Source organism: Leyella stercorea, from assembly GCF_021531355.1.
GTDB lineage: Bacteria > Bacteroidota > Bacteroidia > Bacteroidales > Bacteroidaceae > Prevotella.
Window position 1 is genome coordinate 1 of the sequence record NZ_JADYTS010000015.1, and the last position, 44,334, is coordinate 44,334.

Here is a 44,334-nt window from a genome sequence, read left to right on the forward strand (position 1 = left end):
GGGCTTTGCAGGGGTTGTTGGTAGGGCTTTTATTACTTTATCACTAACTTCGTCATTCTCTCTTCGGCAAACGTTTCCTTCGCCACTTGTTGCAGGTCGGCAGCTGTGATAGCATCGATGCGTTGGCATAGAGCTGTGACATCCTTCTTCCATCCGTAGTGCAGATAGGTTTTGGCGAAGTCGAGGGCGAACGATTCGCGGGCGTCGCAGGCTATGCCTATCTGTCCGCGTATCTGCTTCTTGGCGGCGTTGAGAGCCGACTCGCTCAGCGGATGCTGCATCACGCGGTCGAGTTCGCGGCGTATCAAACGCAGACACTTGTTGGTGTTGCGCGGGTCGCAACCGAAATATACCGCCCACAGACCCGTGTCCGAGTAGCTCTGCATCATACTCTCTACAGTATATACAAGAGCGTTGCGCTCTCTGAGCGAGATGTTGAGGCGGGCGTTCATGCCCGGACCGCCCAGAATGTTGTTGAGCAGATAGAGCGCAATGCGGCGTGGGTCGTGCACGTCGTAGGCACGTGTGCCCAGCATCACGTGCGCCAGATGAGTGTCCATGTGTTGGCTGATGCTCTGCGGAGTGTACGCAGGCATTGCCGAAGGCGTAGTGTCGCGCAATGAGAGCGGAGCTGTATTGCCGTCAGCAGCAGCATTGCCGTCGGCGCAACCCATGTCGTGCGCCTTCTCAAGCAGTCGTACCAGTTTGTCGAATTTGATGTCGCCGTAGGCAAAGAATACGGCGTTGTCAGGACGGTACAACCGTCGTGTGAACTGCAGGGCATCTTCAGTAGTGTAAGTGCGCAGAACGTCGGCTGAGCCGAGAATGTTGTGACCCAGCGGATGGCCCTTGTATATAGCGTTTTCGAACAGGTCGTATATCAGTTCGGCAGGCGAATCGTTGTAACTTTCAATCTCGTCGACTATCACCTCAACCTCCTTGTCAATCTCCGCTTGCGGATAGGTGCTGTGAAACACGATGTCTGTGAGCAGATCGACAGCACGGTCGATATTGTCGCGCAGTACGGCTGCATGATAGACCGTCTCCTCCTTGTTGGTGAAGGCGTTGAGGTCGCCGCCCACGCTTTCCAGATAGCCCAGAATCTTCATCGAACTGCGCCGCTCAGTACCCTTAAACGTGATGTGTTCGCAGAAGTGTGCCATTCCCTCGCGGCCAGGTTGCTCGTCGCGTGTGCCCGCTGCAACGGCATAACCGCAGTAAACAACGGGCGAAGCGCTGGGCAATTGTATTATGCGCAGGCCGTTGCAGAGTGTATGTGTATTGTAGTTCATATCCAAATGTTTAATATATGCAAAGTTACACTTTTTGTCGCTTATTTTATGTAACTTTGAACGCGAAACCCGAACAAAGGAAACATTTTAACAACAAACTTAATATGAAACATCTGTTATTGACACTGGCTGTGGCGGGAATGGCTCCTTGCATGATATACGCAGCCGAAACGACGGACAAGGTCGTTCAGCCTACGTTCAAGGAGTGGCACGACATGTCGGTAAACAATGTTAACCGATTCCCTACACATGCTTCTTTCTTCGCTTACGAGAACCGCAATGCGGCTCTGAAGGGCGACCGCAACAGTTCTGCCAATTATCTCTCTATCGAGGGCGACTGGCGCTTCAACTGGGTGGCTAATGCCGACAAGCGTCCTACCGATTTCTTCAAGGAAGGCTACAACGACTCGTCGTGGAAGACGATGAAGGTGCCCGGAATATGGGAAGTCAACGGTTATGGCGACCCAGAGTACGTTAACATCGGATTCGCATGGCGCGGACACTTCAAGGACAATCCCCCTCAGGTGCCCACAAAAGACAACCACGTAGGTTCATATCGCCGCACTATCAATATACCTGAGTCGTGGGACGGCCGTCAGGTGATTGCCCATTTCGGTTCGGTAACGTCAAATATGTATCTGTGGGTGAACGGTCACTTCGTAGGATACGGCGAAGATTCGAAGTCGGCAATGGAGTTTGACATCACTCCTTACCTCAAGAAGGGCGACAACCTCATTGCTTTCCAAACCTTCCGTTGGTGCGACGGCTCGTATAATGAGGACCAGGACTTCTGGCGTCTGTCGGGTGTAGCGCGCGATTGCTACCTCTACTCACGCTCGCAGCAGGCACATATTGACAACATACGCGTCACTCCCGACCTCGACGCACAATATCGCAACGGCACATTGGCTGTGAACGTTAAGGCAAAGGGCAACGCCAAGTTTGTCATCGACCTCATTGCGCCTGATGGCGACGTAGTAAGCCGCAAGGTGCTCAACACCTCGAAGGTGAAGGTAAAGTCGGGCAAGAGCGTGCCCGAAATCAACGCGACAGTCAAGTTCGACGTAGAGAACCCGCTGAAGTGGACCGCCGAGACTCCTAATCTCTATAAGGTAGCTGTCACCATACAGCAGAACGACAAGGAAGTGGAAGCCGTTGCTGTGCGCACGGGATTCCGCAAGGTGGAAATCAAGAACTCGCAGCTCCTCGTCAATGGTCAACCGGTGCTCATCAAGGGCGCAAACCGCCACGAGATGGACCCCGATGGCGGCTACGTGGTTTCGCGTGAGCGCATGATTGAGGACATCCGCCTTATGAAAGAGTTCAATATCAACGCCGTTCGTACCTGCCACTATCCGTCAGACCCTTACTGGTATGATCTGTGCGACGAATATGGCATCTACGTTTGTGCCGAAGCCAACCAGGAAAGCCACGGATTCTACTACGAAAAGAACGCCAAGTCGACCGAACCGCAGTTTGCTCTGCCTATAATGGAGCGTAACGAGCACAACGTTATCAATCAGTACAACCACCCGTCGGTTATATATTGGTCGATGGGCAACGAGACTGCCGACTCCAAGAACTTCGCCGACGTGAAGAAGTGGATTCACGAATACGACCCGACACGTCCCGTCCACTTTGAGCGCGCACTCAATGGCGACAACACCGACATCTTTGCCGAGATGTATATGACGCCCGAATACGTGGAGAACTACGTGACCCACAACCCCAAGAAGCCTTACATCCTCTGCGAGTATGCTCATGCCATGGGCAATTCGGGCGGTGTGATGAAGGAGTATTGGGATCTTGCACGCAAGAATCCTCATTTCCAGGGCGGATTCATCTGGGACTTTGTCGACCAGGGATTGCGCGGTAAGGACGATAAGGGCAATATGATTTATAAGTACGGTGGCGACTATAACTCGTACGACCCGTCGGACAACAACTTCAACTGCAACGGACTCATCAATCCCGACCGTATTCCTAACCCTGAGATATGGGACATGAAGTACTACTATCAGAACTATTGGGCTGAGCCGGTCGACCTGAATGCAGGCACAATCTCGGTATACAACGAGAACTTCTTCGCCAAGCCCGAGAACGTATCGTTGTCGTGGGCGATAGTAGCCGATGGCATAGAGTATCAGAACGGAACAATAGCCGACATCTCGATGCTCCCTCCTCACAAGAAGATGGAGCTGGTGCTGCCCTACAAACTCAACGACTATAAGAACCAGAAGGACGTGATGCTCAACATCGAGTTCCGTCTGAAGAAGGACGAGGGACTGCTCAAGGCGGGCCACATAGTAGCCCAGCGCCAGATGCCGATACGCGAATTCACGGGCAACGACCTCTCTGTCAACCCCGCTTCGCTTAAGGCTGTGAAGCTTGTCGACAAGAAGAAGGAGCCGCAGATAACGCTCCACGCCGAGAACTTCACTCTGCAGTTTGACCGCAAGACCGGTTTCATCTCTAAATACGAGGTTGGCGGCAAGTCGCTCCTTGGTGAAGGCGGCACACTGAAGCCCAACTTCTGGCGCGCTCCGACCGATAATGACATGGGAGCAAACCTCGGCAAGAAGCTCGCAGCATGGCGTTCGCCCAAGATGAAGCTCGCATCGCTCACCGCCGACAAGAAGGCCAAGACCGTGACAGCCGTATACGACATGCCGGCAGTCAAGTCGCAGCTCACTCTGAAATATGAGGTAGAGGACAACGGTACACTCACCGTGACACAGGCGCTGAAGACCACACCGGGTGCCAAGGTTAAGCGTATGTTGCGATTCGGTATGACAATGAATCTGCCATATCAGATGGACCAGAGCACATGGAACGGTCGCGGACCGGTAGAGAGCTATGTCGACCGCAAGATTTCGCAGAACGTAGGCTTGTATAAGTCGACAGCCGACAAGATGTTCTTCGCTTATGTTCGTCCGCAGGAAAACGGCAACATGACCGACATCCGCTGGTGGCAGCAGACCGACAACAACGGCGCAGGATTCCGCGTTGAGTCAGACGGCCTCTTCGCCGCATCGGCATTGCACTACAATCAGGCCGACCTCGACGATGGTGAAGCTAAGCGCCAGAGCCATTCACAGTCAGTACCCAAGTCGAAGTATACCAACCTCAACATCGACCTCACTCAGGAGGGCGTAGGCGGTATTGACAGCTGGGGTGCAGAGGCTCTGCCTGCCTACCGTATGGCATACAAGGACTATACATTGCGCTTCCGCATCGTGCCGAAGACATTGGTTAAGTAGAAGTTTATAGGTAAGCGTATCCGCGATGCTAGTATATACACGTTAAAAAAAATATCGCTCAAGCTTTTATTCTTGAGCGATATTTTTTTGTTTCCATTTGTCCGGTAGCAATTCCCGGTACTTACTTAATGGTGTTCTTGGTGGCAGCACTGCTGCTTTGTTGATGACATCGGATATATATTCAAAGAAGTTAATACCTTGCAGTCTGCATGAGCATGCCAGCGAATAGAACATGGCTGCCCGTTTGGCACCAGCATGCGACCCGAAGAAGAGTGAGTTTCTTCGGGAATTAGATTTTTTATTCACGCAGCAAAGGTAAAGAGATAAAAAAATATGGACAAGACTGCATCGCGGATACGCTTACATGCAAATTAAGCCTATTAAAACATGCTTAATTTGCAAACCTTATTTTTATTGCTGATACTCAATAAGTTACAAGTACATATTAATCTACATAATAGGCAAATTATAGCTTCATCTTTCTTAATATGCACGTTTTTATCTTCATTTTACCCTTAAACTGCAAATTAAACCTAAAAACCAAGCTTATTTTTACCAAAACATACATATTAAGAGAATTATCTGTATATTTGCGATCTAAAATAGTTAGAATTATGGAATATACGGCACTTTTAGAGAAACAGATATTAGGTAGGTTGAAGATAGACAATCCTTGGTGGACGGAAGGTAGGATACCTTCTTACTATCAGGACATGAGTCCTCGTCTTTATCTCGACATCTTCTATCCCCTGGTAAAGGATGTCAGCATTCAGCGTGCCCTCATCTTGATGGGACCTCGCCGAGTGGGTAAGACGGTAATGCTCTATCATTCCATCCAACAGTTGATAGACGATGGCGTGTCGCCTCAGAATATAATCTATGTTTCGCTAGAAACTCCTATCTATAACAATATCCTCTTGGAGCAGTTGTTTTCTTTGGCAAAACAGATATTGAGTAAGGAAGACAGCCAAGAAGAGTTTTATGTTTTCTTCGACGAGATACAGTATCTCAAAGACTGGGAAATCAATCTAAAATCTCTGGTAGATACTTATCACAACGTGAAGTTTGTGGTTTCCGGTTCTGCTGCTGCAGCATTAAAAAAGAGTAGCAACGAAAGTGGGGCGGGCAGGTTTACCGATTTCAATCTGCCGCCGTTGCTTTTCTTCGAGTATGTCCATCTTAAGAAATATGAGCATCTGATGCGCCAATCTAAGGTGGAATGGCAAGGAATAGAGAGCGATATCTATAGCACGATAGATATTGATAAGCTGAACTGTCTCTTCCTCGACTATATCAATTATGGCGGTTATCCAGAGGTGGCTTTTTCTTCCCGAATACAGGAAGACCCTGGGCAGTTTGTTCGCCACGATATTGTAGATAAGGTATTGTTGAGAGATTTGCCGAGCCTTTATGGCATTTCTGATGTACAAGAGCTTAACTCGTTGTTTACTATGATTGCTTATCATAGTGGCATGGAGTTCTCGTATGAGAGTATGTCGAAAGAATCGGGAGTAAAGAAGGAAACCATTCGCAAGTACATCCAATATCTTGAGGCTGCTTTTCTGATAAAGATTGTGACAAGAACTGACGATACGGCAAAGCGATTCCAACGTCAAACTACTTTTAAGATTTATCTAACGAATCCTTCGCTTAGGTGTGCACTATTTGAGCCTATCAAGATGATAGATGGCAATATCGGAGATATGATTGAAACTGCTATCTATTCGCAATGGATTCCAAGAAAGGGGCACATTGCTTATGCCAACTGGAAGATGGGGCGTTCGCAGGGCGAGGTAGACTTGGTAGGCATCAACGATGCTTTACAAAAGCCTTATTGGGCGGTAGAAATCAAATGGTCGGATAGGTTCTTCGACAAACCTTCTGATCTTTCGTCCTTACAGTTTTTTATGGAGAAGAATCATCTGCCCCAGGCTTTGGTAACTTCCATCAGTAAGGGAGGAACAAAGAATATGAACTTTGGAACTCTTCATTTCATCCCTTCTGCCTGCTATGCATATACGGTAGGAGAAAACACGTTGAGGCAAGCCAAAAAGAGCTTTGGATTATAATGCTATTTTTTTTACCTTGATGTTTATGTTGCTTGGTTGTTTGTCGCTTTATGCTGCAGATAACGACTTGATTACAAGGCAAATCACCATTACGTTGGAAAAGGCTGGTACTTTGCCTGATAGAATTGCAAGTAGTAAAAAGAATAAGATTACCAATTTGAAGATTATTGGTGAGATAAATGGTACGGATTTGAGGATGATTCGTGAGATGGCTGGAAGTAATTCTAATGGTAATTCTACTGACGGAAAGCTTTCTGTATTAGATTTGTCTGAGGCAAAGATTGTAAAAGGTGGGGATTGCTATTTAAATAATGGTTATGATTATACTTCTAATGATGTAATAGGCTCTCGCGCATTCCTTGGCTGTAGCGGATTAACGAGTTTAACCCTTCCTGCTGATATTACCTCAATAGGCGATGAAGCATTCCAAGGCTGTAGCGGATTAACTTCTATTTATGTATATGCAGAGAAAGTACCAAAAATAGATAGTAATGCATTCAAAGGAGTTGATGCCAAGAAATGCACACTTTATGTACCAATGGGAACTCGTTATGATTACTGTGCCTCTGACTTTGGCGACTACTTTGAGAACATAGTTGAATTCGAAGCAACAGGCATCGACAAGACTACAACCTCTACCGATGTTGAGGAGGTAGTTCGCTATTCAGTAAATGGTCAGCGATTGTCTGCTCCAACCAAGGGATTGAATATCGTGAAGTATAGCGATGGTAGCGTGAAGAAAGTTGCTGTTCGATAATGGGTGGCAAGCATCCTTGTGAGACAACGTATCCGCGATGCTAGTATATACACATCAAAAAAAATATCGCTCAAGTTTTTATTCTTGAGCGATATTTTTTTGTTTCCATTTATCCGGCAGCAATTCCCGGTACTTACTTAGCGGTGTTCTTGGTGGCAGTGCTGCAGCTTTGTTGATGACATCAGATATATATTCAAAGAAGTTAATACCTTGCAGTCTGCATGAGCATGCAAGCGAATAGAACATGGCTGCCCGTTTGGCACCAGTATGCGACCCGAAGAAAAGTGAGTTTCTTCGGGAATTAGATTTTTTATTCACGCAGCAAAGGTAAAGAGATAAAAAAATATGGACAAGGCTGCATCGCGGATACGCTTACCTTCCTTTCATCCCTTCAACATTTATAAAAACCTAAAATTTCGCCACATATTGATGTTAACCAACCTTTTTGTTTAACTTTGCAACAATTATTGCCTTATAGGCATCAAACAGGATATAACAACGATATAGTAACAATTTAACATCATCAACAATGAACATAGCACTAATAGGATACGGCAAGATGGGCCGTATGATTGAGCAGATATGCAAGGAGCGTGGACATAACATCGTAAGCATCATCGATTTAGACAACCAGCAGGACTTCGACTCACCCGAGTTTGCATCAGCCGACGTGGCTATAGAGTTTACTTCGCCCTCAGCTGCCTATGGCAACTATCTGCGTGCGTGGAAGGCTGGCGTCAAGGTGGTGAGCGGTTCTACCGGATGGATGAACGACCACGAGGCAGACGTGCGCCGTATGTGCACCGAGGAGGGCAAGACGCTGTTCTGGGCAAGCAACTTCTCTATCGGCGTAGCCATATTCTCAGCCGTCAACCGCTATCTCGCCAAGATAATGAACCAGTTCGCCCAGTATGACGTGCGTATGGAGGAGACCCACCATATCCACAAGCTCGACGCACCGAGCGGCACAGCCATCACTCTGGCTGAGGAAATCGTAGCCGACCTCGACCGCAAGACCACATGGGTGAAGGGTGAGCAGCACCTCGCCGACGGCACCGTAGAGGGCACCAACGATTGCGCCCCCAATGAGCTGGCTATCGAGAGCATCCGCCGCGACGAAGTGCCCGGCATACACAGCGTAATCTACGACAGCGACGCCGATTGCATCACCATCACCCACGATGCCCACTCGCGCAAGGGATTCGCGCTCGGAGCAGTTCTCGCAGCCGAATATACCAAAGACCACGAGGGCCTGCTCACCACAAAGGATCTGTTCAAGTTCTAACCCTCTCATGCTCTAACAAAACACAGCAATGACCAACAAAGAAAAGAAGGCCCTCAACCCCCGTGTGCAGTGGGCCAAGTTCACAGTAGTGACGATACTGTATCTGCTCTTCCTATATTGGGTGAAGAGCTGGTGGGGACTGCTCGTCCTGCCATTCATATTCGACGTATACATCACAAAGAAGATACGCTGGCAGTGGTGGCGCGAGTCGGACAACGACGCTACGCGCTTCATCATGTCGTGGGTCGACGCCTTGGTGTTCGCCCTCGTAGCCGTATATTTCATCAATCTGTTCTTCTTCCAGAACTACGTGATTCCCTCGTCGTCGCTCGAGAAGTCGCTCCTCACGGGCGACTATCTGTTCGTGTCGAAGGTGAGCTACGGTCCGCGCAAGCCGCAGACTCCCCTCACCATGCCTCTGACACAGCACACCCTGCCCGTGTTCGGATGCCAGTCGTACATCAGCTGGCCGCAGTGGAGCTATGAGCGTGCCAAGGGACTGGGCACAGTACAGCAGAACGACATCGTAGTGTTCAACTATCCCGCAGGCGACTCGCTCTGCACAGCCGACCAGTATCAGGCACAGGACTTCTATCGTCTTGCCTACGGACTGGGCGAGGGTGCCTATGCCGAGCAGCACGGAGGCTATCTGCCCAACCTCTCGCAGATGCCACGCCAGCAGCAGCGCGACTTCTTCGCACAGCTCTATGCCGACGGCCGCCGCATCATCGACGCCAATCCGTCTACCTACGGCACCGTGACGAGCCGACCCGTCGACCGCCGCGAGAACTACGTGAAGCGCTGCGTGGGTCTGCCCGGACAGACATTGCAGATTAAGAACCACATCATCTATACCGACGGCAAGGCCAACAAGGAGCCCGACAACGTGCAGTACTCTTACTACGTGAAGCTGAAGGCGCAGATGCCCCTTGAACTTATCGACCAGCTCGGCATCTCGATGGAGGACATCGCCAGCCTTAACTCTGCCGGCTATCTGCCGCTTACCAACGCCTCTGTAAAGGCTCTGAAGGCCCGCAAGGACGTTGTGGAGAGCGTCACGTTTGTCAATGATCCCACACAGTGGGACATCTATCCGCTCAACGGCAACACCGGATGGACACGCGACAACTACGGACCGGTGTGGATTCCGAAGAAGGGAGCTACCATTAAGCTCACAATGGACAACATAGCCATATACGAGCGTCCGATACGCGTATATGAAGGCAACGACCTTGTGGTAAAGAACGGCAAGATATACATCAACGGCAAGGAGGCAAAATCGTACACCTTCCGCATGGACTACTACTGGATGATGGGCGACAACCGCCACAACTCGCTCGACTCACGCTACTGGGGCTTCGTGCCCGAAGACCATATCGTGGGCAAGCCGATTTTCATCTGGTGGAGCCACGACCCCGATCACGGCGGATTCTCGGGAATACGATGGAGCAGATTGTTCAGATTGGTGGATAATATAAAGTAAAAGCCCCACCCCCAACCTCTCCCCCGCATGGAGGGGAGCGGTATGCTTTTCTTGGTGAGGAAACTTTGGTTTTCTTATTGAGAGTTTTGGGGGCTTTGTTATAGGTTTTTACTTTTAAATATAATGTTATATGAGCAAGAAGGATAGTCCTTATATGATGGCTTCGCCCGACATTTACCCTATACTGAAAGCTAATGCGAGGAAGAATAGGGGAGAGATGACGTTGGCGGAATCGTTATTGTGGGATTGTCTGAAGGCTGAAATACCAGATTACCACTTCCGTCGACAGTACGTTATCGGGGATTATATAGCAGACTTTGCGTGTCTTTCCAGACAGTTGGTTATAGAAGTGGATGGCGAATATCATTTCACAGACGAACAGCAATTGCTGGATGAGGCACGCACCGAGTTTCTTAATAAACGAGGTTTTTATGTCATGAGGTTCACAAACCAAGAAGTCATGAACGAGATTGACAACGTTATAGAAACAATTGAAGAATTTCTGAATGAATAACTCTCAAACAACACAGCATTCTCAAATATCACAGCACTCTCAAGCAGCACAGCATACCGCTCCCCTCCCTACGGGGGAGGGGCCGGGGGTGGGGCTTTTCGCTCTTTTGTCTTCTTCCTACTTCCCTCCCATTCAATGGATGCAGAAGCTCCATCGTTACGGGCGCGTGATTGTAGAGCAGCACGACAACTTCTGCAAGCAGACCTATCGCAACCGCTGTCTCATTGCTACCGCCAACGGAGTGCAGGCGCTCACCGTGCCTATTGAGCGTTACGAGGGAGCGAAGTGTCCGATGTGCGACATTCGCATCAGCGACCACGGCGAGTGGCGCCACCAGCACTGGAACGCCATAGTGTCGGCTTACGGCGAGAGTCCGTTCTTTGTGTATTACGAAGACGACATACGTCCGTTCTTCGAGCGCAAGTGGGAGTATCTCGTCGACTTCAATATGGCGATAACCAATAAGCTTTGCGAGCTCCTCGACGTGCAGCCCAACGTGCAGTTGTCTGACGAATACATCGACGCTGAGGCTCTGCGTAGTCAGCTCAACGCAGAGGGTGGGGCAGAAGTGCGTGTCGACGACTTCCGCGACGCTATCCGTCCGAAGCGTCCGTTGCCCGATGCCGACTTCACGCCGCGCCAGTACTATCAGGTACACACGCTACGCCAGGGCTTCCAACCCAACATGTCGGCACTCGACCTGCTCATGAACGAAGGACCCGAAGGAATATTCTATCTGTAGTTTTGAATTTTGAGTTTTGAATTTTGAATTGTCGGCTTTGCCGATTTTGAGTTGGACAATTAAGAATTTTGAATTGTTCAACTCAATAAAACAGTAATACAAAAATGGAGGCTAAATACGTTTTTGAAACCGAAATGGAAGTGCGCGACTATGAGTGCGACATCCAGGGCATTGTCAACAATGCCAACTATCTGCATTACACCGAACATACACGCCATCTGTACCTGCAGTCGCTCGGCGTGAGCTTTGCCCGTCTGCACGAGAAGGGCATCGATCCCGTAGTGGCTCGAATGAATCTTCAGTATAAGACACCGCTGCGTAGCGACGACATCTTCGTCTCCAAGCTCGGCATACGCAAGGAAGGACTGCGCTACATCTTCAATCAGGACATCTTCCGCAAGGCCGACAACCGTCTCTGTCTACGCGCTACAGTCGAACTGGTGTGCCTTATCAACGGCCGTCTGGGCAACAGCGAAGACTACGACCGAGCCTTCGGATTTCTATAAAACAAGGAGATATAAATCATATCTCCTTGTTCACCCTTTTACTTGTCAAATCGTCGACTCGTCAACTCGTTTCGTAGCTATGCGAAACGTAAATAATTATAAATATTCCGCTGATATTCTTTCGTTTAGCCTTTTTTCTGTACTTTTGCATTCTTAACACTAAGTGTACTAAATTTTTATGTCGCGCTCTCCCGAAGGTCAATATGAGCGCGCTTTTTCAGAGTTATATAACAAAACAGAAAAGAATAGATGTCAGCAGTAGAAATTCGTAAGGTTGAGTCGCGCCGCGACCTCCAAACTTTCATTGATTTTCATTATGACCTTTATGAGGGCAACGACTACGATGTGCCCAACCTCTACACCGATGAGGTGAACACCCTGCGCAAGGACAAGAATGCAGCATTCGAGTTCTGCGATGCCGAATACTATATGGCTTACAAGGATGGACGCCTCGTAGGACGTGTGGCAGCCATCATCAACAACCGCGCCAACGAACGTTGGAATCGCAAGTCGGTTCGTTTCGGATGGATAGACTTCGTCGACGACCGTGAGGTTTCGGCAGCTTTATTGAAAGCCGTTGAAGACTACGGCCGCGCACACGGCATGACAGAGGTGGTAGGACCGCTTGGCTTCACCGATATGGACCCCGAAGGCATGCTCACCGAAGGTTTCGACCAGCTCGGAACAATGGCTACCATATACAACTATCCCTACTATCCCGAGCACATGGAGGCGCAGGATGGATGGGTCGTAGACAACAAATATGTAGAGTACAAGATTCTTGTGCCCGACACCATGCCCGAACGCCACGCCAAGTTGGCTAAGATGATACAGCGTCGATACAATCTTCGCATCAAGAAAGTCACCAAGAAGGACATTTTTGAGGGCGGATACGGACGCAAGATATTCGAACTCATCAACACCACATACGCCGACCTTTACGGCTTCTCGCAGCTCACCGACCGCCAGATCGACCAGTACATCAACATGTACTTCCCCCTTGCCGACCTCAGCCTCATCACACTCATCGAGGATGCAGGTGCCGACAACAAGCTCGTGGGCGTTGGTATCACTATCCCTTCACTTGCCTATGCATTGCGCAAGTGCAAGCGTGGACGTCTGTTCCCCTTCGGATGGATACATGTGTTGCGCGCCATCAAGCGCCACAAGACCAACATCGTCGACCTTCTGCTCGTGGGCGTGCTGCCCGAATATCGCTCAAAGGGAGCCAATGCGCTGCTCTTCTCCGACCTCATTCCGCGCTATCAGAAGTACGGATTCGAGTGGGGCGAGTCGCAGGTGGAGCTAGAGAGCAACGAGAACGTGCAGGGTCAGTGGGACGACTTTGAGTGTATCTGCCACAAACGCCGCAAGTGCTATAAGAAAGATATAAAGTAATGGAAGAAGAAATCATACAGCCAACAGTCCAATATACCGACGACAACATACGCCACCTCTCCGACATGGAGCATGTGCGTACGCGTCCCGGTATGTACATCGGACGTTTGGGCGACGGCAACCTGCCTGAGGACGGCATCTACGTGCTGCTCAAGGAGGTTGTCGACAACTCTATCGACGAGTTCAAGATGAATGCCGGTCGTCGCATCGAAATCGATGTCGACGACCGTCTGCGTGTTTCGGTGCGCGACTACGGCCGCGGCATACCCCAGGGTAAGCTCGTCGAGGCTGTTTCGGTGCTCAACACCGGAGGCAAGTACGACTCGAAGGCGTTCAAGAAGAGCGTCGGACTGAACGGTGTGGGTGTGAAGGCGGTCAACGCCTTGAGCGCCCACTTCGAGGTGAGGTCGTATCGCGACGGTGTGGTCAGAGCGCTGAAGTTTGAGCGCGGCAACCTTGTGAGCGACCATACCGAGGACACTGCCGACGAGAACGGAACCTTCATCTTCTTCGAGCCCGACCCGACATTGTTCACGGGCTACTCCTTCCACGACGACATCGTGGAGACAATGCTCCGCAACTACACCTATCTCAACACGGGGCTTACCATCATGTACAACGGCCATCGCATCCTCTCGCGCAACGGACTGGCCGACCTGCTCACCGACACTATGACCGTCGACCCTCTCTATCCCATCATTCACATGAAGGGTGAGGACATAGAGATAGCCTTCACTCATACCAATCAGTATGGCGAGGAGTATCACTCGTTTGTCAACGGACAGCATACCACTCAGGGCGGAACTCATCAGAGCGCATTCAAGGAGCACATAGCCCGCACCATCAAGGACTTTTTCGGCAAGAACTACGAGTTCACCGACATTCGCAACGGTCTGGTTGCAGCCATAGCCATCAATGTTGAGGAGCCGATGTTTGAGAGTCAGACCAAGATTAAGCTCGGCTCGCTGCAGATGGCACCCGAAGGCGAAAGCATCAACAAGTATGTAGGCGACTTCGTAAAGCTCGAAGTGGACAACTATCTGCACATACATGCCGACGTAGCAGAGGTGATGCAGCAGAAGATAACCGAGAGTGAGCGCGAGCGCAAGGCAATGGCTGGCGTGACAAAGCTCGCACGCGAGCGTGCCAAGAAGGCCAATCTGCACAACCGCAAGCTGCGCGACTGCCGCATACACTACTCCGACGCCAAGAACGAACGCAAGGAAGAGTCGAGCATATTCATCACCGAGGGCGACTCAGCCAGCGGATCGATCACCAAGAGCCGCGATGTCAACACCCAGGCTGTATTCTCGCTGCGAGGCAAACCCCTCAACTCATACGGTCTGACCAAGAAGGTTGTGTACGAGAATGAGGAGTTCAATCTGCTACAGGCAGCCCTCGACATAGAGGACGGACTCGACTCGCTGCGCTACAACAAGGTAATCGTTGCAACCGATGCCGATGTCGACGGTATGCACATACGCCTGCTCATCATCACATTCTTCCTGCAGTTCTTCCCCGACCTCATCAAGAAGGGCCATGTCTACGTATTGCAGACACCGCTGTTCCGCGTGCGCAACCGCCGAACGAAGATAAAGAACAAGCAAGCCATAGCCGATGCCGACGCCCGACTCACGGGCAAGGAGAAGAAGAGCGACTTCATCACACGCTACTGCTATAGCGACGAGGAGCGCCAGCAGGCAATACGCGACCTCGGACCCGACCCCGAGATTACCCGATTCAAGGGTCTCGGCGAGATTTCGCCCGAGGAGTTTGCCCACTTCATCGGTCCGGAGATGCGACTCGAACAGGTCACTCTGCACAAGACCGACCAGGTGCAGAAGCTCCTCGAATACTATATGGGCAAGAACACTATGGAACGTCAGAACTTCATAATCGACAATCTGGTGGTGGAGGAAGACCTGCCTGAGGACGACACCCTTGCCGACGAATAAAACGGATGCGACTAAACAAACAACAAATGAAAATCATGAAAACCTTGCTTGTCCTGCTCCTTACGCTTGTGGCAGGAACGAGCGCCAACGCCCAAAGGCAGCACCCCTTGCGCAAACTTCAGTTGGCTGAGATGGCAATATCGCAGCTGTATGTCGACTCGGTCAATCAGCCGAAGCTTGTTGAGGATGCCATACGCGGCATGCTGAAGGAACTCGACCCCCACTCGTCGTACTCTACAGCCAAGGAGACGAAGGCCCTCAACGAGCCGCTCAACGGATCGTTCGACGGCATAGGCATTCAGTTCAACATGGTTGAGGACACACTGCTCGTCATACAGCCCGTGTCGAAAGGCCCGTCAGAGAAGGTGGGTATACTCGCCGGCGACCGTATCATCACCGTTGCCGACACCACCATTTCGGGTGTCAAGATGGAACGTTCGGAGATAATGCGACGTCTGCGCGGTCCGCGTGGCTCGAAGATAAAGCTCGGCATCAAGCGCCGTGGCGTCAACGAGCTGCTCTACTTCACCGTGACACGCGGCAAGATACCCGTTTACTCGGTTGATGCCTACTACATGATACGCCCGCACTTGGGATACATACGTATCGGCTCGTTTGGTGCAACCACCTACGGCGAGTTTATGAAGGCTGTCGACTCGTTGCAGACCGACGGCATGCGCGACCTCATCATCGACCTTCAGGACAACGGCGGAGGCTATCTGCAGGCATCGGTGAAGATAATAGAGGAGTTCCTTCAGAAGAACGACCTCATCGTCTACACCGAAGGACGCGCCCAGCGACGCATGGAATATCGTGCTCCGGGCAACGGACGCTTTACAAAGGGCAAGGTTTACGTGCTTGTCAACGAATATACAGCTTCGGCTGCCGAGATATTGTCGGGTGCAATGCAAGACCAGGACCGCGGCACCATCATAGGTCGCCGCTCGTTTGGCAAGGGACTCGTGCAGCGCCCTATCGAGTTTGACGACGGCTCGATGATACGCCTCACCGTGGCTCACTACTACACACCGTCGGGTCGATGCATTCAGAAGCCCTACGCCAAGGGCGACCAGGAAGACTATGCTATGGACATCGAGAAACGATACAAGCATGGCGAGCTCTACTCGGCCGACTCGATACACTTTGCCGACTCGCTGAAGTGTCAGACACTGCGCCGTCATCGCACGGTGTATGGAGGCGGAGGCATCATGCCCGACGTTTTCGTACCGCTTGATACAACGCAGTTCACAGCTCTGCATCGTCAGATTGTGGCACGCTCGCTTGTCATCAACACCACTCTGCGCTACGTCGACGAGCATCGCGCAGAGCTGAAGGCTCGCTATACATCGTTCGACGATTTCGCACGCAACTACAAGGTGCCGCAGGCAATGACCGACAGCATCTTTGCCGAGGCCGAACGCTTGAAGCTCAAACCCTTCTCAAAGGAGGAATGCGACAAGACACTGCCCATGCTCAGTGTGCAGCTGAAGGCTCTCATAGCCCGCGACATCTGGGATATGAACGAGTATTATCGCATAATGAACGAGCAGAACCGCATCGTTGCCAAGGCAGTGGAGATAGCTACTAAGTAATACAACGTATAGCTCAAATATCCCCTTTTGTATACTAAAAGGGCAAAATACAAGGCTGAAAGGAAACTTTTAACATCAAAAGAGTTTCCTTTCAGCCTTTTTTGTTTACCTTTGTGCCTTAAATTCAGTGACATAGCCGTGTGTAGACACGGTTTTGCAATCATTTTGAAATCAGATTGAAGTGTAAAAAGAATTATACTTTTTAGGAAATAACAACAAGTTAATCATAAAACACAACAGCAATGAATCATTCTACATGCAAGACTGTGTTGACAGCCATTTTATTCTTCGCCATGTCGGTTATGACAATGGCGCAAGGCAAGTTCGTACCGTTCAAGTATGGCAATTTCGATACATGGGTGACTCGCCAGATTCACGAGTCGGCAGTTATCGGCGGACAGACTAAGACCCTTTATGAGATAGGACCCAACAGAAACCTCACGGGCAACAATGCCTACGTCAATCTCGGCGGTTCGCCTTGGGGCACCAGCAATGTCATGGCTAAGGTGTCGGGCATCACCAAGACCAACAACTCTGTCTATCGCGACAACCACGGTTCGGGCCATTGTGTCAAGATGACCACCCATATCGAGACCTGCAAGGTCTTGGGACTCATCAACATCAAGGTGCTTGCAGCCGGAAGCATATTCCTCGGCGACATGAAGGAGCCTATCACAGGCACCAAGGACGGCCCCAAGGCGCTCAACTTCGGCATCCCCTTCACACACCGTCCTAAGGCATTGCGCTACGACTACAAGGTGCAGGTGCCCGGAACGCCTAACCGTATACGCCAGACCGGATTCTCCAAGGTCACAACAGTGCCTGGTGCCGACTACTGCATAGCCATGCTGCTCTTGCAGAAGCGTCATGAGGATGCCAATGGCAACATCACCGCACAGCGCGTAGGCACCGTCGTGGTGAAGTATGGCAAGTCTACAGGCAAGTGGATTGAGGATGCTACATACGAGATTCATTATGGCAACATCACCGGTCAGTCGTTCTACAACGCTGCCACTATGGGACTGCGCTCTCACGACTACGCCCGCAACTCAAAGGGCAAGAACGTGCTCGTTAAGGAAACCGGATGGGCACCAGCCGACGCTACGCCTACACACATCGTGCTGCAGTTCTCGTCGAGCCACGGCGGCGCATACGTAGGCACTGTTGGCAACACATTCTGGGTAGACAATGTTGGTCTTGTATATTAATAATGTAAGCAAGCAATTCAACATTTAACATTCAACACTCCACATTCAACACTCAAAAAATGCTCCATCGCTCACTTATCGCAATAGTCGCCATGCTGCTTTCGGCAATGCCTATGGCAGCGGCAGAGATGGTCGACACCACAGCCATCGATACCTCCACTGTGCAGACACCCAAGAAGCGCGGATTCATGACCCGCTTTCTCGACTACTTCAACGACGCTAACAAGGAGAAGAAGAACAAGCGATTCGACTTCAGCATAATCGGCGGACCGCACTACAGCACCGACACCAAGCTCGGACTGGGACTCGTAGCTGCCGGACTGTATCGCTCGGACCCTACCGATTCGCTTTCGGCTCCAAGCAATGTGTCGCTCTTTGGCGACGTATCGACAGTGGGCTTCTACATGCTCGGTGTGCGCGGCGTGCATAAGTTTCCGCACGACACCCACCGCATCGACTATACGCTCTACTTCTATTCCTTCCCCTGCTACATCTGGGGTCTGGGCTACGATATGGGCGACAACGACGACAACAAGAGCAAGATGAAGCGCTGGCAGGCTCAGGCCAAGGCGAGTTGGCTCATACGCACCGCCGACAATCTGTTCATTGGTCCTACCGTGGCGTTAGACTATGTGTATGGCCATGAAATGGAGCGTCCCGAACTAATAGAGGGGCAGCGCAGAGAGTCGTTCAATGCTGGTGCCGGACTGACCTTGCTCTACGACACCCGCGACAATCTCACCGCACCTAAGCAGGGCGTCTTCTTTCAGGTGCAGCAGTTGTTCCGCCCAAAGTTCATGGGCAACAAGCACGCCTTCTCTACCACCGATTTGCGCATGGACGCTTATCTGCCAGTGTGGAAGGGAGCAACGCTGGCAGGCGACCTGCGCACGCAGTTCAACTTCGGCAATCCGCAGTGGTCGATGCTCGCGCTTCTGGGCGACAGCTACTCAATGCGCGGATATTATCAGGGACGCTATCGCGACAAGCACAAGGTGGAGGCGCAGATAGAGCTGCGTCAGCATGTATGGCGCCGCAATGGCATCGCAGTGTGGGCAGGTGCCGGTACAGTATTTCCTAAGTTCAGCCAAATCAAGATGAATCATATATTGCCCAACTACGGCATCGGCTATCGTTGGGAGTTCAAGAAGAACGTGAACGTGCGTCTTGACTACGGACTTGGCAAATCAGGACAGAGCGGATTTATCTTCAATATAAACGAAGCATTTTAATAGAAAGCAAACTAGTGACGAGTTTACGAGTAGACAAGTAGATTTCTCCTTGTCTACTCGTTGACTCGTCAACTTGTCAACTAAAAACAATAATAATGATTTTAGACAAAAAGCTAATCATGGCCTTGCTCGCGACGGGCATTAGTGCAAACACATTTGCAGCCGAAGATTCAGACAGTCCCGATCATGTGGACTCGCGACGCGACACACTCAAGCTGAGTGAGATTGTGGTAGTAGGTTATGGCAAGATGCGTCGAAAGGACGTAACCAGCTCAATCACTACAATCCAGTCGACCGACCTCAATCAGGGTGTGTACACATCGCCTGCACAATTGTTGCAAGGCAAGGTGCCCGGACTCACCGTGTCGAACAGTGGCGACCCCAATGCTGCTCCTTCCATCACCCTGCGCGGCGCATCAACATTGCGTACGGGCGCAGCCATGGAGCCTTATTATATAGTCGACGGCGTGCCAGGCGTCGACCTCTCGCTTGTAGCTACCGACGATATCGAGTCGATAGATATCCTTCGTGACGCTACAGCCACAGCCATCTATGGTTCGAAAGCCGCCAATGGCGTTATCATCGTCACCACTAAGCATGGCTCGGCAGGCTCGGCTCGCGTCACATACAACGGCTATGCAGCTTTCGAGTCGGTGGCTAAATATCTCGACCTCGCCTCGGCCGACGAACTCAGAGCCTATGCCAAGCAGCACGGCTTTGAGCTGGCTAATGACATGGGAGGCAATGTCGACTGGCAGAAGGAAGTGCAGCGCACCGGAATGTCGCACAATCACAACCTCGCTGTGTCGGGTGGCAACGCCCGTTCGGGCTACAACGTGTCGCTGAGCTATCTCAATCATCAGGGTGTGATACGCTCGTCGGAGCTTGAGCGTTTCGGAGCGCGTGCGCTGGCACACTCAAAGGTGCTCAAGGACCACTTGCAGCTGTCGCTCGGCGTCAACGGAAGCCAGACCACCAAGAAGGGTATTGAGGCGCAGGAGCAGGGCATCAGCGTGACCGACGCTATGGTATACTACTCGCCGTGTCAGCCCGTGCGCAACGCCGACGGCTCGTGGAGCGAATCGACCAGCACTACCCAGTACTACAACCCGCTGTCTATGATCAACGAGGACACCAACCAGACCATCTACCGACGCATGCAGCTCACCGGAAAGGGCGAGCTCAACATCCTGCCCGAACTCACATGGACCGCACAGTACTCGTATCTGTACAACCAGAACGTGCTGTCGGAGTATCACTCTACAAAGTCGCAGATTGTGAAGACCCACGGTCAGGCTCGCCGTTCTACATATATGGACAACAAGCAGGTGTTTGAGACATTCGGCAACTTCACCCACAGCTTCCCCGGCTATCATCGCCTGGGTCTTATGGTGGGCTACTCGTGGGAGCAGAACAACGAGAACGACGGCTTCGGACTCACTGTCAAAGACTTTTACAACGACGCTGTGAAGTACTACAACCTCACATACGCCAACCAGATTGACGGCATTGATGCTGTGGAGAGCGGTGCTGAGTCGACACTGCGTATGATTTCGTTCTACGGACGTGTCAATTACTCGTTTGCTTCGCGCTACAACTTCCAGGCTACATTGCGCCGCGACGGTTCGTCGGCATTCGGCAAGAACCACCGTTGGGCTACATTCCCCTCGTTCTCGGCTGCATGGCGCATTGGCGAAGAGGAGTGGGTGCGCAACCTCGATATCTTTTCCGACCTTAAGTTGCGCGTAGGCTATGGCGTATCGGGCAACTCGCTCGGCTTCGACGCTTATTCGGCACGACGCACTTACGGTGTGAGCGGATGGTTCACATTCACCGACGAGAACGGTGTGACATCAAACAAGCACACACTTGCCGCCACCAACAACGCCAACCCCGACCTTAAGTGGGAGCGCACGGGAATGTTCAATATAGGCTTAGACTTCGGATTCTTCAACTCGCGACTCACCGGTACAATCGAATATTACGACAAGCGCACATCCGACCTTATATATTATTATCCCGTTTCGACCAACCGTTTCCCCTTCGGCACAATGACTGCCAATGTGGGCGACATCACCAACCGAGGCATTGAACTTACCATCAACGCCATTCCCGTGCAGAACGAGGACTGGCAGTGGTCGTCATCGCTCAATCTCTCGCACAATAGCAACCGCGTTAAGAAACTCTCTAACGCTGCTTACTCTGTAAGCTATCAGGACCTTGCCTATCCTTGGATTACGGGCAACACCGGTGTGGCTGTGCAGCGTCTGATGGAGGGCAGTCCTATCGGTCAGTTCTACACATACGAGTATGCCGGACACGACGAGAACGGAGTGTCGCAATTTTGGGTGCACGACCCTGTAACGGGCGAGCGCACTGGCGAGAAAACCATCAAGCCTACCGATTCCGACCGTACCAAGACTGGTTCGGCTCAGCCTAAGCTCACACTCGGATGGAACAACACCATATCGTACAAGAACTGGGACCTCACACTCTTCTTCCAGGGTGTATTCGGCAATAAGATATTCAACGCACTGCGTGCCCAGTACAATGCTGTGTCGATGATTCCGAAGGGCAAGAACGTGTTCCGCGAGGCTCTGACCGACCAGAACTACAACGACGTCAACTCGCAGTCGCCTTCCGACCGTTATATCGAGAACGGCTCGTTCCTGCGCCTCTCGTCAATGTCGCTGAGCTACGACTTCGGCAATCTGCACGGATGGGTCAACAATCTTTCGGTATATGCTACTTGCAACAACGTGTTCACGCTGACCTCATACAAGGGTTGCGACCCTGAGGTTTCGCTCGGCGGACTGACTCCGGGCATCGACTGGCGCAAGGACTACTATCCGCACACACGCACGTTCATGCTCGGAATGAAGGTCAGCTTCTAAGACAGAGCAAGCCCTGCCAAGCTTTCACAAGCATTGGCTCAGCAATGCCCAAAGAGGCTTAGTCAGGCATAGTAAGGACCCATAAATCCATTAATCAATCATTAATAAAGAAATGAAGAAATCGCTTCTTTTCGCGCTCGCTTCATCGGCTATGGTGCTCGCCACAAGCTGCACCAATCTCGATGTCGACGTGAAATCACAATATACCGACTATCCAACGGAGTCGGAAGTGGCTCTTGAGGCCAAGATGGCGGATGTGTATTATGCCTTCCGCAAGCAGTTGGGCGACAACTACAACCGCATACAGTCGTTCTCGTCTGACGAGGTGGCTGGCATAAGTTTCGACGGCGACTACTACGACAATGCCGAGAATGTGAACCCAACACTGCACAACTTCAAGTACGACAACAAACCCCTCAACTATTGGGCCGACCTTGCGTCGGGCATCACCAAGTGCAATCAGGTGATAGAAGACCTTGGCGGTGACAAGGCGAAGCCCGAGCAGATAGCCCCGGCACGTGTGATGCGCGCCTTCTATCACTTCATTCTGATGGACAGCTTCGGCGATGTGCCAATCCTCGACTGTCTGCCCGACGATGACGAGGCTGTAGAGCGTATGCCACGCCGTCAGGTGGCTGAGTTCATAGAGAGCGAACTGAAGGATTGCCTGCCCTCGCTCACCAAGAACTGCAACGCTGCCACATACGGCAAGCCAACCTACTGGATGGCTGAGGCTCTGCTTGTGAAGCTCTACATCAACTGGGCTGTATATACTGCCGACAATGTGGCTGACTACGATGCTGCCACATCGCGCAATGCTAAGCTTGACGAATGTGTGCGTCTGTGCGACGACATCATGCAGAACGGACCTTTCGATCTCTCGGACAACTATCGCAAGAAGTTCCTCTACAACAACGGTCCGCAGATAAAGGACTTCATCTATGCCATGCCTTACGACAAGGTCAATGCTACGGGCATGCTGTACGGACGCTACCGTACATTCCGCAAGGTAGACAATGGCGACACTATGGGCTATCTGGGTGGCAAGATGAACAAGTCGTGCGCAGGTATATTCGCCTTGAACGAGGAGTACTCAAATCTCTTCACATTGAAGGGCGACGACCGCAACGAGATTATCCTCGGTGCCACTACCGACGGTAAGGTGTACATCCACGACGCTCTTACGGGCGAGGCTACAATTCAGCCGTATATGTACAAGGGCAGTCAGCTCGTGCTCTCAAAGAAAATCAACCTCAAGGACGATTCGGAGACATCGCGCCAGCAAATCAACTGTGGTGCCAACGCCACTGGATGGAGCCAGGGCTATCGCTCATTGAAGTTCTATCCCAACCCCAATGAGTATTCGGAGTACAACCGCAACCAAAGCAACGACGTGCCTATCTTCCGCTTTGCCGACATCATCCTGACCAAGGCTGAGGCTCTGCTGCGTGGCGCCCGTGCCACCAATGCCGATACGCCGGAGTCGCTGCTCAATCAGATTCGTACCTATGTGCATGCAGCAAAATTTGTGGGCAATCCCTCATTGCAGGACATCCTCGACGAGCGCGGACGTGAGTTTGTCGACGAAAACTGGCGTCGCAACGACATGATTCGCTTCGGTACATTCGAGAGCGAGTATGGTTTCCATCGCAAGGGATTCCCCGGTGCGCGTTTTGACAAGTCATGCCGTATACTTCCAGTTCCTAAGGCCATCATGGACGAAAATCAGAACTGGAAACAGAACGAAGGTTATAAAAAATGAAATTACGCTTATTACTCTCTCCACGCTTCCTCTTCTTCTACATGGTGCTGTCGCTGGCGGTGCCCAACGTGGCATTATGTTTCACTGAGAATACACCATTGATGGCAGATGTGGTAGGCGTGTTGCTACCTATATTGGTTTATGCTCTCGTCATGTCGCTCGACCGCTGCATCGGGCGCATGGTGTGGGTACTATTCCTGCTTGTCTTCTTCGCAGCGTTTCAGATGGTGCTCGTATATCTATATGGCAACGGTGTGATAGCCGTCGACATGTTCCTCAATCTCGTCACCACCAATCCCGGTGAGGCTATGGAACTGCTCGACAATCTGGTGCCAGCCGTGGCAGGCGTGTTCATACTCTATCTGCCGTTGCTCGCAATAGCGGCATGGCAGTGGGCTAAGGGTGTGCGCATCGACAGCGAATTTCAGCGCCTTGCCATACGCCGTGCGTTGTGTTTGATATTGCTTTTGGCACTGCTGCTCGTAGGCTGCTACGTAGCTTATCCCAAAGGCAACGAGAAGAAGGGCAAGTTTGAATATCACATTGAGGACAATATGTATCCCGTCAATGTGTTCTATAATCTGTGTCTGGCGGTGCATGAGAGTTCGCTTTCGGCACATTACAATGATAATGTAGCCGATTTCCGCTTCAATGCAGTGTCGGAGCATGCCAAGGACTCGGCTGAGGTGTATGTGCTCGTAGTAGGCGAGACAGCCCGCTCGCGCGACTTCCAGCTGTATGGCTATAATCGTCCAACCAATCCGCTGCTCTCGATAACCGACGGACTGCTCGTGTTCCGCAACGTGCGCTCGCAGTCGAACACCACTCACAAGAGTGTGCCGATGCTCCTGACCGCTGCTACTGCCGACGACCACGACCGTCTGCATCACGAGAAGGGTATATTGGCGGCTTTCCGTGAGGCAGGATTCTATACCGTGTTCCTCTCCAATCAGCAGCCCAACCATTCGTATATCGACTTCCTGGGCAGTCAGGCTGACGAACATCTCTTCATACGCGAGGCTGACGCAAAGGCCGATGAGGCTGAAGGTGCAAGCGCCTCAGGCAACGATGTAGTGGCGCAAACGAGCGACGAGCGACTGTTGCCATTCTTCAACAAGGCAATGGCAAAAGGGCACAAGAAGCTGTTTGTAGTGCTGCACATGTACGGTTCGCACTTCAACTATCGCGACCGCTATCCTCAGTCGCGTGCCCGCTTCGTGCCCGACACGCCCACTGAGGCAAAGCCTGAGAACCGTCCGCAGCTTGTCAATGCCTACGACAACACCATTCTGCAAACCGACTACATACTGCATAGCATCATTGAGAAGCTGCGTTCTACAGGTGCCGTGTCGGCAATGATGTACACGTCCGACCATGGCGAGAACATATTCGACGACTCGTGCCGCTTGTTCCTGCATGCTTCGCCGCGTCCGTCGGAGTATGACACCGACGTTCCGCTGCTTGTGTGGACTTCTGAAAGCTACGCACGTGAGTATGCTCCGGTAGTAGACGCAATGAAGTCGAATCTGAATAAGGGTGTGCAGACCAGTGCTTCTGTATTCCCGACGATGCTCAGCATAGGCGGCATAAGCACCAAGTCACGTGTAGACAGTCTGTCGCTCACCAACCGTAGTTATCGCATGGGCACACGCCTATATCTCAACGATCACAACCATGCTGTGCCGTTGGCAATGTACGGAATAAAATAAAAGCGGTCTTGGCTTACCAGTGTCTGAACAATTCTACGTTCACGCGTAAGCCCATGCCGTCGAAGTGCCAGTTGCGCTGTGCCACAAACATTCCCAACGACAATGCTCGTGTAGAGAATCCGTAGCCGTATTCGATGTACGGATTGAGCTGTTTAACGGTGAGAGCATTGACGTATATGCGTTCCTTCTCAATCAGTCGGCCGGCAATAGGCAGCCATGACAGAATGAGTAGGGGAGTCTCGTAGGCAGCATTGGCACGCACGTAGTATTTCGAGGCGTTGTACCATCCGCTGTTCAACAACTCAAACGAGCACGCCCAGTCGTCGTTCCATCCTCCGGGAATGTTGTTCTCGCGGAAGTTGGAGTAGTCGAGGAAGTAGCTGCCGAAACCCTTGTGGGTGTAGAATCCGGTGCCGGCACGCAGTTGCAGATAGCTCAGTGCCGACAGATGGTGCTTGTATTGTCCGTCAATCTCCAGGCGCTCGTAGTCGGTGTCCGACCCAAGCATTCCGCGTATGCCGCGCTCGTAGTCGATGGTGAGTATAGGGCCGTTGTAGCCCAGTGGGCGATAAGTGAGTTCGGCAGTAGGAGCCACAGAATTGTAAGAGTCTTTTCGTCCAAGGAAGTTGAAGCTGTGGTCGTCGATAGCCGTACGCTTGTGCGACACGATGCCCACTTCCAGCCCCCAATGCGACGACGGGTCGTAGTGGGCAACAGCCTTGAAACTGTGGTCGCGGAAGTTGGTAAGGTTCAGACGCGACCAGTCGATACTGTCCTTACGCTCCAGACGTATGGCATCCATCAATTCCGAATTATATATATGCCGTCCGCTCGACCACTCGGTGCGTATGTAGGCGTTGCGTCGCTGATTGATGTAGAAGGTGAAGGGGAAGTCGAAGTATATCTGTTTTTGCTTGAACGAGTAGCCCGTCTTGAATCGGAGTTGCAAGCCTTGGCGCTCATTGAAGAAGTATGAGCCTCGTACGTCGAACTTATAAGTCAGTCCACGGCGTCCGCTGTAGCTGAACGACAGAGGATTGAGCACCGGACTGACGCGGAAGTTGCCTTGCGAGTGGGTGCCGAAGTTCTGGCGTGTGCGCATGAGCAGTCGTCGTCCCACGTTTTTCCATAGTATCTTGGTCCAAGTCTTGCGCTTGTGCGAATGCTTTGTAGTGTCGGCTTGCGCAGCATCGCGTGCCGCATAGTAGCGGCTATAAAGATATTGTTCGTGGCTGTTTGTAGGTATAGGACGCACAATGTTGAGCAGCGCCGTGTCGCGGCGGTTTACGATGCGGGTAGAGTCGGGCAGCCTCTTGGGCAGGTCGAACACCGTAGTATATTCGGCAGTGATGTCGTTGCCAAGAAAAAGAAAGCGTGCGTTGAGGTTGCATTGTGCGGGCATGAGCGTCTTCACGCCCTCGTCGCCGGTGGTCATCGTAACGTGAAAGCGCACGAGGTCGTACTCACCGTCGAACGAAGTCTCCAGAATACGACCAGTAGACTCCTCGATACGTGCCCATCCGCGCACCAGTTTGGTGTTCTTCAGTCGCGGACGGAAACTCACAATCACGGCACCTCGCATAAACGGGCTTACCTTATAGCGGTAGAAGCGGCGGTTGCGCAGATGGAAAGGCGAAATTATACGGCCGTCGATAAGCAGTTCGTCGTAGATAAGCGGAGTGAGATATTTCAGCACGGTAGGCATTGTTCGCATGCCGTAAGGAATAGTGTTGCGTTCGAGCATCTGCGTCAGACGCATGTCGCCCGGACGTTTCATAATCACACGGTCGTAAGTCTCGCCCACATGTTCGCGCACTCCAGTGTTTGCAATTGCATACATCGTAGGAATGGCGAGTAGTAGACAGTTGCGCTTGTTGGCACGGATGTCGTATTTCAGATAAGCATAGCTCTCCTGCGTCTTTAGCCCCGTGGTGTCTACCGAAGCAGCATAGCCGAACACACGCTTCATAATCTGAAGCGCGTACCTGCGGTCGGCGGCGTGGACGTCGTTGCAACCAGCCATTGCCAGCACTATTACGAACAGTATATTTAAGATGTTTCTCACTATGTATATATGCTTTGCAAAGTTACGCAAATTTCATGTATCACACATTTTTTTGTTCAAAAATTTGGCATTCTGCTATAAAAGCAGTATCTTTGCACCCGCAAACTTATCCATTTAGGTATAAGTCGGACTTGTAGCTCAGTTGGTTAGAGCAACAGACTCATAATCTGGAGGTCCCTGGTTCAAGCCCAGGCTGGTCCACTTTAATAATCAAGCACTTACAGAGTTTCTGTAGGTGCTTTTTCTTTTTCTCGGAAAACAATGGGAAAACACATTGCTTTTGAAAACTCCATGATTTTTCAATAAGCTTGACATCATACCATTCCAAGTAAAGCATGTAAATAAGGTTTCTCCGAGTATCAAAACAACTTGGGAAAACAACAATTATATAGAGAAACAAAAGCCACAAGATTCTTTTTAGGGTTTGAGGCTTATGTGCTTTATGGCATTACGCTCCTTGAAGTTCTCCTGTCTTTTTCTCCATAAAACCATGCACTTTCGTTAACGACTGCTAAGAAACCATACATAAAAAACTCTCTCTATTTTTGGCGCATAGCATCTATGATGTTCCTTTATACCAAACGAACTACCTTTGCCAACGGATTATCTATCACGGAAATTCAAAAATGGTTCATGAGCCAACAACAGATGTTTAATCGGAATGTCAGGAAGTACAACTGTCGGACCACAAAGCAAAAATTGTATGACAAGACTCGTTACAATAGAACAATTGTTAGAGAAGCCTGTCTGCATGATGTCGGGAGAAGAATTTGTTTTGCTCCTCCAAAATGCAGATAAAGGAACGGCAAAGGCACCTGCCGAGGTGGTGCAAGAGAGACATTATGAGCATGGTATTGCTGGAATAGCCAAGATATTCGGTTGCAGCATTCCTACGGCTAATCGTATCAAGAAAAGCGGAGTGATAGCCCCTGCCATCACTCAGGTTGCTCGTAAGATAGTGGTTGATGTAGAATTGGCTTTGGAACTTGCCAAAAAGGCAGGCGACTTTACTTCTATAAGAAAGTAGTATGGAAGAAGATTGGAAAGACAACCTAGTCACCGACAGCAAAGGGAATGTGTCAAAGACCATTAGCAATCTCAGAATGATTTTCACGCATGACGAAGACCTCCGCCAAATTCGCTTTGACACCTTTTGTCAAGACGACATTTCCTTTTCGCCTTTGTTCCGCAATGTCAATGGGAACAAGGTGGATGAAGAATCCGTAGGAAAGATTCAAGACTATTTGGAGCAGAACTATGACTTACGCCTCACACAGAACAAGGTGTTTGAGATATTGAAGACCACGGCTTCCGAGCGCAACTTCAACCCAGTGCAAGACTACATCTGTAAGGAGAAATGGGATGGCACACCTCGCATTGAAACTGCCATCATTGATTACCTCGGTGCGGAAGACACACCACTCATCAGAGAACAGACCAAGTTGTGGTTTGTGGCAGCTGTTGCGCGTGCCTTTGAGCCTGGTTGCAAGTTCGACAATGTGCTCACTTTGCCAGGACCACAAGGTATTGGCAAAAGCACGTTCTTCAAAGTTATTGGAGACAGATGGTTCAACGACTCTTTTTCGTTCGCAAGTGGTGACAAGGAAAAGGTTGAGACTATCACGAATGGTTGGATTATCGAGATAAGTGAGCTAAACGGTATGAAGCGAGCCAATGATGCAGAGGCGGCAAAGGCTTTCCTTAGCCGTCGTAGCGACTGTATGCGCCCTGCCTATGGCCGCAAACCTATAGAGTACTTGCGCCACAATGTTTTTGCAGCCACCACAAACGAGACCAACTTCCTGCAAGGCGATAATGGCAATCGTCGTTGGTGGATAGTACCTGTTCAAGGCAATGGTCATGTCTCCGACTGGCTCTCAATCTTGCAGTCTGCGGTGCATCAACTATGGGCAGAGGCATATACCTATTATAAGAGAGGCACGAATCTCTATTTGTGTCCAGAATTGGAGGCAAAAGCGAACGATGTGCAAATGTGCCATTCAAGCATTCTCAACGATCCTATTCTTGATGACATCAAGCTCTATTTGGAACGCCTTGTTCCAAAAGCTTACGACACATGGAGCATTCCCATGCGTGCAGCCTATCAGAAAGGTGCATATACCGAAGCAACACCTAACAGCAAACCAGAGGTGCTGCTAAACATGGTATGTGCAAGACAGATTATCGAAGAGTTGCCCAACGACCTTGTACGTAGGAATCCTGCCAAGTACACAGCCCAGTACATCAACCGCCTCATGTCATTGGTGGACGGATGGGAGCGCAGCGAGCAGGAGAAGGTTAAGGGATTGCACCCTTCATACTGCGACAAGACAGGACGGGCGAAGCACCCATGGGTGAGAATAAGTGTTCAACAAGAAGAACAAAAGGGAAAAGAAGAAAATTGGCTGTCAGAACTACCATTCTGACCATCTCCTTTCTTTTATTTCATGTCCCTTTGTCCCTAATATTTTCCTATAAAGGCTAAAAATAATAGTGTATAGGATAAATAAAGGATTTGTACCCTTAACCGAGGGACAGCTTGGGACATACGTTCGCTTGGCATCGCATTTTACAGATGCCAAAGCCACTATCGAGTGATGAAAAAAGATTTTTTCTTTCCCTTTCTTTTCGCCAGCAACCAATCTTTATGGATATATCACCACAGAGTCTGTACCTCCGTTTGCCGTAGGCTTTTTAGGAGGTCTAAACAAGAAGTACCAGTGTCTGACGGTTTTGCTTCGCTTGCCGCTTCCTACTGGCATCCTTGAATGTTCGCAGGCTCACATTGGCAATCCTTTTATACCAGAGTATCATTTTCAACAACGCATTTACAATGACAGAAGATAAAGACAACTACAAAGAGAAGACTTCAATGAAGAGATCTCCTAAAGACAGGCATATTGATGTTCGTTTCACAGAAGACGAGTTTAACCGTGTATTGAAGAATGCCCAATTGTCGGGAAGAAGTAAGAGCATCTATCTCCACGACATTGCCATTGGGCATAATCCCTCTTTACCCATGACTGCTGAACAACAAGAAGCCTTGAAAGGCTTGACTGGTGCAAGAGCAGAATTGGTTTACGTGCGCAATGCGCTTCACGCCTTGCCACAAGCAGAGCGGAAGAAACTCTTCAAGAGAGCAGACTTCATGGAGCGTTGGCTTCAAGGTGTCAACGACATCATCAGGGAATGGAGCCATATTAGAGACAGATTTTTAGACATGATATGATATCAAAAGCATCAGCCATTCAGCATGGTCAGGCAATGACCAATTATGCAACAAAGAACAATCGTGCAGACATCGTCAAGACCAACCATCTTAGCGAAGGTCTGCCTCCTATGGGCATGTGGGATGAGATGGTTCTGCATCAGTCCATGTTCAAGCAGAGGTATGTCAAGAAACCCATCGAACTGACCTCCATACGTTTTGAACTTTCCCCGTCTGAGGAAGAAGCACGAAACTGGAATCTGGATGATTGGCAAAGATGCCTTAATGAGTTCATCCATGAGATAGACAATATCTCAAAAGTGAACCATATCGGCAAAAGAAAAGGTAAGTCTGCAATATCAGTAAAACCTACCAATATAGCCAACTCACAGTATTTTGCAGCTCTGCACCATGACTCCAAGAGTGGTATTCCCCACCTGCACCTGGTGGTGAACCGCCTTGACATGGACGGCAATCTCAATGATGTGAAGTTCATCGGTGAACGTGCCGTAATGGCAGCGAAAGCCGTCAATCTGCATCATGGATGGAAAGACGCTATGGATATTCGCAATCAGCGTATTGTAGAGGTAACTAACGCCTGCATGAATGTGTTGAGTTCCATGTCTGCCTTTGACTGGAATGTCTATACCGACAGATTGAGGTCAAAGGGGTACAACATTGAGTTAATCCGTGACAAGACAAATCAAGCAAAGGTGCATGGGTATCGCTTCAAATTTGGTAGAACGACCATCAAGGCATCTGAACTGGGCGTTGGCAGAAATCTCACGGCATCGAAAATAGAGAGCACTTTCCATAGGCTGCATCCACAAGCGTTTCCTATTAGTCAAAGGTCATCTGCCTTTGTGCCAAATCCAACAACAGAAGAAGGTCGGGATGTAGCCAAGCCAAGTGGTTTGTCTCATCCTTACAATGTGGTTCAACCAAAAGGCTCTCCTTGTTTCAGAAAGGTGCTGCAAGTTGATGGCAAGCACTTCAATATACAGATGCTAACTATAGCATACGATGCGATGAACAGTTGTATCAAAGTTCCCGAAAATGGATCTGCAAGTCATAATGACATTATGAATGTGGCGATGCTGCTCTTTATGGGCTACCTTGATGCTGCCACCAGTATGTCGGAGTCGTGTGGTGGCGGTGGTAGTCCAGGCAGTAGTTGGGGACGTGACAAGGACGAAGATGACCGTGACTGGGCAAGACGTTGCGCAATGCAAGCCAATTGGCTCTGCAAACCGATAAAGAGAAGTCGTAGAAGATAACATTAAAACACTTATCAGTATGGGAAGAAACAAGAAAGATGCAGCACAGGATGTGCTAACCCTGTACAATCAGATGCAGGAAGACGAAATCATTGAGAGTGGCAAGGAGGAAATCCACGCCACCCTCAATGAAATTGAATCAGCAAAGGAAGCCCTTTCTTCAGTAATAAAGGAACTTACAGAAGCCAATCGTACAATGAGATTAACAAAAACCGCTCTTATGGCTGTCCAAAAGAGTACGGAGAATATCGTTGACGGAATCTGCAATGCTATTGTCAAGGCAGAACAAAGCAACCTCAAAGTAGGTATCAACGATGAAGGACTTGCACAGTTGAATGAGCGGAACGATGCCGCCATTTCAGTCTTCAAGCAAGCTCTCGATGAACATGAAAAGCGAATAAATGTCCTATTCGCTCACCAACAGAAAGAACTAAAGCGCATCCGAAACATTGAAGAAGGCGCTTACTTCAATGGTCGCACCTATGCTTGGATGTTCGGCTTGGCTTTTATAAGTTGGGCAATTATCCTTGTGGGAATCACCATCTGGATATGTATCAAACTTTTTTAGCAAACTTCAAAACATAAACATTATGACAGACAGCGAATATATCAAGACAAGAAAAGCAACTGCCGATGCCCTTATAAACTGGGCAAAAACTGGCATTAGACAGTTCGCCATGCGTGAAGCTGTAAACGACTATCTGGAGGTGAGCGGTGCAAACCGCTCCTCCATCAGTGGCGAAGAGGCCATCCTCGCACACAGAAAAATAGCAGCCAACCGACTGGCGATTGACTGCATATATGTGTTGTCTAAAGAGGAACTATCCAAGGTGGATAGGGAATTGGAATGGATTGCAAGTGACTTTCTGATGTAAGACCTCGGAATAAGAAGATAAATGTATGACGCATCAGATGCGATGTCACTTTATCTTTATCTGAACTGTGTCATGCATTGGAGAATCCAGATATAAGAGTTCCATGTTTGTCTATTTTCCCAGTAATATTCTTAAACGGTTTTAAAATTTCTCTTCTCCATCTTATCATGAACTTCACGCAAGTTCTTCATTAATTCAATGACGGGGGCAGTGGTCTTCTCTGACTCAGGAATGATAGGGTCATCGTCCCACTCCAATGCATTTCTCGTAGGTTCGTGTGCCGATACTTTCCATGCATCAGTAATGATGACCCTTTTAAGCTCAATGGCCTCGCTAAAATCGATTTTCATGTTAACATGCATCTGGTCGTCAATTTCAACTGCCACCAGCTGGCATTTGTTAAGTTGAGAATATACCCGTTCAAAATTATCAAGATTCGACGTGTCTTTTGGGGTCATTGTATGTTTCCGGCACATCACAGCGACATATCGACCTACTGTAATCTTATCAAAAGGTATCTCTGGAGTAACACAAGCTCTATACCATGAGGGATGCGACTTGTCAATGCCTCTTATCAAATGCAGTTCTATACTTGGTTCACCCTTTGCTATTTTTTCTTTCCATTCATGGATGATTTTTCTGCCAGCCTCCAAGTTCTTGAATGCCAGGCCCACTATAGGTGGAGCAGCGAACCATCGGTCGTACATGAAGCACACACCCGTCCATCCTGCTTCTTCCCACCATTCCATAGTGCTGGAGATGCTGAATGTTTGTACGCCCAGTTGATTTGTATGTGGGTTCTGATCTGTTAATGTTTCTCCCTTTGTATCTGCCTTACATACATAGGACTTGTCATTTGCATGTTTCCATTGACGGATTGAATACTTGAACTTATCGCCAAGCACATTATACACTGAGTTGTTCAGTTCCATCATAGCAGTCACCCTGTCCATCAACTTTTCTTTTTCGTGTCGCTGAGCCACCAACTCTCCTACATCTGTGTTTGATACTGCATTAATGGACATGAAACATGCCATAAAGAAGGCAAAGCAACGCCAATATGTTTCTCCATCAAGAGAGTCGTGGTTCACTTTGAACACATATTTTGTTCCGTTTTCCCGGCTTTGCAGTTCGGTTTGTACCTTTTCTTCTATTTGGCAAATCAATTCTTGCAGTTGTCTGTTAAGTTCTGCATTACGAGCTGCAAGGCTGTCGGCTTGTTCCGACAATTGGCGATCCTGCACTTTCTGTTCGCTGATTACGTTTCTATTGACCGAATGAAGGATAGTGGTTGATACTGCTGGAGTTACTTCCTTTTTTTTGCCGAATATGCCTAAGAAACCTTTTCGTTTTGGCTTTTTGGACTGTTCCTGCACACTTTTCTGTACAATAACCGGAATTTGATTGGCTATCTTCTTGTTAATAGATTGTTGTTCATCCATTAACCGGACTATCTGGAACATCTGTCGTTCCTTATCCTCTAAAAGACTGCGCACACTATCGATGCGCTCTGCTGGATAGGTGGCCTTGAAACGGCAGAGCATACTGTCCATTGCCATACGCCGTGCATGGTAATGCTCGATATCTTTATCGTTCCATTCCAGTATTGTTTCACCAAATAGAGAGAATTTTATCATTTGAATATTGATATTGTTTATCTCTTTTCGGAACTCGTCTATTTTTTTATTGTCAAGTTCTAATGCTTCTATCTCCTGCCATTCATAGAAGCTATTATATGCTATACATCCGATAAGAACGGAGATAAGTATATACCCCAACCGTATTGTCTTATAGAAATTCCTGGATCGTTCCATTATTTTGATGATACTGATTTTTCAAACATGAATAAAAGTTTATCTTTTTCGTTCATGCGGATATTATCAGAATAACCGCCTTTTGTTATTTGATACCCGCATGGCTTAACCATAAAAACACCTAAGCCCTTAGTGTATGAACTTACTTCTGAGGCATAGTCTTTACTTGTATTTAATGGAACTTTCCCTTTAATATGACACCACTCATTATTGCAACTGATGTCTTCAATCTCAGACATCATTTTTTGCAAATCTGTAATAGCTTTGGAACTCGCCTCCTGGGGTATCTGCAACTCAAAACAGAGCATCGGTTCGAGAATGTCCACACCTGACTGTTGCAAAGCCAGCCTGAAGACATAGGGGGTCAGCTGTCTGAAATCAGCAGGTGTGCTTACCGGGCTATAATACTCGGCTTGAGTAAAAGTTACTTTCAGATCTGTCACTTCCCATCCATGTAAACCCGATTGGCACGACATACGAATCCCTTCAAAAACGGCATTTTGAAAAGAATGGTTCAGATAACCATAGGAGATGTCACTTTCGATTTGCAACCCTGCCCCTAACGGTAAGGGTTCAAGAGTCAGCCCTATTGTGGCCCAGTAAGGGTTGGGTGGTACTTCGATCTGAATAATCTTATTGACCTTTTTTATAGGTCGTTCTTTGTAGATAGTCTTGATCTCATCAAAATGGACCTTTACGGAAAATCGTTCTTCCAGCAATGTCTGTATGATTTCCTTTTGGGTCAAACCATATAACGAGATTTCCAATTCATCACTATATGAGTTTATGGAAAAGGACAAAGACGGGTCTTCAATCCACAATGTATTCAGAGCGGATATCACCTTGCTTCTCTCTTCGGGCTTATTTGGCCGGACGGAGGATTTGAGAGCGGGATGCTGATGAGATAATCCTTGAATCAAACAAGGTTTAGCACCTAAATAATCTCCGATTCGAAAATCTTCTATATCTTCTACAATCGCGATATCATTGGCACCCACTTCATCAACATTTATCTCTCTGCCCTGATAAATAGTCTTTAGATTTTTAATCTTGATGAATTTTTCCGAATCGTTGATTCTTACAACGTCTCGAAGTCTCAGACTTCCGTCAATTATTTTAAGAAAACTTCTTTTATGCCCTTTGGGGTCATGCTCTATCTTATAGAGATAAGCTGAAAGTCTGTTTGAGACTGATGCCGGAGGAAGTATAAAAGAAGAAATGGCGTCCAACAACTCATTGATACCGATATTGAACATTGCTGATCCATGTAGCACCGGATAGACTTTGGCTTTTGCCACAAGAGCGATTATCGTATTCCAATAATCAGCCGGTGAAATTTCGCTATCCGCCAAATATCGTTCTAATATATCGTCGTCATGGTTGCATACAAATTCTTTGTATTCTTCCTTTATATATGTTTGGGAGCAAACCGGATAAACCGATCCATCGACAACAGTTTGCATAAACAGGACATCTTGCGACAGATTTGTTTTTATATCCATATACAAACGCTCCAAATTCACACCGGCACGGTCAATCTTATTGATAAATATAATTGTCGGGATTTGCAGCTTTTGTAAAGTACTGAACAGCAACTTTGTCTGCGCTTGTATGCCTTCCTTTGCGGATAAGATGAGGACTGCTCCATCAAGCATTTTGAATGTCCGCTCCACTTCCGCAATAAAATCCATGTGTCCCGGAGTGTCAATAATATTGCATTTCACTCCATTCCAGATAATAGATGTCGTAGAAGCCCGGACAGTAATTCCTCTACGTTTCTCTATATCCATAGAGTCCGTTATGGTGTCACCATTATCCACACGGCCGCACTTTTCCGTTGCTCCACTGGCAAACAGCAGATTCTCGGTTACGGAAGTTTTTCCTGCATCAATGTGAGCAAGAATTCCTAAATTTATAATATTCATTTGGATTAAGCAATAATATACTACAGTAGATGCATTGTCGAAACGCACCTTTTAATACCTCCTCGTAGCATATGAGAACTACAGGATTACTAACTCGTATTAATATGTATATTATTACTGCCGCATAACGATTACAAAATTACACAAACCTTAATTCCGCAACACTTTGATTTAACTTTATTTATAAGTTCCTGAGCAACAAAAAGCTCTTGCTTTGGCAAGCGGCAGAGCCGAGCGGCTCAGGATTTTGCCATGTCAGATTTTTCACTTATCTTAGTGTTGCAAATCAAAACAAGCGTAAATCGTAACAAGACATGGCAAAGGTACAAATAAAATCTGAAAAACTCACACCTTTTGGAGGAATTTTTTCAATCATGGAGCAATTTGACTCCAAAAAACAATATTACTTCTAAAATAAGAGAAAGGGCTATATCTTATGTCTACGACATAGATGTTTACATGAAATCACTTATTCTATTTTCTCAAACCCCTCAACCAACCCCGAAATAACTCTTCTCGCACGTTGCCACTTAGAGCTACTTGACACAGCAAACTTTTTATGATTGATTGTGATGAACGAATCAACCCTTTGGGCTGGGTCGTACTTGTATTCTCGACCAGAGAAATGATTTACAGCACGCAGGAAAGTGGCGAAAGATGTCTTTGAATCAAGGTGGTTGGTGCGCAAAAGTGCAGCCTTGATGTAAGCAGTCTCGTATTCATGCTCCATGTTGTTTAGGGCAACTAAGATGGTTTCTTTCAATGCTGTCTTATTTTCTGCTGTTAGGATATCATCAATACTCAGTTCTTCTTGCAGAATGGTTCTGCGTCCATGCTTCCCTTTTGTATTGGCAAGAGCATTCTTTATGGTCTGTCGAAATTCTATGTCCTCTATTTCCTTACTTTGTTTTGTCCATTCTGCTTTCTTGTCAAGACCTTGCGTAACGCTGGTTTCCACAAGATTTACTATAATTGTTTTGACACTTTCACGCACGATGGAAAGTTGTTTGTCGTTAAGACTTACTTTGCTCAATGCCGTTGCACTCTTGGGTAGTCCATGGTCAAAGCAGATATAATAGAGCGTACACATCAGCAATGTATTTCGTTCCTCAAAGATTTCTTCACGAAGACGGAAATACATTTCTGGGAGAGCATGAATGGCAGACAGCATTATTCGCTTTGATATTGTTGCAAGTTCTTCCGCTGTATGCCCTTTGCTAAAATTGAATACAGCCATTTGTACGAGGGAAGGCAACGAATCCCAAAACTCTTTAGCTGAGACATAAGGGATATAAAGATGATCGTCATCTTCCTCACTCATATCCTTGTCAACAAGACCATATTCCCTTATCAAGATTAGGTCTTCGTTTGTTTCATTCTTATCCCTACCAATAACTTCGGAATAGAAACCCAATCGCAGATAGCCAGTGAAAGCCATCATTTCATCGACAACACGTATAGCCACGGCTGTCTTTTCTTCATCTGACAGAACGGTATCTGTGTTGGACACAAATAGTTTCCGACACTCAATAAGCACGGATGTAGGCACATATTTCGCAGCCATTTTGAATATGCGTTCAATTTGGCTGAAATCGTTGCGCATCATCTTCATCATATCCAATGAGAAGCGTGAGTAATCCTCTTGGTGTTCCTGCTTCCAAAAATGCACTTTGTCAAGCGCATCCCTCATGGCGTTCTTTTTGAAATTTCTTATCTCCATCTGCTATGTTACTGCTATTAGGTGGCAATTTGAGAAAACGTTTCATTCACCCAACTGCTTCAACAAGAAATCTTCCAAGGTCTTTCTGTCTGGCAACTGGAGCATATAGGTGGAAACAAAGAGTTGGTTATCCATGCCAGCAAGGGCATACTCCACCATTTTCTTTCCCTTTCGTGTGCAGAGCAATATGCCGACAGGAGGGTTATCCCCTGGCTGCATCTCATTCTCCTTGTAATATGACACATAAGCATTGAGTTGTCCGAGGTTCTCATGCGAAAACTCCTCGTTCTTCAATTCGATGATAACACCACAATGCAGAATGCGATTGTAGAACACAAGGTCGGGGTAATAATACTCGTCATCGATAATGATGCGCTTTTGGCGAGCCTCAAAACAAAAGCCTTTGCCCAATTCGAGGATAAACTCTTGTAGATGGCTGATAAGCGCATTCTCCAAATCTTGTTCATCTATAATCTCCTGTGCTTTCAGTCCGAGAAATTCAAAGGTGAATGGTTGGCGTATCTGCAACGCAGCAGAGTCGTGTCCTTGCACAGAGGGCAGGGAAAGTATTTTCTCTGGGTTGTCACTAATACCAGTACGGAAATATAGGTTGGTGCTAATCTGACGGCGAAGTTCACGAACAGACCATGTACACTTGATACATTCCTGCTCATAGAAATAACGGGCAAGGGGGTCCTCTACACTCAGCATCTCTCTAATATGAGAAAAAGATAGGCGTGAGACCACTATTTCTGGTGGCGTTTGTAATTTATGCGACGCTGTCGCACAAATTACATCCGTCTTATTATCTGATGTTTTACAACTCAAAACGGCATTATCTCCAGATTTATTCGACACTGTCGCATAAATCTTATTTGGAACGAATAGATGTCCCATTTGCGGATATAGATTATAAAAGTTTCGAGACGTTTGGAATAAAGTGACATTGAGTCCTTTTCTATTCACTCGTTCCTCTAGTTTCTTCAGCAGTTGCGCTCCATATTCCGCCCTATCCTTACCATGTTGCTCAAACTCTATGATATAATATCCGATGAGCCAGTTGCGCATGGTCTGCATACGGTTGATAGCCCTTACTGCCGATGACTGAGCTGCATCGTGGGTCGTTTGAATGATGGATGCCAAGTCGCTGAAAGAGTGAAACGTTTTGCTCCAATCTTCAAAAGGAAGTTCTATTCCTTCGTGAGTGTATGTTGATATTTCGTTTGCCATGTTGCACCTTTTATATATTGAATGTGATTATTTTTTCATCAGAAGTTCCAGAAGCATTGCCGTCTTCTGTTCTTCTGTCATATTGTTTATGTCCTCCTCCGTTATCTTGGGCTCCAAATCAAGAAGTTTGCTGTTGTACTCAAACTGGGTTTCCAAAGGATATTGGGCAATATACCTATCCGTTATAGAGTGATTGGTGGAGTGCCCCATGCTTTCGGATATGTACCTCTGTTCTACACGTGCATGGGTAAGGTTCGTTCCGTAAGAATGTCTGCACCATGTTCCCGATGGGCGCACCTCCCAATGAAGCACATCCTGACAAATCTTGATGATTCTGTCCTGTACGTTGGAGTTCTCTTGTGAGATTCGCTTGCGCTTGTCTGCTTTCAATGTCGCACCTTGCAGAATCTTTGGAAATACAAAGCCATTGAGTACAGGTTCAGCGGCAATCTCGTCAAGAATCCTTTGAAGAGGTTCTATGATCGGGATAATCACCTCAGAGCCTCCCTCAGTGCGGTTTGTGGTCTTCACTCTTTTGAACTTGAAGGCTTTTCTGCCAGTATCGAAATAATATTGAGAATAGGTCAACTCTCCTGCATCGGCAAGGTTGAAACCATTACACAGATATTGGACAAGGAACAACCCCAAAGAATAGTGTGCTCTCTCAGCATATCCGCTCTTCCAAATGTCGGGATAGCGTTTTTCAACAAACACCCGATACAATTCTGTCATTTGCTCCACTGTAAGGTAACAATGCTTCCTCGACTCCCCTACAGGAATAGACACCAATTTCTTCTTCTGGATATTGGAGAATGGGTATTCTTGATTGGTGAGGTAGCCCAAGGAGACGCACTCGTTCCATACAGCCCGACAAGAACGTAGGTATATTCCGCGAGTTGTATTGCTAATCTTGCCGACAAGGTTTCCTGTTTCGTCTTTTACGCCATGCATCATGCCGTTGTTCCAATACTCTATGTCTTCTTTGTCAACCTTAAAGCCTACAATAGGTCTGTTCCACATTATCTTCTGAAAGGACTTTAAGGCATACTCGTATGATTCTGCGGTGGTACAACGCTCACCATTATTGTCTGTAAGATAGAAATTAATCTTCTTCTCCCACACGCCAATGAAAGACGTTTCTTTCGTGGTATCTACCCCAGTAACAACAGCCTTGATGCGTTCGAGCGACAGACTATTGCCCAAACGCTCAATCATCTCGGTTTGGGCATCAAAGATAGCATCAAACTCCATCTTCTTTTCATAGAGTTCTGAACGCACTGCCTTTGCACTTAGCGTGCATACTCTCGCAAAATCTTCTTCCGTAAATTCGCCAGCAACAAAACTATACCATGATTTTCGGTCTATAGTATAGCGCATAGCGACAGGAAACGTCTCCCTGTCTTTCTTGGGGTGACGCTTGTCAAGGATAAGGGCATAAGTACAACTTCCGTACCTTGCGCTCTTGTAAGTAGTGTCCAGTTTCTTTGCCATTTTGCCAATAGTCTGTAGGTCTCAACTTGCCAATTGTCTCAAATCTCGGAAAACAATGGGAAAACAAAACCCACCATTTCTCTTATAAACGCCCTATCTTCCTATGCTTTTCGGGAAAACAATGGGAAAACAAAGACATTTTGATATGGGATTTCTTGGCATATCATAAACTGCCGCAAAATTAGCAAAACGTTGTGTATCAACGAAATTTATCAATATAAAAAATCACAAAACATCATTCTCTCAGACTCATAATCTGGAGGTCCCTGGTTCAAGCCCAGGCTGGTCCACGCTTCTATTACAGCGACTTACGCTTCGGCGTAGGCCGCTGTTTTTTCGTTTATGCGTAAACAATGCGTAAACAAACTGTTTGAGTTTTGGGGATGTCTATGCTGTGATAATCTATGAAACTCCCCATCATTCCATAAGATGTTATATTATGTCTTGTTTAAATATGCGATTGAAGAAATTTGCTCAATTCCAATAAATTTCTCATTGAAACATGATACATTGTCATGCAAAAGCCTTACCTTTGCGATGTCTATACTCATACCGAAAGCCCCGATGGGCAGAGGTTGGGTAGACATATACATAATAAGGCGTAACTGTACGCTTTGGTTTTGACAGTGTAAGAACTTCGCAAACTCTCAACTGCTAGTCAAAAACAAAGCAACGGGAACGCCTCATGGGGTGTATTGTATACAGCCCTTATTGGTTTCGGACGGTTGTACTGTTCGTTGTCATTGGGGGAATTATATACTTACATCAACGTGGGGCTTTCGGCGTTGCTCGTTTCGACTGGCAGGGCAATGCGAAGGCCTTTACACTGTGGGACGAGTGACAGGACTGGCTCCACGTTTGAAGCAGTATATATTTTATAAGTATCTGTAAATCAAAAGAAACTTTACGGCATCAAGCGTAAATGATACCATAAAGTTCCCATTGTATGCAAGAAATCAATCTTGCGTTGTTTATATCAGAAGATGAATTGTTTGCTGCAAATTAGCGATTAACATCCATTAACTCGTCTTTTGCTGTTTCAATGGCTGTAAGTTTCAATTCGTCTTCGCCCTCCAAAGCGTCCAATACTTTGTCGGCAAGCCAAATGGTGAGCATTTCCTTTTCATCCACTTTGAAGTATGTTGCCATTTGAATTACTTGGCTTCTCTTCGCTCGCCTATCCCCACGTTCTATCTTGCTGAACATTGGAGTATCAATTTCTAAGTATGCAGCTACTTGGCGCTGCAATATTCCTTGTTCGTCTCTAAGAGACTTTATCTTGTTTCCTAATAACATGTCTGCCTTTATTCGTTATTTAATATTACGATTTCCCAATACCCCCCGAATCTTCCACCTGTTCGTTTAATTTTGCCTAATTCACGAAGTTTACGTATTTGCTTCTCAACTCCTCGTGAAGACATATTCAATTGCATTGCGATTTCAGCGGCTGTTATATGTGGGTCTTGTTTTATAATATCTATAATCAAGTCCTTTGTTTCCGAACTTCTTTCCGAACTTTTCGTTTTTGTTTCCGAACTTCTTTCCGAACCAAGTATGTCTGTTTCCGAACTGTTGCTATTCGTTTCCGAACTTTCACGACATCCTTCATGAACAGGAATAGTAACCAAGAACGTCAAGCGGTCATCTGTAGTTTCAAAGATGGCACGTGGTGAACCATTCTCTGCTAACTTTGTTTGTATTGTTGGAACACCAGTTGAGCGACCTTCTGTAAGGTCAAGTTCTTTTAAGAAATCACCCAAACGACGGTTGCGATAGCGACGGCTTTTTAGTATATCGCCCTTTTCTATATCCTCCTTGGAGATGCTTCTGTCAGGTCCAGGACAATTGAGTATAGAGATTCCGCTTGGTTCAATGGTAATCTCTATTGGTTCATGCTGCAAGAAATCTCTGTGATATACAGAGTTTACAACTGCTTCCTCAATAGCATCGTATGGATAGTTCCAAAAACGTTCTGCCTCCTGCCTACCGGAAATCTTACGCACATGCTCTTTGAGTACATTGCTCTTGATGTAATCCATTGTCTGTTTTATCATCTGCGGAACACTGCCTTTGAATGTAACTTCTGTGAAATTGTTTGGATCATTCATCTTTCCGTTAGGGAATGTCACTACATCAATCTGAGTGTAAGGGAAGAACTTGCTTGGATGCTCGCAGAACATCATGGCTACCACATTGCGAAGCAAACGGTTTTCTTTTGGTCCTGTGTACAGTTCCATTTGGTCAAGTATGGTAGAAAGCGGAGTCGTTATCACATCATCAGCCAGTTTGCTACCCACTTTGACAAGATAATCACGAAGAAGCACCAGAGAAATATCTTCCAACTGGATGTCGCTATTGCCTCGTTCATCAAAAGGCACACGATTAGCCAACTCTCGCAATTCAACGAGAACTTCACCTCTTGCCTCAATGCTACTTGTGCCACTGCGAATGTAGAAATATTCTTTTGTCCCTTTCGCTGTTACGTTTACTGGCACAGAATATGGACGGTAACTGCCAGCAGGACACCATATAACTATCAACTGTTTGCCATCAACCTCCTCTACAGAAGTGCGAGGCAAGTAGTATGGAGTCATTTTGTTGTTGTAGCCCACCATCTCTTGCAAAATGTTATCTATATTTTCCATTGGCACGCCTTCTACAGGTCGTATTGCCATGCCTGTCTTATCATCGGTATCTACACCTACAATGATATATCCACCGCCAAGGTCATCAAAGTCATTGGCGAAAGCACATATACTGTGATATATGCTTCCTGGGTTCCAACCTTTCTTGAACTCAATGCGGTTAGATTCTATTTTCTGCTTGTTAAGCAGGTCGTTTATGTTTATTGCGAGTGCCATAACTTATGTTTATTGTACTACAAGTGAGAGAAACTTATCACCATAAAAAATATTGTGCGTTATGGTTATATAAATGCTTTTAAGTGGGGCTACACTTGCCTTTAATTTTATAATATCTTTTTAAGTGAAAAGCTTTCATAAGTAAGTGATCTAAATTATTTTTATATATAAGTACTAACATGGCTCATTTTTCGTTTTATAGAAAAAGTA

General features: G+C 47.9%; 30 protein-coding genes, 1 tRNA gene and 3 pseudogenes. 23 read left to right on the plus strand and 11 right to left on the minus strand.

Annotated features, from left to right (window positions below):
• Positions 1–32 precede the first annotated feature (32 nt).
• Positions 33–1,292: a M16 family metallopeptidase gene (locus I6E38_RS05290; RefSeq protein WP_235393014.1), complete on the minus strand. Its 1,260-nt coding sequence runs from the start codon at positions 1,290–1,292 to the stop codon at positions 33–35.
• 104 nt (positions 1,293–1,396) lie between these two features.
• Between I6E38_RS05290 and I6E38_RS05295 the strand changes: the two genes are divergently transcribed.
• A complete protein-coding gene (locus I6E38_RS05295) occupies positions 1,397–4,552 on the plus strand; it encodes a glycoside hydrolase family 2 TIM barrel-domain containing protein (protein ID WP_235393015.1) in 3,156 nt (1,051 codons plus the stop codon).
• A gap of 66 nt (positions 4,553–4,618) precedes the next feature.
• On the opposite strand, the pseudogene I6E38_RS15570 reads toward I6E38_RS05295, so the two are convergent.
• Positions 4,619–4,846 (minus strand): annotated as a pseudogene (locus I6E38_RS15570) (IS66 family transposase); the annotation flags it as partial.
• Positions 4,847–5,166: 320 nt separating this feature from the next.
• Here I6E38_RS15570 and I6E38_RS05300 point away from each other — a divergent pair.
• Both I6E38_RS05300 and I6E38_RS05305 read left to right on the plus strand, forming a co-directional pair.
• A complete protein-coding gene (locus I6E38_RS05300; RefSeq protein ID WP_235393016.1) occupies positions 5,167–6,621 on the plus strand; it encodes an ATP-binding protein in 1,455 nt (484 codons plus the stop codon).
• Positions 6,611–7,378: a leucine-rich repeat protein gene (locus tag I6E38_RS05305; protein ID WP_235393017.1), complete on the plus strand. Its 768-nt coding sequence runs from the start codon at positions 6,611–6,613 to the stop codon at positions 7,376–7,378. Before I6E38_RS05300 ends, I6E38_RS05305 begins: the two co-directional genes overlap by 11 nt.
• Before the next feature lie 78 nt (positions 7,379–7,456).
• Here I6E38_RS05305 and I6E38_RS15575 read toward each other — a convergent pair.
• Positions 7,457–7,684: pseudogene (locus tag I6E38_RS15575) on the minus strand (IS66 family transposase); the annotation flags it as partial.
• Positions 7,685–7,907: 223 nt separating this feature from the next.
• Between I6E38_RS15575 and dapB the strand changes: the two are divergent.
• From dapB to I6E38_RS05370, 13 genes are all read left to right on the plus strand, one after another.
• A complete protein-coding gene (dapB, locus tag I6E38_RS05310; protein ID WP_235393018.1) occupies positions 7,908–8,663 on the plus strand; it encodes a 4-hydroxy-tetrahydrodipicolinate reductase in 756 nt (251 codons plus the stop codon).
• 28 nt (positions 8,664–8,691) lie between these two features.
• Positions 8,692–10,146, plus strand: a complete 1,455-nt coding sequence (gene lepB / locus I6E38_RS05315) for a signal peptidase I (protein ID WP_235393019.1) — start codon at positions 8,692–8,694, stop codon at positions 10,144–10,146.
• A 130-nt stretch (positions 10,147–10,276) separates the two neighbouring features.
• On the plus strand, positions 10,277–10,660 hold the full coding sequence (locus I6E38_RS05320; RefSeq protein ID WP_235393020.1) for an endonuclease domain-containing protein: 384 nt from the start codon (positions 10,277–10,279) through the stop codon (positions 10,658–10,660).
• A 139-nt stretch (positions 10,661–10,799) separates the two neighbouring features.
• On the plus strand, positions 10,800–11,402 hold the full coding sequence (locus tag I6E38_RS05325) for a WbqC family protein (protein ID WP_235393021.1): 603 nt from the start codon (positions 10,800–10,802) through the stop codon (positions 11,400–11,402).
• A gap of 104 nt (positions 11,403–11,506) precedes the next feature.
• Complete coding sequence (locus I6E38_RS05330; protein WP_235393022.1) at positions 11,507–11,908, plus strand: acyl-CoA thioesterase; 402 nt, start codon at positions 11,507–11,509, stop codon at positions 11,906–11,908.
• A 249-nt stretch (positions 11,909–12,157) separates the two neighbouring features.
• On the plus strand, positions 12,158–13,306 hold the full coding sequence (locus I6E38_RS05335) for an N-acetyltransferase (protein ID WP_235393023.1): 1,149 nt from the start codon (positions 12,158–12,160) through the stop codon (positions 13,304–13,306).
• Positions 13,306–15,261, plus strand: a complete 1,956-nt coding sequence (locus tag I6E38_RS05340) for a DNA topoisomerase IV subunit B (RefSeq protein WP_235393024.1) — start codon at positions 13,306–13,308, stop codon at positions 15,259–15,261. Before I6E38_RS05335 ends, I6E38_RS05340 begins: the two co-directional genes overlap by 1 nt.
• Before the next feature lie 35 nt (positions 15,262–15,296).
• The gene (locus I6E38_RS05345; protein ID WP_235393034.1) at positions 15,297–16,853 is read left to right on the plus strand and encodes a S41 family peptidase; all 1,557 of its coding nucleotides are present in this window, start codon (positions 15,297–15,299) and stop codon (positions 16,851–16,853) included.
• Between the two features lie 293 nt (positions 16,854–17,146).
• Positions 17,147–18,061 carry a PCMD domain-containing protein gene (locus I6E38_RS05350; protein WP_407936646.1) on the plus strand — a complete coding sequence of 305 codons (915 nt, stop codon included), beginning with the start codon at positions 17,147–17,149 and terminating at the stop codon, positions 18,059–18,061.
• A 107-nt stretch (positions 18,062–18,168) separates the two neighbouring features.
• Positions 18,169–19,293, plus strand: coding sequence for a BamA/TamA family outer membrane protein (locus I6E38_RS05355; RefSeq protein ID WP_407936647.1), 1,125 nt, complete (start codon positions 18,169–18,171; stop codon positions 19,291–19,293).
• Positions 19,294–19,388: 95 nt separating this feature from the next.
• Complete coding sequence (locus I6E38_RS05360; RefSeq protein WP_235393026.1) at positions 19,389–22,187, plus strand: SusC/RagA family TonB-linked outer membrane protein; 2,799 nt, start codon at positions 19,389–19,391, stop codon at positions 22,185–22,187.
• 112 nt (positions 22,188–22,299) lie between these two features.
• Positions 22,300–23,949 (plus strand): RagB/SusD family nutrient uptake outer membrane protein, encoded by a 1,650-nt coding sequence (locus I6E38_RS05365; RefSeq protein ID WP_235393027.1) that lies wholly within the window; start codon positions 22,300–22,302, stop codon positions 23,947–23,949.
• The gene (locus tag I6E38_RS05370) at positions 23,946–25,658 is read left to right on the plus strand and encodes a phosphoethanolamine transferase family protein (RefSeq protein ID WP_235393028.1); all 1,713 of its coding nucleotides are present in this window, start codon (positions 23,946–23,948) and stop codon (positions 25,656–25,658) included. Before I6E38_RS05365 ends, I6E38_RS05370 begins: the two co-directional genes overlap by 4 nt.
• Before the next feature lie 13 nt (positions 25,659–25,671).
• Here the strand turns inward: I6E38_RS05370 and I6E38_RS05375 are convergent, their stop codons facing one another.
• Positions 25,672–27,723, minus strand: coding sequence for a DUF5686 family protein (locus I6E38_RS05375; protein WP_235393029.1), 2,052 nt, complete (start codon positions 27,721–27,723; stop codon positions 25,672–25,674).
• 127 nt (positions 27,724–27,850) lie between these two features.
• On the opposite strand from I6E38_RS05375, the gene I6E38_RS05380 reads away from it, so the two are divergent.
• The 7 genes from I6E38_RS05380 (at position 27,851) to I6E38_RS05410 (ending at position 33,083) form a co-directional block, all read left to right on the plus strand.
• A tRNA-Ile gene (locus tag I6E38_RS05380) sits at positions 27,851–27,924 on the plus strand.
• Positions 27,925–28,426: 502 nt separating this feature from the next.
• Complete coding sequence (locus I6E38_RS05385) at positions 28,427–28,750, plus strand: DUF3853 family protein (RefSeq protein ID WP_154577524.1); 324 nt, start codon at positions 28,427–28,429, stop codon at positions 28,748–28,750.
• A 1-nt stretch (position 28,751) separates the two neighbouring features.
• Positions 28,752–30,149, plus strand: coding sequence for a virulence-associated E family protein (locus I6E38_RS05390; protein ID WP_154577525.1), 1,398 nt, complete (start codon positions 28,752–28,754; stop codon positions 30,147–30,149).
• A gap of 407 nt (positions 30,150–30,556) precedes the next feature.
• Complete coding sequence (locus tag I6E38_RS05395; protein ID WP_154577526.1) at positions 30,557–30,952, plus strand: plasmid mobilization protein; 396 nt, start codon at positions 30,557–30,559, stop codon at positions 30,950–30,952.
• Positions 30,949–32,208: a relaxase/mobilization nuclease domain-containing protein gene (locus tag I6E38_RS05400; protein ID WP_154577527.1), complete on the plus strand. Its 1,260-nt coding sequence runs from the start codon at positions 30,949–30,951 to the stop codon at positions 32,206–32,208. The genes I6E38_RS05395 and I6E38_RS05400 overlap by 4 nt, the downstream gene beginning before the upstream one ends.
• 19 nt (positions 32,209–32,227) lie before the next feature.
• Positions 32,228–32,776 (plus strand): hypothetical protein, encoded by a 549-nt coding sequence (locus I6E38_RS05405; RefSeq protein WP_154577528.1) that lies wholly within the window; start codon positions 32,228–32,230, stop codon positions 32,774–32,776.
• Between the two features lie 22 nt (positions 32,777–32,798).
• A complete protein-coding gene (locus I6E38_RS05410; RefSeq protein ID WP_154577529.1) occupies positions 32,799–33,083 on the plus strand; it encodes a hypothetical protein in 285 nt (94 codons plus the stop codon).
• A gap of 1,112 nt (positions 33,084–34,195) precedes the next feature.
• On the opposite strand, the pseudogene I6E38_RS05415 reads toward I6E38_RS05410, so the two are convergent.
• The 7 genes and pseudogenes from I6E38_RS05415 to I6E38_RS05445 all read right to left on the minus strand — a co-directional run.
• Positions 34,196–34,897: pseudogene (locus I6E38_RS05415) on the minus strand (hybrid sensor histidine kinase/response regulator); the annotation flags it as partial.
• Positions 34,897–36,822, minus strand: a complete 1,926-nt coding sequence (gene tet(Q), locus I6E38_RS05420) for a tetracycline resistance ribosomal protection protein Tet(Q) (RefSeq protein ID WP_235393030.1) — start codon at positions 36,820–36,822, stop codon at positions 34,897–34,899. The gene tet(Q) and the pseudogene I6E38_RS05415, both read right to left, overlap by 1 nt.
• Before the next feature lie 469 nt (positions 36,823–37,291).
• The gene (locus tag I6E38_RS05425; RefSeq protein ID WP_225719378.1) at positions 37,292–38,542 is read right to left on the minus strand and encodes a hypothetical protein; all 1,251 of its coding nucleotides are present in this window, start codon (positions 38,540–38,542) and stop codon (positions 37,292–37,294) included.
• A gap of 42 nt (positions 38,543–38,584) precedes the next feature.
• On the minus strand, positions 38,585–39,772 hold the full coding sequence (locus I6E38_RS05430; protein ID WP_154577530.1) for a PDDEXK nuclease domain-containing protein: 1,188 nt from the start codon (positions 39,770–39,772) through the stop codon (positions 38,585–38,587).
• Between the two features lie 27 nt (positions 39,773–39,799).
• A complete protein-coding gene (locus I6E38_RS05435; RefSeq protein WP_235393031.1) occupies positions 39,800–41,263 on the minus strand; it encodes a tyrosine-type recombinase/integrase in 1,464 nt (487 codons plus the stop codon).
• 1,002 nt (positions 41,264–42,265) lie between these two features.
• Positions 42,266–42,559 carry a helix-turn-helix domain-containing protein gene (locus I6E38_RS05440; protein ID WP_235393032.1) on the minus strand — a complete coding sequence of 98 codons (294 nt, stop codon included), beginning with the start codon at positions 42,557–42,559 and terminating at the stop codon, positions 42,266–42,268.
• Positions 42,560–42,567: 8 nt separating this feature from the next.
• Positions 42,568–44,124 (minus strand): RNA-binding domain-containing protein, encoded by a 1,557-nt coding sequence (locus tag I6E38_RS05445; protein ID WP_235393033.1) that lies wholly within the window; start codon positions 44,122–44,124, stop codon positions 42,568–42,570.
• Between the last annotated feature and the right edge of the window lie 210 nt (positions 44,125–44,334).

What these genes read in the sequence shown, in the direction of transcription:
- dapB (WP_235393018.1), top strand. Translation starts at nt 7,908, where the DNA reads ATGAACATAGCACTAATAGGATACGGCAAGATGGGCCGTATGATTGAG.
- I6E38_RS05340 (WP_235393024.1), top strand. Translation starts at nt 13,306, where the DNA reads ATGGAAGAAGAAATCATACAGCCAACAGTCCAATATACCGACGACAAC.
- I6E38_RS05330 (WP_235393022.1), top strand. Translation starts at nt 11,507, where the DNA reads ATGGAGGCTAAATACGTTTTTGAAACCGAAATGGAAGTGCGCGACTAT.
- I6E38_RS05325 (WP_235393021.1), top strand. Translation starts at nt 10,800, where the DNA reads ATGCAGAAGCTCCATCGTTACGGGCGCGTGATTGTAGAGCAGCACGAC.
- I6E38_RS05430 (WP_154577530.1), bottom strand. Translation starts at nt 39,772, where the DNA reads ATGGCAAACGAAATATCAACATACACTCACGAAGGAATAGAACTTCCT.
- I6E38_RS05335 (WP_235393023.1), top strand. Translation starts at nt 12,158, where the DNA reads ATGTCAGCAGTAGAAATTCGTAAGGTTGAGTCGCGCCGCGACCTCCAA.
- I6E38_RS05290 (WP_235393014.1), bottom strand. Translation starts at nt 1,292, where the DNA reads ATGAACTACAATACACATACACTCTGCAACGGCCTGCGCATAATACAA.
- I6E38_RS05395 (WP_154577526.1), top strand. Translation starts at nt 30,557, where the DNA reads ATGACAGAAGATAAAGACAACTACAAAGAGAAGACTTCAATGAAGAGA.
- I6E38_RS05320 (WP_235393020.1), top strand. Translation starts at nt 10,277, where the DNA reads ATGAGCAAGAAGGATAGTCCTTATATGATGGCTTCGCCCGACATTTAC.
- I6E38_RS05410 (WP_154577529.1), top strand. Translation starts at nt 32,799, where the DNA reads ATGACAGACAGCGAATATATCAAGACAAGAAAAGCAACTGCCGATGCC.
- I6E38_RS05385 (WP_154577524.1), top strand. Translation starts at nt 28,427, where the DNA reads ATGACAAGACTCGTTACAATAGAACAATTGTTAGAGAAGCCTGTCTGC.
- I6E38_RS05295 (WP_235393015.1), top strand. Translation starts at nt 1,397, where the DNA reads ATGAAACATCTGTTATTGACACTGGCTGTGGCGGGAATGGCTCCTTGC.
- I6E38_RS05350 (WP_407936646.1), top strand. Translation starts at nt 17,147, where the DNA reads ATGTCGGTTATGACAATGGCGCAAGGCAAGTTCGTACCGTTCAAGTAT.
- I6E38_RS05435 (WP_235393031.1), bottom strand. Translation starts at nt 41,263, where the DNA reads ATGGCAAAGAAACTGGACACTACTTACAAGAGCGCAAGGTACGGAAGT.
- I6E38_RS05405 (WP_154577528.1), top strand. Translation starts at nt 32,228, where the DNA reads ATGGGAAGAAACAAGAAAGATGCAGCACAGGATGTGCTAACCCTGTAC.
- I6E38_RS05425 (WP_225719378.1), bottom strand. Translation starts at nt 38,542, where the DNA reads ATGGAGATAAGAAATTTCAAAAAGAACGCCATGAGGGATGCGCTTGAC.
- I6E38_RS05400 (WP_154577527.1), top strand. Translation starts at nt 30,949, where the DNA reads ATGATATCAAAAGCATCAGCCATTCAGCATGGTCAGGCAATGACCAAT.
- I6E38_RS05345 (WP_235393034.1), top strand. Translation starts at nt 15,297, where the DNA reads ATGAAAACCTTGCTTGTCCTGCTCCTTACGCTTGTGGCAGGAACGAGC.
- I6E38_RS05390 (WP_154577525.1), top strand. Translation starts at nt 28,752, where the DNA reads ATGGAAGAAGATTGGAAAGACAACCTAGTCACCGACAGCAAAGGGAAT.
- I6E38_RS05445 (WP_235393033.1), bottom strand. Translation starts at nt 44,124, where the DNA reads ATGGCACTCGCAATAAACATAAACGACCTGCTTAACAAGCAGAAAATA.
- I6E38_RS05355 (WP_407936647.1), top strand. Translation starts at nt 18,169, where the DNA reads ATGCCTATGGCAGCGGCAGAGATGGTCGACACCACAGCCATCGATACC.
- I6E38_RS05360 (WP_235393026.1), top strand. Translation starts at nt 19,389, where the DNA reads ATGATTTTAGACAAAAAGCTAATCATGGCCTTGCTCGCGACGGGCATT.
- I6E38_RS05440 (WP_235393032.1), bottom strand. Translation starts at nt 42,559, where the DNA reads ATGTTATTAGGAAACAAGATAAAGTCTCTTAGAGACGAACAAGGAATA.
- I6E38_RS05365 (WP_235393027.1), top strand. Translation starts at nt 22,300, where the DNA reads ATGAAGAAATCGCTTCTTTTCGCGCTCGCTTCATCGGCTATGGTGCTC.
- lepB (WP_235393019.1), top strand. Translation starts at nt 8,692, where the DNA reads ATGACCAACAAAGAAAAGAAGGCCCTCAACCCCCGTGTGCAGTGGGCC.
- I6E38_RS05370 (WP_235393028.1), top strand. Translation starts at nt 23,946, where the DNA reads ATGAAATTACGCTTATTACTCTCTCCACGCTTCCTCTTCTTCTACATG.
- I6E38_RS05300 (WP_235393016.1), top strand. Translation starts at nt 5,167, where the DNA reads ATGGAATATACGGCACTTTTAGAGAAACAGATATTAGGTAGGTTGAAG.